A 55,043-nucleotide genomic window follows, 5' to 3' on the forward strand; every position below is an offset into this window, starting at 1 on the left:
CTAAGGCCTGTTGAGATTCAGGATTCCATGCCGCGCTTGTTCGTGATTCAAGCTTCGGATGGAGCGATTCGTACTGACTGACGCCCAATGGGCGAAGATGGAGCCACATTGCCTGGGCAAGCCGACGGACCCCGGGCGAAGCGGCAGCGACAACCGTCTGTTCCTCGAAGCGGTGTTGTGGATCGTGCGGACGGGCAGCCCGTGGCGCGACCTGCCCGCGCTCTTTGGTAACTGGAACACGGTGTTCAAGCGATACCGAGACTGGGTCAAAGCCGATATATTCGTTCGGCTTTTTGACGCGTGCTCCGACGAGCCGGATATGGAGTACGCCATGGTCGACGCCACCATCATCAAGGTCCACCGCCACGGCCAGGGCGCAAAAGGGGGACTCAGAGCCAGGCCATAGGCCGTTCCAAGGGCGGTATGACCACCAAGATCCTCGCGCTCACCGATGCGCTCGGTAACCTCGTGCGCTTCATTCTCCTGCCCGGCCATCGCTTCGATACGGTCGGCGTGCCGCCGCTCATTGACGGTGTCGCTTTCGGCGCGCTGATCGCCGACAAGGCCTTCGACAGCAATTCCATCGTCGCAGACCTGAACGAACGCGGCGCCAGGATCATCATCTCCCAGCACCCGCGCCGCGCTCAGCCTCTTGCTCTCGATGCGGAGATGTACAAATGGCGTCATCTGATCGAAAACTTCTTCTGCAAACTCAAAGAGTTCAAGCGCATCGCCATGCGTGCCGACAAAACCGACCAGAGCTTCAACGCCATCATCCATCTCGCAGCAGCCGTCATAAACTCCCGATGAATCTCAACAGGCCTTAGAGCGAATTGCGCTTACACTCGTATGCTGGCTCTTAGGCGTTTCCGAAGACCCGCTTGAAGATCGTATCCACATGCTTGGTGTGGTAGCCGAGGTCAAATTTCTCACGGATCTCGGCTTCTGAAAGGGCTGCGCGCACCTCTTTGTCGGCGAGCAACTCCTGCAGGAAGTCCGCTCCCTGCTCCCACACTTTCATCGCATTGCGCTGGACGAGCCTGTAGGCATCCTCGCGGCTGACGCCGGCCTGGGTGAGGGCGAGCAGGACGCGCTGTGAGTGGACGAGGCCGCGGAAGCGATCGAGGTTCTTCTCCATGTTCCGCGGATAGACGACCAGCCTTTCCATGAGTCCGGTGAGCCGGACGAGCGCGAAATCGAGGGTCACCGTCGCGTCGGGCCCGATCATGCGCTCGACGGAAGAATGAGAGATGTCCCGCTCGTGCCAGAGCGCGACATTTTCCATCGCCGGCAGTGCGTAGGAGCGCACCATGCGCGCCAGTCCGGTCAAATTCTCGGAGAGCACCGGGTTGCGCTTGTGCGGCATGGCAGAAGAGCCTTTCTGCCCTGGCGAGAAATATTCCTCCGCCTCCAGCACTTCGGTGCGCTGAAGATGGCGCACTTCCGTGGCGAGCCGTTCGATGGAGGAGGCAATAACCGCAAGCGTGGCAAAGAACATCGCATGGCGGTCACGCGGGATCACCTGAGTGGAGACCGGCTCCGGCTTCAGGCCCATCTGGGCCGCAACATATTCCTCTACGCGCGGGTCGATATTCGCGAAGGTGCCGACGGCGCCGGAAATTGCGCAGGTGGCGACTTCCTCGCGTGCGTGCACCAGCCGCTCGCGACAACGGAAAAATTCGGCATAGGCTTGTGCCAGCTTCAGGCCGAAGGTGGTGGGCTCGGCATGAATTCCATGGCTACGGCCGATGGTGACGGTATCCTTGTGCTCGAAAGCACGCTTCTTCAGCACTTCGAGCAGAGCGTCCAGATCGGCGAGCAGAAGATCGCTCGCTTTCACGAGCTGCACGTTGAAGCAGGTATCGAGCACGTCGGACGAGGTCATGCCCTGATGCACGAAACGCGCCTCCGGCCCGACGATCTCGGCAAGGTGCGTGAGGAAGGCGATCACGTCGTGCTTAGTCTCGCGCTCGATCTCATCGATCCGCTCGATATCGAATTTCGCGTTGCCGGCCTTTTCCCAGATGGTTTTTGCCGCTTCCTTCGGCACGATGCCGAGCTCGGCCATGGCATCGGCCGCATGCGCTTCGATCTCGAACCAGATGCGGAATTTCGTCTCGGGAGACCAGATGGACGCCATTTCGGGCCGGGAATAGCGGGGGATCATGGAACAGCCTGCATAGGTTGGAAAGAGTCGCGTGGGGTCCTATCAGACAGGCGCTCGAAGCTCAACGCTCGTGGCCCATCCCGCTTCATAGTTTACCCGTCACAGCGAGGAAGCGATGGTCCGGGCCCTCGAAACCGACGCGGCGAACCGCAATCAGCACTGCGAAAACGGGCTCGCCGCCCGGCGGATGGAATGTTTGGACCCCGGCGATGCGATAGCCGAGCGGACATGCACGGCTCGGCGGCACCTGCTCGTCTTCGTGCAGGATCGCGGTCTCTGCACCCGCAACGGTTCCGATACGAAGCAGGCGGAAGCCAACGGTATCCCCCATGCCCTCGCAGTTCTCGGACTGTGCGACCGGCACTTCTTCAAGCCGGAACTCAAGAGGATCGTCGAGCGGCGGCACGATCGGACGGGGATTGACGATCATCCGATGCGGATCGGCGGAAAGCTCCGTTACGTCGTTCCAACCGGCTTGAAAACCAAGGTTTTCCTTCAGTTCATTATCCGAACTTATCGCCTGGGCTCTTTTCCTCGCCTCTTCCCGAGCCAATTCCACCGTTGCTTGCTCGTCATCGAGCCGGACACGGATCGGCGTGCCCGGAAGGAAATCATCGCTGGCCGTATCGATGTAGAACCGGTTGGCATAGGGAAAGCCCGAGCCGTCCTGGACGCCATATTCCTCGAAGGCGAAGAGGCTGCCGTCGGCACTGAAGCCGAGAATTTCCACCGTTGCCATATCGCCCGCATTTGCAGGACCAAGGGAGAATAGGAGAGCAGCAGCGGCTGCTCGGAAAAGTGGCTGCATGGAGGCCTTCTCTCAACGATGTTTCAGATATTCCGCATGGCGCTCGTGCCAGGTGGGCATAAGGTCTCCGTCCGCTGGCGTCGCGGCATAGACGCCCCGGGCAATCGCCCTGGCCATGGTTGCCGACGCGGCCGCATGCAACTCCTTGCTTGCGCCAAGGTCCAGGTCGCCCGGATGCCCGCCCGTCGCCACCGCAAAGACGAGATCGCCATCCATCGGGGTATGGGAAGGCCAGATCGCGCGCGAGAAACCGTCATGGGCGGAAATTGCCAGTCGCTTCGCACCCGCCTTGTCGAGCCGCGCATCCGTTGCGATGACTGCGATCGTGGTGTTTCCGGCAGCTCCGCCAATTTCCTTCGTGCTGATGTGGCGCGCCTCCGGTGGAAGAGGGGAGGGCAGGCCGAAGCCGCCGAATTCTGCACCGATTTCGAAAGGTGCAGCCCAGAAATGAGGGGTTTCGGCCAGGGTGACTGAGCCGACCGCGTTTACGGCCACAAGCGCGCCTACGGTCACTCCGTTGGAAAGCACCGTCGAGGCGGAACCAAGGCCTCCCTTGAGTCCGGCAGTCAGAGCTCCGGCGCCGGCGCCGTGGCTGCCGAGGCTGAAATCGGCCGAAGCTGCGCGACAGGCTTCGTAACCCAGTTCCCTATATGGCGGATAATTCCCCCACTCCTTGTCGCCACCATTGGCAAGGTCGAACAGGATCGCTGCAGGAACGATCGGCACGCGGTGGCCTGCCACTTCGAACCCGTGTCCCATCTCACGCAGGGCTGCTTGAACACCGGAGGCCGCATCAAGGCCGAAGGCCGATCCGCCGGAAAGCACGATGCCGTTGATGTGCTCGATGAGATTGTGTGGCTCGAGCAGGTCGGTTTCCCGCGTTCCCGGTGCGCCGCCCAGAACCTGCACGCCGGCGACGGCCGGCTTCTCGCAAACGACCACCGTCACGCCTGACTTGAGACTGGAATCCTGTCTGTTCCCCACATGAAGGCCAGGAACGTCGGTGATCAGGTTTCGCGGGCCGCTCTCGAACACTCAATCTGTCTCCACGAAGCGCTCTCCATCATAGCGGAAGAGCCGATAGGGGTTTTCGGCGAGGTCACCCTTCTCGTTGAACCGGATCTCCCCAATGCCGGTGCTGAAACTCAGCCGGGAGAGTGCATCCGCCACCGGCAAGCCCGCCTGTAGAGCCTCCCGGCTCGCCTTCACCGCGATTTGGAACGCCGCGAACCCCGGAAGCACGTAGCCTTCCGGCAGTATGCCTGCACTGCTCAGCACCTGGGACGCCTCGGGAGTGGCAAGCTCCTGTCCGTCCGGCAGGCCGACCATCAGCACCCCTGCAGGCAGGGGCAAACCTTCTTCGGACCGGAGGGCTTCGCCTCCTGCAAAGGTCACAGAGTAGTCGAGCTTGCCTGCGTCGCGGGCCATGATGGCCACATCGCTACGGTCGCCGCCGACAAAGACATATGCGGCGCCGGCTCTCCGCAGCCTGCCAACGAGGCCGATCTGGTTATCCATCTGCGGACGGAAGGTGTCCACGAGCACGGGCTTGAGCTTGGCAAGCTCCGCCTCTGCACGCAAATTCTCGGCGAGCTCCCGGCCGTGAATGGTGCCATCGTCCACAATGGCAAAGAACTCCTCCCGCCAAAGCGGGACAAGTATTTCTGCCACCGCCTTTCGCTCGTCGTCCGCCCTCGGCCCGAGCCGGAAAATGGGCCAGCCCGTTCGGTCCTTCTGGTCGGTGAGACTGTTGGTCCTGACGGGAGTGATGACGGGAATGCCCGCCTGCTTCAGGATCGGCATGGCCGCTTCGATCGCCGGCGTGCAGAGAAAGCCGATGACGATCGATGCCTTGGCCTCGACGAATCGCCGGGCGGCGGCAGCCCCGCCTTCTTCCGTGCACGCATCGTCGGCTTCGATGAGGCGGACGGACTGGTCCCGCGTTGCAGCCGTCCGTGCACCGTTGAACCATTGCTCTCCGAGCATCTGAAAGTCGCCGCTTATGGGCGCTGCGGCCCCAACCACCAATTCCTGGGAATAGGCCGGCGGGGTTCCCGTCGCACAGAGAAGGACCAGGATTAATGTGACCAGACGCATCGGCACTGTAACGTTCGAGGCTGCAAGCAGCGGTACCACCAGCACTGGTAAAGCTTGGCAGCGCCCCGCGCAACACGCTACAGCATCGGCCCGAAAACCAGAATCGGTTTTCGGAAGCACGGTGCTGTAGATTCAACCGATAGCGTCCTTGGCGCGTCAGAACGGACGCCTGACGCTGTATTGACTGCCCGGGCCGACGCTTGCATGCATCCGGTCCGCACCTATATCGAAGCTGGGCGAGGATTTTTCTTGTGCTGAAGACGAACGACGTAGCTCCCCAGGATTACCGGAACGCGATGGCCCACTTTGCTGGAGCCGTCCACGTGATCACGACCGACGGCGCCGCTGGCAGACGCGGCGTGACCGTGATTGCGGCCTGTTCGGTCTCCGATAATCCGCCCACTGTCCTTGCCTGTCTCAATCGCCAGAACCCAAGCAACGATCTTTTCCTGAACAATGGCGTTTTTGCTCTGAACACGCTTGCTGCGGGGCAGGAAGAGCTGGCTAACGCATTTTCCGGGCTGACCGGCCTGTCGCAGGATGAGCGTTTTGGGCTCGCTGAATGGGATACGATCTCTACGGGAGCGCCAACGCTGCCTGGCGCGCTTGCGGTGTTCGACTGCCAGCTGATCGATGCAAAGGAACTTGCCACTCACCGGATTTATTTCGGCAAGGTGACAGGGCTGCGTATCGGCGCTAACCTCAAGCCGCTTCTTTATCACGATCGTGGCTATCGCATCCTCTGAGCCAATTCCGGAGAGAACATGTCCGAGAGCAAGCCGCGCGCCTTTCCGCAGTCGATAGACGACACGGTCACGCTGCTCAACGAGGCGGATTATGTCGCCGATCGCGCGCTTGCGACCGTGGTTTTCCTGAGCCTCAAGATGAAGCGTCCCCTCTTTCTCGAAGGGGAGGCCGGGGTTGGCAAGACAGAAATCGCCAAAGTGTTGGCTCAATCGCTCGGCCGCCGGCTTATCCGCCTGCAATGCTATGAAGGGCTGGACGTATCCTCCGCCGTCTACGAGTGGAACTATGCCGGCCAGATGATCGAAATCCGGATGGAGGAGGCTGCGGGTGTCGCGGATCGCGACATCATGGAGCACAATGTCTTCTCCGAGAAATACCTGATCCGCCGCCCGGTGCTGGAAGCGCTTACGGGCACCGCGGGGGCTGCACCGGTTTTTCTCATCGACGAACTCGATCGCACCGACGAGGCTTTCGAGGCATTCCTGCTCGAAATCCTGTCCGACTACCAGGTAACCGTTCCCGAACTGGGAACGATCCGCGCCGAGGAGCCGCCGGTCGTGATCATCACGACGAACCGTACGCGCGAGATCCACGATGCGCTGAAGCGCCGTTGCCTCTATCATTGGGTTGACTATCCCGATGCGGAGCGGGAGCTGGAAATCGTCCGCCGCAAGGTTCCGCAGGCCAACAGCCGCCTTTCCGACGAGGTTGTGCGCTATATCCAGAAGCTGCGCGGCATGGACCTCTTCAAGGTGCCTGGCGTGGCCGAATCGATCGATTGGGCAAGTGCGCTTGCCGAACTCGACCAGGTGGCGCTGGATCCCGAGACGGTTTCCGACACCCTGGGCGTGCTTCTCAAATATCAGGACGACATCGCCCGCCTGCGTGAGGGAGAGAGCGTACGCATTCTGAACGAGGTGAAGGCTGAGCTCGCGGCCGCCGGGTGAGATCATGGCCGGAAGGGGCGCAGAGGACCACGAGACTGCCGCCGATCCGGACGGGCGGATCGCAGATAATATCGTTTATTTCGCCCGGGCTTTGCGGAAAGCGGGGCTGCGGGTCGGACCTGCCGCGGTTACCGACGCGATTCAGGCGGTTCTGGTCGCCGGGATCGGGACGCGCGAGGATTTCTACTGGACGCTCCATTCCGTTCTGGTGACCCGTCACGAGGACCACGCGGTCTTTGATGAAGCCTTCCGTCTGTTCTGGCGCTCCCGCGAGCTCATCGAGAAGATGCTTGCCATGTTGTCGCCTCTGGCGCCCGCTCCGGTGCAGAAGGAAAAACCGCGGGCAGGGGAGACGCGCGCCGGCCACGCGCTGCTCAGCGAGCGCGAAGACCAGCGGCAGGAAATGCCGCCCGAGCTGGAGATTGATGCCAGGCTCACCCTTTCTTCCCGCGAGGTGCTGCGCCAGAAGGATTTCGCCCAGATGACTGCGGATGAACTCGCCGAGGCCAGGAACGCCATCGCCCGCCTCGTCATGCCGCATGATCTCGTCTGGACGCGCCGGCATCGGCCCGATCCCAAAGGACGCCGCGTCGATCCCCGGGCCATGATGCGTCTTGGGCTGCGCACCGGCGGCGACTTGATCCTTCCACGCTACAAATCACCCCGCCGTGTGCACCCCCCTTTGGTCGTGCTTGCCGATATCTCCGGATCGATGAGCCAATACACGCGCGTCTTCCTGCATTTCCTGCATGCGCTGACGGAAAGCCGCAGGCGTGTGTCGAGCTTTGTGTTCGGGACGCGGCTTACCAATCTCACGCGCCAGCTGCGCAACCGCGATCCCGACGAGGCGCTGGCCGAATGCGCCGCAGCCGTCCAGGACTGGTCTGGCGGAACGCGTATCGGTGAGGCGATCGGCACCTTCAACCGCCTCTGGTCGCGCAGGGTATTGGGGCAGGGGGCTGTGGTGCTCCTGATCACCGATGGCCTGGAACGCGACGAGATCGGCGCTCTCGCCCACGAGATGGAGCGCCTGCACAAATCCTGCCGCAGGCTCATTTGGCTCAACCCTCTCCTGCGTTTCGAAGGATTCGAGCCGAGAGCACGGGGGATGCAGGCCATGCTGCCCCATGTGGATGAATTGAGGCCGGTGCATTCGCTGGATGCGCTTTCTGATCTTTGCCAGGCTCTCTCCGCCACGCCGAGGGGGCGTACCGCCGTTCTCGAAGGGCTTGGCAAGCAGCGCCCTGCATGAGCATATTGTAAATCCGGGCCTCATATTGGGGAGGCAGAGATGTCCGAAATACAAATTGCCCATGAACCGCGCGATCCTCTGATGATCGCCGAAGAGTGGATGAAGGCCGGCAAGGATGTAGCCGTGGCTACCGTCGTGGAGACATGGGGTTCAGCACCGCGTCCGGTTGGCAGCCATCTGGTCATCGATTCCGACGGCCTGTTCGAGGGATCCGTTTCCGGCGGCTGCGTCGAGGGGGCGGTGGTGGCCGAGGCGGCCGAGGTCATCGCAGATGGCAAGCCACGCATGCTGGAATTCGGCGTCGCCGACGAAACGGCCTGGCGCGTCGGTCTTTCCTGTGGCGGCCGCATCAAGGTCTATGTGGAGCGGCTGGGCTGAGATGGATCCTCATTCCCTGAAGAAGCTCAATCAGTGCCGCCGTGAGCGCCGCGCGGCGATCCTCGTGACCGATCTGGGCGATGGCCGTGACCGTGTCGTGGTGGAAGGCGATGCGCCAGCGGGAGAGCTGGGAGAGGCGCTCGGCGCTGCGTTTCGGTCCGGCAAATCCGGCACTGTGGAGGCTGACGGGCGGAATTTTTTCCTGAACGTATATTTGCCGCCGCCGCGCCTCGTGATGATCGGAGCGGTGCACATCAGCCAAGCCCTGGCGCCGATGGCAGGGATCGCGGGCTTCGATCTGCATATCATCGATCCCCGCACCGCCTTTGCTTCGCCCGAACGGTTTCCGGGCATCCGGTTGGATGCCGAATGGCCGGAGGACGTGCTGAAAAGGAGCCCGCTTGACGCCTACTGCGCGGTGGCTGCCCTTACCCACGATCCGAAGATTGACGATCCGGCGCTCAAGGCGGCGCTGGAAGCCGGATGTTTCTATATCGGTGCGCTCGGCAGCCGGAAGACCCACGCGAAGCGGGTCGAGCGGCTTGCGGCGGCTGGCGTTCCGATGAGCGCCGTCGAGAGGATCCGTGCGCCAATCGGTCTTTCCATCGGGGCTGCGAGCCCGGCTGAGATCGCCGTGGCTGTGCTTGCCGAAGTGATCGAGGCCCTCCGCTCGCGTGGACTGCAGGCCCGGAAGGGCGAGGCGGCATGAAGTTCGGCACCATTGCGACTGAAGGGGCGGAAGGTGCGATCCTGGCTCACGCCACATTCGCGGGCGAGAAGCGTCTGCGCAAGGCCCACCGCCTGACCGCCGGAGATGTGGAGGACCTTCTGCGTGCAGGGGTCAGGGAGGTGATTGCAGCTGTCCTGGACCCGGGTGACCTCAATGAGGATGCGGCTGCCGCCCGGGTGGCTGCCGCCCTCGTATCCGACCATGTGGAGGGGCGGCCACCCTCGACCGGCAGGGTCAATCTGCACGCCACCGAGGCGGGCATTTTCGTTGTCGATCGCAGCATTGTCGATGCCATCAACCGCGTCGATCCGGCGATAACCCTCGCCACGCTTGAACCCTATGCCGCCGTAGAGGCGGGGCAGATGGTGGCGACGGTCAAGATCATCCCCTTCGCGGTTCAAGAAGGGCTACTGGCGCGGGCCGAGGCCATAGCGGGTGAAGGCTCAGCCTTTTCGGTCCGTCCCTTTGTTCCTCGTTCCATTGGCCTCATTCAGACCGTCCTTCCGAGCATCAAGGCGAGTGTGCTTGATAAGACCGCCCGCATTACTGAAGCGCGCTTGGCGCGATCGGTGAGCCGCGTCACCGGTGAGTTGCGCCCGGTCCACGAAGTGGAGGCGGTTGCCGAGGCGATACGCAAGCAGGCCCGTTCCAATGATGTAGTGCTTGTCTTCGGGGCTTCGGCTGTTTCCGACGAGAATGACGTCGTGCCTGCTGCCATCCGGAAGGCCGGCGGCGAGGTTACGCGGGTAGGCATGCCCGTCGATCCTGGGAACCTGCTGGTGATGGGCTCGCTCGACGGCAAGCCCGTGATGGGCGTTCCAGGCTGTGCCCGCAGCCCAAAGCTCAACGGTTTCGATTGGGTGCTGGATCGCCTGATCGCGGGTATCGAGGTTTCGCCCGATGATATCGGGGCCATGGGCGTTGGCGGCCTTCTGATGGAAATCCCGACGCGTCCGCAGCCAAGGGAGGAGCGGGCCACGCGTGCTCCGGCAAAGGTCTGGGCGATATTGCTTGCCGCCGGACAGTCCCGGCGGATGGGGCCGCAAAACAAGCTGCTGGCGGAGTTTGAAGGAAAGCCGCTGGTAAGGCGCATGGCCGAGCGTCTTCTTGCAAGCGGGGCAGCGGGCACCCTTGTGGTGCTCGGACATGAACGTGAAGCCTTATCGAATGCTCTATCCGGCCTTGAGGCGAGAACCGTTTACAATACTGACTTTGCAACCGGGCTGGCGAGTTCCCTGAAAACCGGCATCCGTGCTCTTCCCCCCTCCGCCGACGCAGCACTCGTCGCACTCGCCGACATGCCAGGCCTGACGACGGCCGACATCGACCGGCTGGTTGCGGCTTTCTCCGCGTCCGGCGGACGCAGCATCATTCGCGCCACCCATAATGGCAAGCGCGGCAATCCGGTGATCCTCCCTCGTGCGCTCTTTCCCGAGGTGGAGAAACTCGAGGGCGACACAGGTGCGCGCCAGATCGTGGAGAGTGCCGTCGATGTGGTCGACGTCGAACTTGGTGCGGCGGCAAGTCTGGATGTGGATACGCCAGATGCCCTGCGGGCCGCGGGCGGCGTGCTGAATCCCCGGGCATCCTAGCGCAGTAGATGCCGGTGTTCCTTCCTGCGCTTTTCTGGCCTGCCGATTATCTCCCCCCCAACTGGCGAGATTGCGCCAGCTGGCTGCTTCTGCATGTATTCTGCAGGGCTGGTAAGGGGAGGACCAAACGGAAGTGGCGCCTTATGACCGCGCTCCTGGTCGGACTCGTAGGCTTGTCCGCCGTTCCCGCTTTCTCATTTGAACTCGGTTCCTTCAAGGATCGCCTCTTCGCCTACCCGCGCATATTGCAGGAAAGCGACGGTGGAGATTATCGCGTCGTGGATTACCGCGAGATGCGGGACATCAATGGCCGGGACGCCGTACCGGAACGCCGGGTTGAAGGCCGATACGTCTCGACTGACATCCGCCGCCTGCAGCGCGATTTGGTGGTGAAAACCAGCGCGGGGGAGATTGCCCATTTCGTGGTCGGCGCGACCGAAAGGGCGCGCGTCATCACCATCTATCTCCACGGCCAAGGCGGCAACCGGCGACAGGGCGTGGACGACTTTACGTTCGGTGGCAATTTCAACCGCATCAAGAATTTGATGGGGCGGAATGGCGGTCTCTATCTCTCGCCGGATTTCTCCGACTTCGGGGAGAAAGGGGCGGGGGAGGTCGAGGCACTCCTTACGCACTACGCCGAGCGCTCGCCTGGTGCCCCGATCTTCGTCGCCTGCGGCTCGATGGGCGGCGCTCTGTGCTGGCAGGTTGCACAATCCAAGCCCCTGGCGGGGCGCTTCGGCGGTTTTCTCCTGCTGGGTTCTCTTTGGGATCAAACCTTCCTGGATTCACCTGCTTTCCGCGATCGCGTGCCAGTCTTCTTCGGCCATGGCAGCCGAGACAAGGTTTTCCCGATCGAGAAGCAGGAGGCATTCTACCGCACGATAAGGGAGAGCACCCCAGACTACCCGGTTCGATTCGTCCGCTTCGAGACGGGAACGCACGGAACGCCGATCCGCATGACCGATTGGCGCGAGACGCTCAACTGGATGCTGTCCTTGCGTTGATGCCGCAATGACACGCCAGACTGCCGCTACGGCCCGCTTGCATAATCGAGCACCGTCTCCGGATTGATCTCGCCGTCATAGGACGCATCCACATCGTAACGGACGAGGGAAAACGAGCCCGACCGGAAGATCCATTGCCCGCTGGAAGACGCATCCCCCACGCCGCGCCATTTCTCGTGGGTGGTCAGCGTAAGCGTTTCCGGGTCGAATTCCGAGTTTACAAGCTGATCCTGCGTCTTGAAGCCAATGATCCGTACCTCCTCGACAGGCCCCTCCCTGTCCTCGTTCTCATAGCGGATATCGAGATCCGGCGAAGCAAAACTCAAGGGGAGGATCTCGTCATTCTCGTTGGCGAGAAGATAGACATGGATCTCGTTGTAAGCGCCGCGATCGCAGAAGAAGCGGAACAGCCGCGCCTCATGCGGCGGCGTGCCCTCAGCGTCATAGTCGTAGTTGAAACGCATGACGTGGCTCTGGGTCTCCGCCCCGCTTCCCGATCCTTCTCTCGAACAGATGCTGCCATAGGCGGTGTCGAAAAGTCGCTCGGCACGCTGCAACGTTGCGTCGGCCTCCTGCTGAACGCCTTCGCCGCAGTTTGCCGGTAGCGCCTCGTTCAGCGGACTGTCCGAAGGCTCAAGCGTCCCGCCCTCTATCTGAAGCGGCATATAGGGCGTGGTCTGCACCGAGGGCTGCACGAACCTGAATCTATAGCAGCCCGCAAAGACCTTCTCCGCGCCACCCGCTTTACGGGCCAGAATGGCGACCGGAAGCGAGTAGTAGATGCTCCCTGCAGCACCTTCTTCGCTGGCAGTGCCGGTAACCACATCCACGCTTTCGGTATCTTCGAATCCCGCCGCATAGGATTCCAAGTCCTTCGCCGGAGGCGTGCCGAAATAGGAAAATGCCCGCGCATATTCCCTGCGGTTGATCGCGTTATAAAGCGATTGCACCAGGGTTTCGGGGCTTGACCGGTCGTCCAGATAAGAGGGCTCCCCCGTCTGGGCCCGAACCCCGGGAGCCGTGAGCAGGACCGCGCCGGCGATAAAGAGGAGAATGCGTGGCTTCATAGGAACGCTCCGCTATACGCTTGGCCGATAAGGACGACTTTAAAGGATGTATTGGGCGCTTTCTGTGAAAGCTGCTCAAATTGTGCCGGCGTCTGCTCGATTTGTGTGGATCACGGCATATTTTTCTTAACGACCGGGCTCTAATTTGGCGTCGTTGTCTCTCAGGCGGTTTCCATGACCACACGCGCGCCGCGCGACTTCGCAAGCATGCTCGATGAGCTCCTCGCCGACAGGGCCCAGGAGCCGGATCGAGCACATCTTCTATCGGTGGACTATCTCTCGGTGGTCGAGGAGTTGCATTCCGGCCGGATCGTCTTCTCGGACGACAGCCTTCAGGCTGCCTATGCCGCCGCGAGCGAGGCTCGCGCGGAGGAACCGGTGGGGTCTGTCGATCCCGAGGATATCGCGCGTGAACTCGGGCTCGAAGGTGCGGCCAAGCTGCGGGAGCTCGACCGGCTGCGCCGAGACTTCGCGCTTCGCAATCATCCGGACCGCGTGCCCGAACACCTGCGCGCCCGTGCCGTCATTCGCATGCAGGTGGCCAACATGCTTATCGACGAGGCCAAGAGGCGGCGCCTCAGGCGGAAAAAGGCATGAGCCTGTCGCGCTTCAACCAGCGTGAGAGAAGCAAAACGGCCACCACCGCCAGCCCGGCGCAAAGACCGATCCAGATGCCGACGCCACTATATTGCAGCGGAAAGGCGAGAATGACGCCGAGCGGCAAACCAATGCCCCAATATCCCAGGGCCGCATAAAGCATCGGTATCGTTGTATCGTGCAAACCTCGCAGCATGCCGCTCGCTACCGCTTGAGCGCCGTCCGCGATTTGGAAAAGCGCTGCGAAGGCGAGGAATGTGACGGCCATCGAAATTACGGGCTGGTTCGCCGCAGCATCGAGATCCAGGAAGCCACTGATTAGAAGTCGCGGTGCAAGGAACATCAGCAGCGCCGTCATTCCCATGAAGCTTACGCCCATGACGAACGCAGTCCAGCCTGCACGCGTGATAGCGCCCGGATCTTCCGCTCCGTAGGCCCGCCCCACGCGCACCGTGACAGCTTGGCCCAGCCCCATCGGGATCATGAACGTCACCGAAGAAATCTGCAGGGCGATCGCATGGGCGGCAAGAGGCACAGTGCCGATGCGCCCCATCAGGAATGCGGCCACATTGAAGATTGAAACCTCGAAGGTGACGATGCCCGCAATGGGAAGGCCAAGCTTGAGCAGGGCCACAAAGCGCGGCCAATCGGGCCTCCAGAAGCGTCCGAACACTTTGAAGCGACGGAAATGGCGTTCGGTCGTGACGATCGCAGCCAGACCAACGAACATGAACGTGCTGGACAGGGTCGTGGCAAGGCCTGCCCCTGTCAGCCCCAGGGCGGGAAAGCCGAGATTGCCGAAGATAAGGCACCAGGCGGCCAGCGCATTCAACGCGACCGCGAGAAAAGCGATGCCGAATGCCCAGGCTGGGCGCTCAAGTGCCGAGATGAAAGAACGAAGCACGATATAGAAATAGAAGGGCAGCGCGGCCCATTGAAGAGCGTGTACATACTGCTTCGCCCCGTGCGCGAGTGCCGCGTCCTGGCCCATTGCGAGCAGGATGGGCTCGGTGTTCCACAGTATAAGCCAGATGGGGACGCAGACGAGGGCGGCAAGCCAGAACCCCTGACGCACCGTACGCCGCACATCACGGACATAGCGGCGGCGCCTGCCGATTGCGCTGGCCATCATCGGCGATGTCGCCGACAAAAGCCCAAGGCCGAAAATCACCAGCATGAAATAGAGATTGTGGCCGAGCGTGCCGGACGCCAGTGCATCGGGCGACAGCCGTCCCAACATCATGACATCGGTGACCGTCATCGCAGTCTGGGCGAGATTGGTAAAGATCATCGGCCAGGCAAGCGACAGCGTCGCGCGTGCCTCGTAAAGCCAGAGATTGACCCGGGGCGCTTCCGCGTCCGTAGCCAGGGCTGACATGACCCGCTTTCCCTTGAGACGATTGCAGCTAGATGCCGCATGAAATCACGCGGCGAATCCTGATGGAACTTCCCGCTAGTTGCTTAATAGCGCCAATGCGACATTGGACAAGTCAATTTCTCTTCTTGGAAGCAGCAACTCCGTTGATCCTTTCCGCCGGAACGAATGCAGGGCTACCCTCAGGTCGGGCGCCGGTCGCATTCATCGCGCAAATGTGAACCGGCCATGCCGGTTTTTCACAAGGCGTGAATTGCCGCAGGCGCAGCCTCACGTAAACTCCCATTCATGTGTGCCCCAGGTCGACAATGGCGCTGGCGAATCCTGGGCACGGTCGCCGCGTTCATCATGGCCCTCCATCCCGGCTCCTCGCAAGCGCAGGAGGCGGTGGATGTCGAGCTGGTGCTGGCCGTGGACGTTTCCCTTTCCATGTCCCCCGGGGAGCTTGAAATCCAGCGGCACGGATATGCTGCGGCGCTGACCCATCCATCGGTCATTGAAGCGATCAAGAACGGGATGAACGGGCGCATCGCCGTTACTTTCTTCGAATGGGCAGGTGACTTCTCGCAGCGCGTCCTCGTCCCATGGACGGTCGTTGCCTCGGCGGAAGATGCTGAAAAGGTCGCGGGCATGTTGACGGCCAGTCCATCCCAGAGCGCCCGCCGAACCTCCATTTCCGGCGCGATCAATTTCGCGGCCGATCTCTTCGCGGAAAGTCCCTATAAGGGCATGCGCCGCGTGCTGGATATTTCCGGGGACGGGCCCAACAATCAGGGACCATCCGTCACCGAGGCGCGAGATCAGTTGGTGGCCGGCGGCATCACCATCAATGGTCTGCCTCTGATGACGAACGACGGTTTCACCTCATCCTACGATGTCTCGGACCTGGACGAGTATTATTCCAATTGCGTGATCGGAGGGCCAGGCGCCTTCATGATCCCGGTGAACGAGTGGTCTCAATTTCCGGAGGCCATACGCCGGAAACTGGTCATCGAGCTTGCGAACGATGACCAGGAAAAGGTGCGTCCGCCGATCATGCTGGCCCAGGCGAGCCCTGCCTACGATTGCCAGATCGGCGAGAAGATGTGGCGCAACCGGTCCTGGATGTGGCAGGACCGGCAGTCACCTTAGTGCCGTTCATGGCCCTGCAGACGCGGCGGCGGGAGCCGGCTTTCACGGACAGGCGCCTGTAGCTCTTGCAGCGGCTTGGCCGCTCTCCGCTCATCGTCAGAGTGCACCATTCGCTTTGGCCACCCAGCGTCGGTGGGCGTTCTTATGGCGGTCATCCGGTCCTGCTGGGATCATTGAAGTTTGACAGACTTCAACTTTCCCGGCGCGGACCAGATGGTCTGGCTGTTGAAGCCCACCGCTAGCGTGCGTTGCCGCTGGTACTACCGTTGCTTCCACCGGGGTTGCCAGCATTATCGGCTGGAGCGTTCTGCAAGGCTGGCGGTTGATTTGGCTGCGCAGGCGGCTGATTTTGAGGCGCAGGTGGCGGATTTTGCGCGGCCAGTGGCTGATTTGGCGGCGCGGCTGGCGTTGTTATTCCCCGTCTCCATGCGTCCAGGCGGGCATTAAAGCTGCTGACCGGCAGCCAGGAATTTGTCCAGCGGCCTCTTTCGGGGCCAATCTTCCCATCTGGCATGTTACTGATCTCCGTTGCTGTTCGAACGGCATCAGTCCACCTGACGCCGGTGGCTCCTCTTCCAACGGCCGGCTCTTATTCCAAATTCGAAACTATCGATGAATGTACCGTCGGGTCAAAGATCGCCTGCCGAGGTTCATCCCGCTCCCGGAAGAGGAATCTTCGACCCTCTCAGCATTCCAGTTCGGACCGGTAAACCCCTCGAAAGCTCACATCCGGGGCGAATATCACGCAGCCAGGCGCTGCCTGCCGCCATGACGCTCCTGCTGGGGTGAGCGCGCGTAGAGTTCGCGGTAGCATTTGGAAAAGTGCGATGCGGAAACGAAGCCGCAGGCGACCGCCACCTCGACGATCGGCATTGTGGACTGGAGCAGTAGATTACGCGCCCTGTCCAGGCGTATTTCAAGGTAGTAGCGGGCAGGGGACCGGCCCATTTCCTGGCGGAAGAGGCGCTCGACCTGCCGGCGGGAGAGGCCCACGCGGTCGGCGATTTCCATGAGCGACAGCGGCTCGCAGAGATTTGCCTCCATGAGCTCGATAATGGTGAGCACCTTGGAATTCTGCACGCCCAGGCGGGCGCGAAGCGGCAGGCGCTGGCGGTCGGACGGATTTCTCACCCGATCCGTCAGCATCTGCTCGCAAACGCGGTTGACCAGATTGTCGCCGAAATCCTCGCCGATCAGGCGGAACATCATGTCCATGGCGGCGGTGCCGCCGGCACAGGTGTAGATGTTGGAATCGATCTCGAACAGATCTGCGAAGACATTGGCTTTCGGAAAGGCCTCGGCAAACCCGGGCAGGTTCTCCCAATGGATCGCACAGCGCTTGTCGGAGAGCAGGCCGGCTGCTGCAAGGATATGCGCGCCCGTGCACAACCCGCCAAGGGTCACCCCGCGGTTATATTCCTCCCGCAGCCAGGCAAAGACCGTTTTGTTGCTGTAGGCTTCAACATTGAGGCCGCTGCAGACGATCACCATTGTGGGCCGATCACTGCCGATCATCTTTCGCCGCTCATCGGCGAGCGAGGCATTGACGGCAAGCTCGACCCCATTCGAAGCCCGAACCGGGCCGCCGTCCGCACTCGCCAGCCGCCAGCGGTACGCCTCGTAACCGAGCATCCGGTTGGCCGAGCGAAGCGGCTCCAGAGCGGTTGCGAATGCGATCATGGTAAAATCCGGGATCAGGAAGAAAACCAGTGACCGTTTGAGCTGCCGTTCCTCCCGCATCCCTGCCTCCGCGGACGCTGCTGCCCGCCGACGATGTCGCTGACAGGCAAGGGTTCCTCCGAAAACCCTTGCCTGTCAATGTACTACGATAGGCTGATGGCGAGTTTCGCCGGTTCCGTTCAGACCGGGCATCCTGTCCCTGCGGCTGGGCATCAACGGTACGAATGGGGCTCGAGATCGGGACTGGAGCCATGATGCGTCATCCTCACGGGGATGCCGCTGCTGGGCCATCCGATATCCTTCTGAATCTCGGCCGGAAGATTGCTGATGAAGCGTTCAGTGCGCCGGCGGCGCCAGAGCGCGGCACGACGGCGCATATATGCCGTCAGCGATGCACGAAAAGGCATTATCCTGCTCCTTCTGCTTCGGGCGGATAGTTTCCGTCCTGTTTCCTTGCGTTGACTATGGGGCTGTTTTGGTGTTCAATCAAACGCAATGACTTTATGGTTGAGTTCAATGAAATTGAAGGTTCGCCATGAATGCGCCTCTAAATCATCCACTGCCGCTTTTGGAACTGGACGTCTTGCGGACCTTCGTGGCCATCGCGGAGACGGGCAGCTTCACTGCAGCTTCCAACGCGGTGTTTCGCACTCCCTCCGCCGTTTCCATGCAGATCAAGAAGCTTGAAGAGCAGCTTGGCCGCCCGGTCTTCGTGCGGGACGCACGTTCCGTCGCCCTCACCTCCGATGGCGAGATGCTTTTGAGCTATGCGCGCCGGCTTCTGGCGCTCAATCGCGAAGCGGTCTCCAAATTCGTGATGCCCGACATCAGCGGCGTCGTCAGGCTCGGCTCGCCGGACGATTTCGGTGAACGTGTGCTCCCGAGCGTGCTGAAGCGCTTCGCCCAGACCCATCCGGCCATTGCCGTTGACGTGGTGATCGATCAGAGCGTCAATTTGAGAAAGCGGATGGCCGCACGCCAGCTCGACATCACTTTGATGACCTGCTCGGAAGACCTTGAGTACCAGGGGGTGGAAATCCTTCTTGCCGAGCCGATCGTATGGGCGGGGGCGAGGGGCGGGTGTGCACATATGCGGGAACCGCTTCCCGTTTCGCTCTGGGAGGAGGGTTGTGCCTGGCGCGCCTCTGCGGTGAAGGCGCTCGCCAAATACAGCCGCGAATACCGCATCGCCTATATGAGCGCGCATACGGCCGGACAGCGTGCGGCGATCCTCGCCGATCTGGCGATTGCCCCCTTGCCCAAATCCTTTATCGCGGATGGTCTGGTGGAGCTGGGGCCCAAGGACGGCCTGCCGGAGCTCGGCAATTATCAGATCGGCATGGCCGTAACGCCCGATGCGTCAGCGCCGGTGAAGGCTGCCGCCGACCATATCCGCGCTGCGTTCGACATGTTCAACGAGACCGGCCGGTTCTGAGTTCCGGCTGGAACCTGGCGGGACGGGCCGAATTAAGCTTGGCGTACCCGCACACCTGCGGATGCGTCGCCAGGAGGCCGATATGCAACGCGAACAGCGCGAGACGATCGCCGGTATTTCCTTGTCCCACCCGGACAAGGTGCTCTTTGAAACTCAAGGGCTGACCAAGGCAGATATCGCGAGGCATTATCTGCGTGTGGCGGATCGCATGCTGCCCGGCATAAAAAATCGCCTTGTGAGCCTCGTGCGCTGTCCGGACGGCCCCAGTCAGCAATGCTTCTTCCAGAAGCACGCGGGGAGGGGCTTTCCGGAAGCGGTGAAACGGCAGGAGATCATCGAGAAGGACGGCGACAAGGCCGAATATCTCTATGTCACCGACCTCAAGGGCATCATCGCCGGCGTGCAGATGAACACACTGGAATTCCATATCTGGGGATCGCGGATCGATGCCCTCGAACAGCCCGATCGTCTCGTGTTCGATCTCGACCCGGATGAAGGTCTTGGATTTGCCGATGTCAGACAGGCCTGCTTCGATCTACGGGACCGGCTTGAGGATATAGGGCTCAGAACGCTGCCCCTGGTGACCGGCGGTAAGGGGGTGCATGTGGTTGCGCCGCTTTCGCGTCGCGCCGAATGGCCGGCGGTTAAGGCATTCGCGCGCGCCATTGCCAAGCGGATCGGCGAAGAGGAGCCGGAGCGTTTTCTGGCGGAGGCCTCCAAAGCCAAGCGAAAGGGCCGCATTTTCATCGACTGGCTGAGAAATGAGCGCGGCGCAACAGCGATAGCGCCTTATTCTACACGGGCACGTCCCGGGGCGCCGATCGCCACCCCAATCTCCTGGGCCGAACTTGAAAAACTGGACGCCGCGAACAGCTTCCGGATCCATGATATGGAAGCGCGCATGCAGGAGCCAGATCCCTGGGCCGAAGCCAATGGCTGGCGGCAGGCGATCACGAAATCTATGCTCCAGGAGGTCGGAGCGGATCTCGCCAGTGGCTAAGCGGGCGTGAAATGCCAATCGAACCCTCCTTCTTCGAGGATTTCCAACTCGAGTTCATCGAGTTGCCGGAAGCGCGGCTGCGGGTCCGTCATTACCGCTCAGGCCCACCCGTCCTGCTGCTGCACGGCCACCCTCGCACGCATACGACATGGTGGCGCGTCGCGCCGAAGTTGGCTCTGACTCACACAGTGGTCTGCCCGGACCTGCGCGGCTTCGGCCAATCCTCAAAACCGCTCGATACGCCCGACCACCGCCACTCCTCCAAGCGTGCCAAGGCGGCGGATTGCGTCGCGCTCATGCGCCAACTCGGTTTTGAGCGCTTCGCGGTCGTCGGTCACGACAGGGGCAGCTACACCGCTTTCCGGATGGCAATGGATTTCCCCGATGTAATTTCCAAACTCGTGATCCTCGATGGTGTGCCGATCCTGGAGGCTCTGGAGCGCTGTGATGCGCGCTTTGCCACGGCGTGGTGGCACTGGTTCTTTTTCGCGCAGCCGGAGAAGCCAGAGCGGGCCATTCTCGCCGACTCTGACCGATGGTATCTTGGATCGCCGGAGAGGATGGGGGCGGAGAACCATTCGGATTTCCGTCTCGCCACCCGCGATCCGGATACCGTGCACGGAATGATCGAGGATTACCGGGCGGGGCTTGGAATTGATCGGCAGCACGACGCGGCGGATCGTGCCGCTGGCCGCACGATACAGTGCCCGACGATGGTCCTGTGGTCGCTGCGTGATGATCTCGAACAGCTCTATGGCGATGTCCTCGCGATATGGCGGCCCTGGGCTCCCAATCTCAGCGGGTATGGTATCGAGAGCGGCCATCACATGGCCGAAGAGGCGCCGGACGCGCTCGCGGAGGCGTTGCTACGATTCCTTGCCTGATTGTCCCGTGCAACGCCGGCGCGGCTTCAAAATCTCCGCCTTGCGTCGCGCCCCCCCGCGCGAACGTCGGCGAGGTTCCTCCGAGAGCGCCTTGCACGGCGGAAGCTCCATTTGCTGCCTGAGCTTGGGGAAGGGATCCATCTTGTTGGGCAGCGCCATGGCGTGAACGAAATGCTTCTGGAATTTTGGCTCCAATGCAGTCTCGATCTTCTCGATCCGGCGAACGACCTCCTCGATTTCGCGGCGGAAGCTGCGGTTTAGCAGTGCCATACGCGCTCCGGTGCCGGCCGAGTTGCCAACGGCCGAAACGTTTTTCAACTCGCAATCGGGAATGAGGCCCAGCACCATCGCATATATCGGATCGACGTAGGAGCCGAACGCACCTGCAAGACGGATCGCGTCCACTCTCTCCACCCCCTGCTTCTCCATGAGCAGCTTCGTGCCGGCATAGAGTGCTGCCTTGGCGAGTTGGATCGCGCGCACATCGTTTTGAGTCACCAGGATGCGTGGTTCGCCATCGTGGAGGAGATAGGCAAAGGTCCGGCCCTGGCTAACGATACGCGCGGTGCGTGTAGCAAGCCCGCCATCCACCACACCATCCTCGGAAATGATGCCGGAAAGATACATTTCCGCAATCACCTCTATGATCCCGGAGCCGCAAATGCCGGTTAACCCCGTCGCAGCGATCGCCTCGGCAAAGCCGGGTTCATTCGACCAAAGCTGGGACCCGATGACCTGAAAGCGCGGCTCTAGCGTTGTGCGGTCGATGCGGACGCGTTCGATGGCGCCAGCAGCGGCGCGCTGGCCGGAGGAAATCTCCGCGCCTTCAAAGGCCGGACCCGTGGGGGAGGAGGCAGCTACGAGCCGCTTCCTGTTGCCGAGCACGATTTCGGCATTCGTCCCGATATCGACGATCAGCATCATCTTGTCCTGGCGGTGAGGCCCCTCCGAGAGCGTGACAGCGGCGGCATCGGCGCCCACATGGCCGGCGATGCAGGGCAGCATGTAGATGCGCGCGCCGGAATTGAGGCCAAGATGCAGATCCGCCGCGCGCGCCTTGACCGCGCCGGAGACGGCAAGTGCAAACGGCGCGCCGCCGAGCTCTGTCGGGTCGATACCGAGGAACAGGTGGTGCATGACGGGATTACCGACGAACACCGCGTCGAGAATATCGCTGCGGTTCACCCCTCCCTCCGTCGCCACCCGGTCGACCAGCCTTGAAATCTCCAGCCGCACGGCCTTGGTCATCGCCTGCCGCCCATCCGGGTTCAGCATCACGTAGGAAACGCGGCTCATCAGGTCTTCGCCGAACCGGATCTGGGGGTTCGGCGCCCCCGCTGAAGCCACCACGCGGCCAGAGAGAAGGGAGACCAGATGCATGGCGATGGTCGTTGAGCCGATATCGCAGGCAAGGCCATAGGCCTCGTTCTTCAGCCCCGGCCAGAGCGCGATGATCCGGGCGGCGTCCTCCTCCTCGTCGTGATGAATGGCGACTGTCACCGCCCAATTGCCCTGGCGCAAGGTTTTCTGCACATCACACAGAACATGAAAATCAGCGTCCAGCCGATTATAGCCCCAGTCTTTTCGGATTTGCGCCTTCAGCCGGTCGAGGTCGCCCAGCGGATGGTGCATGTCAGGCTCTTCCACCTCGATATAGCGAAGGTGCACCGCTGGATGCCGCTCAATGACACGGTTGTCCGCGTCCTTCCGAACGATTTGCGCATTGGCTGCTCCCTCCTGGGGCACGTCGATGACCAGATCCCCTTCGATCGTGGCCGAGCAGGAGAGGCGCCTGCCGGGCGCGAGTTCGCGCTTTTCCGCATAGCGCGCCTCCTTGGCACCGACCGGGGAGAGATGCTCCGTTGCAGAGAGGATCTTATGCTTGGCGAAGTGGCCTTCCTGCACCTCGATCTCGCAGCGCCCGCAGGTGGCCCGACCGCCGCAGACGCTTTCCACATAGACCCCTAGCCGTCTTGCCGCTTCCAGTACTGTCGTTCCCCTGGGGAAGCGCCCGCGCTTGCCTGACGGCATGAAGAGGACGAGAGGATCGCTCATCGGTCAGTATTTGGGTGCGAGGGATGGCAGACACAAAAGTTCCCGCAGCCACCGGGTGCCACGAAGGCAAGCTCGAGGGCCAAGAAGGAGGGAAGGCGCATCGGTTCTATATGCCTCTCATCCTGGGTGAGAGCGGAGCGAGCCACGAAGGGAGAGGGTCATGCGGACTCCAAATCGTCGTTTCCCCGACCGAGCCTCGCCCGCCGGGCCTCACGTCCGCCTCGGCGGCGGACGCCTTCCTGACCACCGCCATTCGGGGAGTCCACCACGGATTGGGAGGTCCCAAGCGTGGGCTGGTGGTTGCGGTAGGTCCTTATCCAGGCCTGACAGTTTGGATCGGTCCCGTTCAGTACATTGGCGGCGCGTACTATCTCCATCTCCTGAGGCCGGCAGGGATTCATGATCGCGCTTGTCATGCCCGCACCTATAACCATGGGGATGAAGGCTGCATTGATCCCATGCCGGTGTGGCAGGCCGAAGGAGATGTTGGAAAGGCCACAGGTGGTATTGACCTCAAGTTCCTCGCGGAGCCGGCGCAGCAGCGCAAACACTTGTTTGGCTGCCGTTTCCATCGCGCCGATCGGCATCACCAGAGGATCGACCACGATATCCCGGACCGGGATCCCGTAATCCGCCGCGCGCCGGACGATCCTCTTGGCCACCTCGAAGCGGACGTCCGGATCTTCGGAAATCCCCGTTTCGTCGTTTGAAATTGCGACCACCGGGACATCATATTTCTTAACCAGCGGCAGGATCGTTTCCAGTTTCTCCTCCTCGCCGGTGACCGAGTTTACCAGCGGCCGACCCTTGGCCACTTTCAGCGCTGCCTCGATCGCGGCAGAGACGGAGGAATCGATCGAGAGCGGAACGTCCACGAGTTCCTGCACGATCTGAAGCGTCTGCACGAGAAGGCCCGGTTCCGTGGCGTTGGGATCGACAGCGCTCACGCCGGCATTGATATCCAGCATGGTGGCGCCCGCAGCCACCTGCTCCAGCGCGTCTCTTTCCACGGTCTCGAAATTGCCCGCCACCATCTCGGCTGCAAGCTTCTTTCGCCCGGTGGGATTGATCCGCTCGCCGATGACACAGAAAGGCTGGTCGAACCCGATCACGAGCTCCCGGGTTGCAGAAGCAACGATGGTGCGGGTCATATGCGGCGCTCCTCCATCAAACCCTTCGGGCATAGTTTGGAGAATTGCCGAGGGTTTTGCCGTTGACGCGTTGTTAAGCGACGCGCTCCGCCATCAAAAGCGACGTCGCGAGTGTCAGAAAAGGAAGAAGGCGGCCAGGGCGCCCGCGCTGCCGATGATGATCGCAATCAGTGCGAACGAAAACAGCCCCACCGCGACCGCCGTGCCCAGCAGAAGCCCGTCGCGCTCCGAAAGCGCAAGCCCGAGCAGTGCACATGCGAGAGCCGGTAGCCAGTTGCCGAATGGAATCGGAAGCGTGATCACCGTGGAAAGCAGCAGGGCGAAGAGACCGACCATGCGATCGACCCTTCGATCCGCGAAAGGCCAGTAGCGAGGTCGGATCAACCGCTCCACCCACCGGACCCTGGGGACAAGCCTTTCGCTCATCTGACGGAACTGATCCACGCCCACCGACTTCGTCAGGATCGTGCGCGGCAGCCAGACGGTCTTGCGGCCGAGCACCATCTGCATCGAGACGAGCAGAAGCGGAACACCGAGAACAAGCGTGCTTCCCGGCGGGAGCGGAAGCAGGTTGAGAAGAGCGAAGAAGACAAGCAGCGTCGCGAAGCTGCGGTCGCCGAGGGCGTCCCGCAACTGCTCCATCGTGATCGCGGTCTTTGCGTTCTTAGCGAGATCCTCAAAGATCTGCGATAGGCGCCTTGGCGGCGGACCGGAAAACCGGCGTGCCGTCGCTGTCTCGAGTGCGCTTCCTTCCGCTTTCAACCTGCTCGACTTTCAACCAATTTTACTACAGGGGGCTTGTACCGCGCGGTGCGGTTAAGGCCCGGTCTCATATAGGAACTCAACGCGAGCGGCGAAACTCCAATATATCGAGCTTCGACTCGCGTGCAGGCGCTGGAAACTCGATACGCCAGTGGTCCTGGCCGTCGCGAAACACATAGCCGGCCTGATCCGTTTCGGGCCCGAGGCCGTAACGTGGCGGCGTCTCACCGGCGATGAAGAAGGCGCCGAGATAGATGAGCCGCTTGTCACCATCATCGAAGAAACGTCCCTTGGTTCTCTGCGAGCCCGAGAGCTTTTCCAGGGTCCAACCGGAGCCGTCATCCGTAACGCGGCAGCGAAACCAGTCATAGATGACGAGCGAGGCAAGTCCGCCGGCCTTGATCGTCCGGCATTGCCACTCGCCCACTATGTCAAAACGGTCGAAGGAGAGGGCGGGACGAGATATGATTTGCTTGAAAGTGGCCACGTCGGTGGGCGATCCGCCGGCTTCGGCCTCCGCCACAGCCTCCTGGCGAGTAGTCTCATAGTCTTTTAGCCGAGCGGAGTCGGGCTTCGTGATGATGCGGATGATTTCGCCATCCGCGTGAGCGATGCCGCTTACACTGATCAGAAGAAATGCCAGCAACGAAAATCGAACAAACATCCACACCCTCCGAAAACAATAGGTGCTATAGCAGCAATTCCGGCTCTTTCGTGACTCATCGACACTCAAAGGGATAGAGTGCCGGCCTTGCGCAAGGCTGCCGTCAGATCCCCGTAACCAGTGAAGCGTCGTTCGTAGGAAAGCCCGAGCAGCCGCGCGGCGTTCCGGGCGACCTCCTCCAGGACGGGATCTTCCACCTGGGCCAGATACACGAGTTTCTCGTAATTGCCGAAGAAATCCGTGATCAGTTCGGGATGCCGGTCGATGCCAAGTGGCTTTAGGAAGAACGCCTCGAACTGGCGGCAGAGGAAATCCGTCATATAAAAGGAGGTCATATCCTCCTCGGCTTTTTCCGCGAAACTCGAAAGCCCCTGGTAAAAGCCGAAGCAATGGGGTCCGGCGATGCGGGAGACCGCGTGCTTCTCGCACACTCGGTCGATTTCTCCGCCGGTTCCGCAATCCGCATACCCGACGAAGATATTGCGATAGCCTTCCGCCTGTGCACGGCCGATCGCGGCATCAAGGGCAGGGGGAATGCGATCGGGGTAGTAGTGATATTCGGCGGGCAGGCAGGTGAGTTCCAGGTGTTTGAAGCCGAGGCGCTCGCGCACTGCCAGCACTTCGCGGGCGATCATCCCGCAGGCAATGACCAGAACCTTTTCCGGCTCAGAGCGTTCTATGGCCGTCATTGCGATTGCTTTCACGTCTCACGCGTGGAGCAGAACGGGGAAACAGGATTATGTCTGCCAAGATACTTTCGCGCATCGCAGTTCTCGTTGCCGCTATCTGCCTGACCGCCGGGTGCGCCAATACCATCCGCGGCGTGGGCCAAGACACGGCAAATGCCGTCAACGCCACGCAGAACGCGGGCCAGAATGTGGCGAACGCCGCCGAGAGATAGCCCGTTCACTCGAACGGGAGCGGCGCTCACGCCACGAGATTGTGCTTGCGCCTCATGAGTTCCTTCGCGGTTTCGACCGCAACGGCCGCGTCACGGCAATAGGCGTCCGCTCCCACGGCTTGCCCAAATTCCTCGTTTAGCGGCGCGCCGCCAACGAGGACGATGATTTCGTCCCGGATTCCCTTTTCCTTCAGCGTATCGATGACGACTTTCATATAAGGCATGGTCGTGGTGAGGAGGGCCGACATCCCGATGATGTCGGGCCTGTGTTTTTCGATCGCAGCGAGATAGTTTTCGACCGGGTTGTTGATGCCGAGGTCGATCACTTCGAAGCCGGCGCCTTCCATCATCATGCTGACCAGGTTCTTGCCGATATCGTGGATATCGCCCTTGACCGTACCGATCACCATCTTGCCTTGTTTCGGCGCTCCAGTCTCCGCTAGAAGCGGCCGCAGGATCGCCATGCCGGCCTTCATCGCGTTGGCCGAGAGCAGCACCTCGGGGACGAACAGGATGCCGTCGCGAAAATCCTCGCCCACAATGCGCATGCCCTCGACCAGGGCCTTGGTGAGCACGTCATAGGGTGCCCAGCCGCGTTCGAGCAGGATGCGCGTGCTTTCCTCGATTTCCTCCTTCAGGCCATCATAGAGATCATCGTGCATCTGTAACACAAGCTCGTCATCAGGCAGCTGCGAGAGGATAATTTCATCGTCGGACATGCCTGGCTCCTGCCTGTGCTCCGCTTCCGGTCCTGGTAGATAAGCCTCGTTGCGCGGCGATCCATTGCCCATTTACGACGCAAATGCTGAGCGAAAGCGACCGTGGTCTCACGTCACAGTTGTTGATCACCGCCGTGAGCGATTGACAATCTGGAGTTGCGTTCGCATTAATGAATGCACGCGTTAATTTTTTATTAAGCACGGTTCGTTAGCTCTGAAATTGCGGGGGCAAGTTTCGCCTAGGAGCATATATGAAGAAAGCTTTGCTTGCCGCCGCCTTGCTTGTAACAGCCGCGGCACCTGCCGCCGCTGTTACGGAAACGATGACCTTTAGCGGCACGGTCAATCCAGTGTGCACGATCACCATCGATTCTCCCGGTGTACTGGTACCGGATGCTACTCTGGTGCAGTTGAGCACCAGACAGGTAGGCGGGACCGCTGGTATGGCGACCATCCAGACCACCGGCTCTAGCTTCAACGTTTCCACCACGGCGCCGAGCGCCTTCACGTCTGCTCCCGCCGGAGCCGACGCGAATGTCACCTTCGCCGCCCTGTACAGCGCCACCGGCGCAACGACCCTGAGCGACGTCCCCGGCGCAACCCCTTCGCCGCTTGGTCAGGGCACGACGACCTTGAATGTTAATTTAACGGCCATGAAGTCGAGCGGGACGTTCCCCGACGGCGAATATTCGGCCGATCTCGTCGTCACCTGCGAATAGGAGCGGGGCATGAGACCGGGCCTGCTGCTCCGGGTGATCGTGCTGGTGGTTGCCTGTGTAGGACAGGCGGGCGCGCAATCGATGTCTCCGATGCGCGGCACCGTCACCAGCTTCACCGACGAGTTTGCCGTCCGCGTCTTTCCGAAGAATCCGTACCGCCGTCCAGTGGAAGTGGCGGTACGGGTCTATGATGAGAAGTTCCGGCCGGTGGAAGCGCGGATATCACCTCCATCGATGATGCTGGCCGCCGGAGCATCGCGCCCTGTCGTCGTCGTCGTCGGCTTCGGGGAGGAGAATGTACGGCGCGTTCGCGTCTGCACTGAAAGTGTTCCCTTTCCCGAAGGCAAAACAAGGATCAGAGCGCAGATATGTGGACGCTTCCTGGCGCGCCGCGTGCGGTGAGCATGGCGATTCTGGCGGTCTTTCTGCTGCAAGGTCGTGCAATGGCGGACGACTACATCATCAACCAGAACCAGACCGGCATTGCCTTGCCGGGGGTTGCCCTGCCGAACGGGTATGACGAGGTCAGGGCCGCCGACGGAACCGTGTGCCGCTCCGCGGTAAGCGGATCGGGGGCCTATATCGATTCAGGGCTGATCGGCGGGGGGCTCAACAGCAACAATCGAAACACGATATCGGCTTACGGCCGGGTGGTCATTCCACTCGGTACAAAGCCTGACAGGCTCAATTGCGACCATCTCTATCAGCTCGAATTGGAACGGCTGCGATTTGAGGTGCAAATGCTGAAACGCGGACTGGACCCTCGGCTGAACCAGCCGTCGACCTCCGACGAGGAGTGGGCAACGGAAGGTTGGTCCGCGGCGGGCAAGACCGTCGGCCTGCCGAAATAGTTGCATGTGAAAGCCTCCGCTCTCGTTGCGACATGGCTTGGCGCTCGCGGAACGGCCGGTTCCGCGCGGACAGATAGGATGATGCCCACGGCATTGACCAGGGAGCGCAAGGGTTGAGCCATGGACCAGGAGCCTGGAGGTGAGGCGAGGCGCACACGCGGCGGAGGTGGAGCGGCTGCCCGACGTGCAGCCCGCGCCGGTGGCGCGCTAGGGCCGCAACTCAGTTATATCCGCCGAAAACTGCCGAATTACGAAGTCCTTGGCGAGGAGGGGCTTGCGCTAATCGAAGCCAATGCCGACTCGGTGCTCGAGGAGATCGGCATCGAGTTTCGCGGCGACGCCGAGGCGCTGAGTCTTTGGAGAGAGGTTGGGGCCGATGTTACGGGAGAGCGCGTGCGCTTCCCCAAAGGCCTCTGCCAAAGCCTGTTGCGAACGGCGCCTTCGATATTCACCCAACATGCCCGCAATCCTGAGCGTTCGGTGAAGATCGGCGGCGACGCCACTGTCTTCGCACCGGTTTACGGACCGCCCTTCGTGCGGGACCTGGATGGCAGCCGCCGTTATGCAACGGTGGAAGATTTCCGCAATCTCGTTAAGCTGTCCTATCTGGCACCGGCGATCCATCACTCCGGCGGCACGGTTTGCGAACCGGTGGACGTACCGGTCAATAAGCGCCATCTCGACATGGTCTATGCGCATATGCGCTTCTCAGACAAGCCATTCATGGGTTCTGTGACTGCGCCCGAGCGGGCGGAGGATACGGTGGCGATGGCGAAGATCCTCTTCGGAGAGGATTTCGTAGAGGAAAACACGGTCATCATCAGCCTGATCAATGCGAACTCGCCGATGGTCTTCGACGAGACCATGCTGGGCGCTGCCAAGGTCTATGCGCGTCACAACCAGGCGACGATCATCACCCCCTTCATCCTGGCAGGAGCCATGAGCCCGGTGACCGTGGCGGGTACGCTGACGCAGGTACTCGCGGAAGTCCTTGCCGGAGCGGCTTTCACACAGCTCGTGCGTCCGGGGGCGCCCGTTGTCTTCGGCACCTTCGCGTCGTCCATCTCCATGCAATCGGGGGCGCCGACCTTCGGAACGCCGGAGCCCTCGCTCGTCTCATATGGTGCGGCGCAATTGGCTCGCCGCCTGGGCCTGCCATTCCGCACGGGCGGTTCGCTGACCGCCTCGAAAGTCTGCGATGCACAGGCAGCTTATGAGAGTGCCAACACGCTCAATTCCACGATGCTTGCGGGCACGAATTTTGTTTTGCATGCGGCTGGCTGGCTGGAAGGCGGGCTCGTCTCTTCCTACGAGAAATTCGTGATGGATGCGGATCAGCTCGGAATGCAGCAACGCTTCGCCGAGGGAATTGACCTCTCCGAAAACGGCCAGGCCATGGATGCGATCCGGGAGGTGGGTCCGGGCAGCCATTATCTTGGCTGTGCTCACACCCAGGCCAACTTCCAGACTGCCTTCTATCGCTCCTCGGTGGCCGACAACAATTCTTTCGAGCAATGGCTGGCGGAGGGGGAGAAGACAGCCCACCAGCGCGCCAATCAGCTTGCCCGGCAGTGGCTGGAATCATATCAGGCTCCGCCGCTGGACGAGGCAGTAGACGATGCTTTGCGGGACTTTATCGCCCGCAAGAAAGCCTCGATGCCTGACGCTTTTGCATGAGGTGAGCCCTGTTCTGCCGGGGGACTGGCAATAATTGCCTGGATATAGGAAAAAACCTCCAAGGCTTGGCGCGGCCTTTTTCGGAGGTGTGAGGGAATGGCAAAAGAAGAAATCGAGATCAAGACCTCGGAAGGTACGGCCAAGGCCGGTCTATTTATGCCGGAGGCCGGCGCTTCTCGGGCCGGCGTGATCCTTTATATGGATGCATTCGGATTGCGGCCCGCGCTCGACGTGATGGCGCAGCGCATCTGCCGCGAGGGTTACACGGTGCTCGTGCCGGATCTCTTCTATCGTTTCGGGCAGTATGGGCCCTATGATGCGAGGACCGCATTCCAGAACGAAGCATCCGCCAAAGAAATCAGACATATGATTGCCGAGACGACGCAGGAGATGACGCAGCGCGATACGGGCGCCTTTCTAGCCGCACTCGATCAGGGCGGTGCCAGCGGCCCGATTGCCACGGTCGGATACTGCATGGGAGGAGCGCGTGCCCTCAATGCCGCTGCTGCCTATCCCGGCCGCATCTTGGCGGCTGCAAGCTTCCATGGCGGAAACCTCGCATCGGACACTTCCGACAGTCCTCATCTCAAAGCCGCATCCATCAAGGCTCGCGTATATGTGGGCATGGCCGGCGTCGACCGCTCGTTCCCACCGGAACAATCCACCCGCTTTGCTGACGCCTTCCGGGCGGCGGAAGTGGATTTCGCCATGGAGAACTATGTGGGCATGCAGCATGGCTGGGCCGTGCCTGACCACAGCGTCTTCGATGAAGCCGGTGCCGAGCGGCACTGGCGGCGGCTTCTCTGCTTGCTTTCGGAGACGCTTCGGTAGCCGAAAAACCCGCTCCGGGTCGCGGATGCGCTGCGGTTACCAATCGCAGGAGCGACACTGCTTCGCTCATGCTCCAGTGATGTTAGAAAAACAAAACCGCGTTCTCCAGGCAGGAAAAACGCGGTCTTCTACACTCTACTCTGTCGGCCCCGGCGATACTCATACACCTGCGGGGCCTGCCGCTCCGGTACGCGAGACCTGATCCGGAGCCGGGGAGGCTTCAATGTCCGCCTCGTGTTCTGTTTTAGCGGGACATCGTTACCGGGAGGTTAGCAAGTGCTTGCAGATTCCTTAATTCGGGATTTTTTCCTTCCATCCGCGCAGTTGTTCAGTCCGCTCCGCGGAGAAGATTTATGATGCCGGAAAAATCCTTCATTCCCTGGCCTATGGCATTGAAAAGCGCGTAGAGCTGGGCTGCCTCGGCTCCAAGCGGTGTCACTGCGCCGGCGGCTTGCGCGGCTTCCTGGGCAAGCCGCAGATCCTTCAGCATCAGGCTCGCCGCAAAGCCAGGCTGGTAATCTCTGTTGGCGGGAGAGGTTGGAACGGGGCCCGGCACCGGGCAATAGGTGGTAAGGGACCAACACTGGCCCGACGAGGTGGAAGCGACATCGAAGAGCGCTTGGTGCGAAAGTCCGAGCTTCTCCGCAAGGACAAATGCTTCGCCGACCGCAATCATCGAGATGCCGAGGATCATATTGTTGCAGATCTTCGCTGCCTGACCGGCACCTCCACGGCCACAATGGACGATACGGCCCGCCATCGGCTTCAGGATGGGCTCGGCCCTGGCAAAGGCTTCATCCTTTCCGCCCGCCATGAAGGTCAAAGTGCCGGCCTCCGCTCCGACCACCCCGCCAGAAACCGGCGCATCGATGGAAAAGAGCCCATGCTCACCGGCAATCATGTGCGCCTTTCGGGCGGATTCGACATCGATGGTCGATGAATCGATGAAGAGCGTGCCAGCAGCGGCCTTCGGCACAATATCCTCGTAAACCGAGAGCACATGCTTTCCGGCGGGCAACATGGTGATCACCACCTCCGCCCCTTGGATTGCCGCTTCGGCACTTGCGGTTTTGCCCACCCCGTTCTGCTCGGCACGGGAAAGGTTCTCGGGCAGAAGGTCGAATCCGTGCACGTCATGTCCGGCTTTCACCAAATTGGCGGCCATAGGATTGCCCATGTTTCCCAAGCCGATAAAGGCGATCTTGGTCATGTTCTCCTCCGGAACCAAACGGCAGGATCAAGGCAATGAAGCAACCGACCCTGCTGCCCTGTTGCCCTACTGCCTGCCTATCAGATGCCGTGCGATGATGATGCGCATGATTTCATTGGTACCCTCAAGGATCTGGTGGACGCGCAGGTCACGCACGAGTTTCTCGATCCCATAATCGTGGAGGTAGCCGTAACCGCCATGAAGCTGGAGCGCCTCGTTGGCCACCTCGAAACAGGTATCCGTCACGAAGCGTTTGGCCATGGCTGACCATTTCGTCGCGTCGGCGCTCCTGGCGTCGAGCTTCGCAGCAGCGCTGTAGAGCAGTTGACGCGCAGCCGCCAGGTTCGTCTCCATGTCGGCGAATTTGAATTGTAGTGCCTGGAACTGGTTTATCGGCCGTTCGAAAGCCTGGCGCTCGGCGGCATAGGCAAGCGCCTTCTCGTGGGCTGCCTGCGCTCCGCCGAGTGAGCAGGCCGCGATGTTCAGCCTGCCACCATCGAGGCCGGCCATCGCTATTGGAAAACCGCCGCCTTCGCGGCCCAACAGATTTTGCACGGAAACCCGGCAATTCTCGAAGATCACCTGGCGGGTCGGCTGCATCAGCCAGCCCATCTTCTTCTCCAGAGGCCCGAAAGAGAGGCCGGGCGCATCCTTCGGCACGATCAGCGCGGAGATCCCCCGGGGACCGCCTTCGCCTGTCCTGACCATGACGATATAGAGGTCCGAGACGCCCGCACCCGAGATGAACTGCTTCGTACCGTTCAGGATATAGTGATCGCCGCTCCGCTCGGCCTTGGTCTTCAGCGCCGCCGCATCCGAGCCCGAACCCGGTTCGGTCAGACAGTAGCTGGCGAGCCATTCCATGGAGGTGAGCTTCGGCAGAAAATCGCGACGTTGCGGATCGTTGCCGAATGTGTCGATCATCCACGCGGCCATGTTGTGGATGGAGATGAAGGAGGAGAAGCCGGGGCAGGCGGCTGCCAGGGCCTCGAAGATCAGCACGGCATCGAGCCGTTTAAGGGCCGAACCGCCATGCTCTTCGGAGCAATAAATGCCGCCAAAGCCGAGCGGGCCGGTTTGCCGGATGATGTCGACCGGAAAATAATGTCTCAGGTCCCAGTCAAGGGCGAATGGTGCGACGTGTTTCGCAGCAAAACTCCGCGCCATCTCCTGAACGGCGCGCTGATCCCCGTTGAGTTCGAAAGGTCCGCCTTCCTCCTCTGCGGCTTCCATCGTCTCCTCCCGACAAGCACCCCCTGATGGCAGTCTAATTCATTGGAGCGCCGGAGCAACAGGGCGCCTTGAGCCGAGCTTTCCCGGGGCCGAATGATGGGAACTCAGTTCCCGCTTTCCTCGTGCGCCTTGGGCCAGTACGTGCCGACGGACCAGACATTGCCCTCGGGATCGCGGCAGATGAATTCCCTGCTGCCATAGTCCCGGTCGGTGAGGCCCTCGAGAATTTCCGCGCCCGCCTTCACCGCGCGAGCATAGACCAGGTCGGCGTCCTCGACTGCGATATAGACGGATTTCCCGCCATTCTGCCCGGGCTCGCCGACCATTGAGCCGTAGTCATCATCCTTCGCCTGGCCGAGCATGATCATGGAGGAGCCAAGCGCGAGTTCGGCATGGGCGACCTCGGTTCCTTCTCCATAACGCGCGTGGACGGAAAAACCGAACACGTCAACAAGCCAGTCGATCATGGCGACGGGATTGCGATAGCGGAAGGTAGGGAAGACGCGTGGCGGCTGGATCGAGAAGGATTTGCTCATCTTGCATTCCTATCTTGCTGCGAATGGCCTGCTTGCCCATGCCCCAAGACAATCTGCACACGGGCGCGCGAGGTTTTCAATCCCTCGTGGCTCGCGCCACGGCTTTCTCCAGGCTCATCTTCAGGTTGGGAGCAGCGGCGACAAGCGCCTTGGCTGCATCGCTTTTCGGATTTCCGAGAACGACTTCCGTCGGCCCTGTTTCGACGATTTCCCCCTCATGCATTACCATGGTGGTATCGGTGATCGCGCGGGCCACCGTAAGGTCGTGTGTGATGAAAAGATAGGCGACCCCCAAACTGTCGCTCAGGTCTGCCAAGAGATCGAGGATCTGCGCCCGGATGGAAACATCGAGGGCAGAAACAGGTTCATCGGCAATGATGAGCTTCGGACGGGTAATGATGGCGCGTGCAATGGCGAGACGCTGACGCTGCCCGCCTGAAAATTCGTGCGGATATTTGTCCATATCCGCGGGCGAAAGGCCCACTTGTTCGAGCACCTCTGCCACCAGGTCGCGCCGGCGTCTTGCATCCGGTCTTTGGTTCAGAAGGTGAAGCGGTTCGGCGACGAGCCTCTCTGCCCTGTGTCGCGGGTCGAAGGAGCCGTAGGGATCCTGGAAGACGACCTGCATCTCCCGCCGTAGGGGCCGTAACGCTTCTTCGCTGACGCCGCAGATCTCCTCGCCCTGGAAGCGAATGGAGCCCGAACTTGGCGGGTCCAGCGCCAGGATCATGCGGGCAAGCGTCGATTTCCCGCAGCCGGAGCGACCGACAAGCGCGGTCTTCTGGCCGGCTGCCAGTGAAAAGGAAACGCCATTCACGGCGCGGAACATGGTTTCTCGCCCAAAGACACGGCTGCGGCGCAAGGAATAATTGCGCGTGAGGTCTCGCACCTCCAGGAGCGGCTCCGACACGGGCGAGGGCTCCAGGCCTCGCGCTCGTGCCGGAACATGCGTCGAGGCCTCAGCGAGCTGTCGGGTGAAGGGGTGGGCTTGCTCCGAGAGGATCCGGGAGGTCTCGCCGGTTTCCATCACGGTTCCGTGGCGGACAATGGTGAGCCGGTCCGCCATCTCCGCCACGACGGCAAGGTCGTGGGAGATGAGGAGCATGCTCATGCCGTTCTCCTCCACCAGACCGCGCAGAAGCGTCAGGATCTGCTTTTGCAGCACGACATCGAGTGCGGTCGTAGGCTCGTCTGCGATCAGAAGCTTTGGTTTCAACGCGCAGGCGATCGCGATGACGACGCGCTGGCGTTGTCCGCCGGAAAGCTCGTGCGGGTAGCGGGTGAGGGGGAATTTTTGCTCCGGGAGCCCTACGCGTTCCAGCATGAGACGCGCTCTCGCCTCCGCATCGGGCCGGTTTGCACCGGTGTGCCAGCGGATTCCTTCCGCCACCTGCTCACCGATCGTCTTGACGGGGTTAAGTGCCGTCATGGGCTCCTGGAACACCATGCCGATCTCCCTGCCACGCAGCCTGCACATGGCGGCCTCGGGAGCGGCAAGGATATCGACCCCGTCAAACAGCGCTCGGCCGTCGACCCTCGCCCCGTCCGGCAGGAGCTTCATGAGCGTAAGAGCCGTCATGGATTTGCCGGAACCGGATTCACCCACGAGCCCCATCACCTCGCCGGGCGCGATCGACAGGTCGATGCTCTTCAGGATCGGGGTGGGGCCGATCGAAAGTGTCAAATCCTCGATTGCGAGCAGGCTCATCGCTCGCGCCTCAATTTCGGGTCGAGGACGTCCCGCAGACCGTCTCCGAGCAGGTTGAGACCGAGCACTGTGATAACGATGGCGAGGCCGGGAAAAAGCGCGAGATGCGGCGCTATGGCTATGCGCGTTTGCGCGTCGAAGAGCATCCTTCCCCAGGACGGCATGGGCGGTTGGGCTCCAAGGCCGAGGTAAGACAACCCCGCTTCCGCCAGAATGCCCAACGCGAACTGGATCGTGCCCTGAACCAGAAGCAAGCCTGCGATATTTGGCAGGATATGCTCGATGGTGATCAGCACCTTTCCCTTGCCCGCCGCACGTGCCGCAAGGATGAACTCACGGGGCCAGAGCGCCAGGGCGCCAGCACGCGCCACGCGCGCGAAGACGGGGATATTGAAGATGCCGATGGCGATGATCGCGTTTATCGCCCCTGGACCGAAAATCGCAGTGATCATCACCGCTGAGAGCAGGGAAGGGAAGGCGAACACCACATCATTGGCGCGCATCAGCACCTCGTCCACCCAGCCACCGCGCGCAGCAGCCCAGGTGCCGAGCGGAACACCGATGCCCATGCCGATAGCCACGGCCACGACCGCAACTGCAATCGAGTTGCGCGCGCCGATCATGATCATGGAAAGGATGTCGCGGCCCATGTGATCGGTACCCAACGGGTGCTCTGCGGATAATCCCAGCAGCCGGTTTGCGACCGCAAGCCGGGTGATGTCGTAGGGCGTCCAGAAGAGGGAGATGAGCGCCATCAGGATCACAAGACTGGCGATCGAGAGTCCGACAAGGAAGGAGCGGTTGGCGAGCGCTCTGCGCAGCCATCGCTCGCGGTGCGCAGGCGCGAGAACCGGATCGAGGCTCATCGGCCGTCTCGCAGGCGCGGATCGACCACTGCATAGCAGATATCGACCATTAGATTGATGAGGATCACGCTCGCCACGAGCAGCATCACAACGCCTTGCACGACAATCAGATCACGCTGGCTGATCGCCTGAAAGATGAGACGTCCCAATCCAGGCAGGTAGAACACGTTTTCGATGATGATGGTGCCGGCAAGAAGGAAGGCGAATTGCAGCCCCATAATCGTGAGAACCGGGATCAGCGCGTTGCGCAGGGCATGCCGCCAGAGCACGATGCGCTGCGGCAGGCCCTTCGCTCGAGCGGTTCGGATGAAATCCTCGCCCATGACCTCCACGACGGCCGAGCGTGTCACGCGGGCCAGAATTGCAGCCTGGGGGAGAGCGAGCGAGACCGCCGGCAGGACGAGAGCCTGAAATGCCTGCCCATGAGAGCTCCAGGTTTCGCCCCAGCCCGGAAAGCCGCCAGCCGGAACGAGCCTGAAGCCAACCGCAAAAACATAGACGAGGAGGAGTGCGAACCAGAAATTGGGTATCGCCACGCCAAACTGCGCCAGTCCCATGGCCACCGTATCCGCTGGCCGGCCACGTCTCGCCGCCGCAAATACCCCGACAGGAATGGCAATGATCGTAGAGAGGGTGAGAGCCATCAGGGCCAGCGGCAGAGAGACGGCCAGCCGCTCCTCGACGAGATCGATCACCGGCGAGGAATAAGTGAGCGAGCGGCCGAAATCCCCCGTGACCATTCCGTAAAGCCATTCGAGATAACGGACGACGACCGGTTGGTCGAGGCCCATCTGGGTGCGCAGCGTCTCTATTGCTTCGGGGCTTGCATTCAGGCCGAGCATCAGGCGCGCCGGATCTCCCGGCAGGATCTCAAGAACTGCAAACACCACGAGCGACGCCAGCAAGAGAGTGGCAACGGCGCTCGCAAGGCGATGCAGGAGGTAGGGGATCATCGAACCAGCCTTGTCCTAGACCGAGCTAGCCGGCAGGGCAGAGGGGGTGACAGAAAGCACAAAGCTTTACGAGCTCGATTCAATCCACCCAATGCGCGCTGGTCAGGTCATTGGCCTGGATGGGCATATTCTCCCACATACCCTCGATCTTGGCGTCCCACACCCCGATTTTCGGAAGCTGGAAGAGGAACACGTTTGCTGCATCATCCGCGATGATCCGCTGCGCCTGGCTGTAGAGCTCCTTGCGCTTTTCAGGATCCGCTGTGGCATCAAGCTCCGTCATGACCGCTTTGAACTCCGGGCTCTTGTAATCGAAATAGTAGTCGTCACGGGCGTAGATGTTGATGTCGTCAGGCTCGGTATGGGAGATGATGGTTAGATCATAGTCCTTGTTGGTGAAGACCTGTTCCAGCCACTGCGCCCATTCCATCGGTACGATTTCGAGGTTGATGCCCACTTCACGCAGTTGCGACGCGATGATCTCGCCGCCGAGACGGGCATAGGGCGGCGGCGGCAGCTTCAAGGTGGCGGAGAAGCCATCCGGATATCCCGCTTCGGCCAGAAGGGCCTTGGCCCTTTCGACATCGTAAGGGTAGGTCGCGGTAAGGTCCACATAAGCGGGATTGGCCGGCGAGAAGTGCGAGCCGATAGGCACGCCATACCCATTGGTCGCCCCCAAGATCACTTCGTCGCGGTTGACGGCATGGGAGATCGCCTGGCGGATTTTCAGGTCGTCAAAGGGCTTCTTGCCATTGTTTATCGCAAGGATGGTCTCGCCCTCCGTCGCGCCGATCACCACCTTGAAGCGCAGATCCGCTTCGATCTGAGCCAGTGCATCGCCGGCCTGAAGATTCGGGAAGGCCTGGACGTCTCCTGATAGTAGCGCCGTCACCGCTGCGGCCGCATCGGGGATAAAGCGGAACTCGGCTCGATCGAGTCCTGCGGGCTCACCCCAATAATCCGCGTTTTTCACGATGGTGACGGATGATCCCCGTGCCCAGTTCTCGAACTTGAACGGGCCCGTTCCGATCGGTTTCTCCTTGTTTCCATCTGCCGATTCCGGAGCGACGATGACTGCATCCCCCCAGGCCATATTGTAGAGAAAGGATCCCTGCGGCTGCTTGAGGGTGATTTTTAAGGAAACGGGGTCCAGGACTTCGATTGAATCGATCGCGGAGAAGAGCACCTTCTGGGCATTGGTCGAATCCTCGGCCATGGCGCGTTCCAGAGAGAATTTCACGTCGGCGGCATCGAAAACCGTCCCGTCGTGAAATTTGACGCCTCCGCGGAGCTTGAACGTGTAGGTTCTGCCGTCGTCCGAAATGTCCCAATCTTCCGCAAGAGCGGGAAGGATATCGCCGCCGGGGCCGATCCGGGTAAGCCCTTCGTAGATATTGGCGTAGACGATCTCGTCGATTGCCGCGGCGGCTCCCGCCGTGGGGTCGAGATGCGGCGGTTCCAGCACCACGCCAAGCACGAGGTCTGTCCGTGAACTCAAGGCTGCGGAAGCCGAAACGGCCAGCATCGCGGCCGCTCCCACCAATCGTGCAAACATTCTCATCCGGTCACTCCCCGCTTCGGCATCCAGTTCGGGTGCATGTTTTGCGACGATTAGAGACTGAATCCAAGAGGCAGTAAATTGCGCTTTGTTTGGGAGGGCCCTGACGGCGGATGATGCGCCGAAGCTCCGGTCCTTCCAGCTGCTATCGGGTAAGGCTGCTCGGTAGAGTTCATCAGTTGAAATTAGAGGGACGGTAAAACTTCCAGATGTATCCCTCGCGAATCGTTGACGGCCATGCTGCGAGGAGAGAGGGCGAGATGAGAAAGCTGCTCGGGAGTATCATTGTGGCGGTCTCGCTTTCCGCTTGCTTCTCCGCGGAGGCCGCCGCAGCCGGCCTGGAGGCCTGGGTGAGTATCTCCAAGCAGATCATGGTGGTGAAATCGGGCGATCGGGTTCTTTATCAGTGGCCGGTTTCCACTGCGCGAAAGGGGTATGTGACCCCGCGCGGGCGCTGGAAACCGACGCGCATGCATCGCATGTGGCGCTCGCGCAAATACGACATGTCCCCGATGCCCTTTTCGATCTTCTACCACAAGGGCTACGCAGTGCACGGTACGTATGCGGTGAAGTCGCTCGGCCGCCCGGCCTCTCATGGCTGTGTGCGGTTGCACCCCGACAACGCAGCCCGGCTCTATTCGCTCGTTCAGAAGGTCGGGCCGGCCAACACGGTTATCGTCGTCACCGACTGAGAAGGCTATCGGATCTGCCAGCGCTTGTGGAACCACATCCACTGGCCAGGGTCGGCCCTTACCCATTCCTCGACGACATCGTTCAGAAGCTGCGCGGTTTGTTGGACGTCGATCTCTCCCTTTTGGTCTCGCGGCAACGTCAGCTTGTCCCCGATCTCCAGGCGGAACCGTCCCCCCGGCAAACGGATGCAGCGGGCTGGATACACTTCGCAGTCATAGTGGCGCGCAAGCTTTGGCACGAGCGGGCTGGTCAGGCATTCCCGACCGAAAAAACTGGTACGCACGCCGCCAGTGAACTTCTGGTCCACAAGCGCGCCGATATTGCCTCCCTCATCAAGGACGCGTGCCAGCTGGAGCGCGGCACCTGTCCGTGAAGCAAGCAGTCCGCCCATGGAGGAGCGCCGCGTCTTGTAGATGTAGTCGGCGATATAGGGGTTGTTCGGCGGGCGGAATAGCGAAGTAAGCTGGAGGCCGAACGTCGCAGCCGCGATTGGCAGGAACTCGAAATTTCCAAGATGGGCGGTGAAAAAGATATGCGGCCGCTTGTCTTCGCGCAGCCTCAGGAAAATGTCGATGCCAGAGACTTCGACCCGGCCGGGGTTCGGCCTATCCGGATCGAAATCGAAGAGCTTGTCGAGGAACACATATTCCACCGCAAGTCGCGCCATGTTGGCCCACATGTCGGAGGCGATCGCCTCGATCTCGGCATCCGACTTTTCGGGATAGGCACGACGAAGATTGTTGAGCGCCACTCGATGCCGGCCAATCAACGGTCCGATTCGCCGTGCGACGCGCTCTGCGAAATCGAGGGACGCGTCCGGCGGAAGAAGCCTCAGGAGCCGGAGAATGGCGAGCGCCACCTGGGCGGTCAGCCAATGCTCCAAGGTTTTGAGCCTGCGGCTGAACTTTCGGAGGAAGCGCTTCATGGCAGCGGGCTCAACCCACGCGCAGGATGATCTTGCCGAAAACGTTCCGGCCTTCCATACGCGCGAGCGCCGTGTCGATCGCGTCGAATTCGACTTCGGTATCGATTACCGGCGAAACCAGGCCGGCCGCCATCTTCTGCATGGCGTCGGCCATGTTTTCCATGCGACAACCGAAGGAGCCGAAGATCTTCAGCTGTTGCTGGAAGAGCTGCATCAGGTTCATGCTGGTTGAAACGCCGGAGGTCGATCCGCATGTGACGAGCCGCCCACCGCGCTTCAGGCACAGCATGGAGCCCGCCCATGTGTCGGCACCTACATGCTCGAAAACCACATCCACGCCGCGCTTCTTGGTGATTTTGCGCACTGCACCTTCGAAGCGGTCCTCGCGGTAATTTATCACATGGTCTGCACCGAGCGCCTTTGCCGGTTCGATCTTCTCGTCCGAACCGACAGTGGTGATCACCGTACAGCCCATGCGCTTGGCAAGCTGGATCGCGGCGGAACCGATGCCGGAGCCGCCGGCATGGATCAGTATGGTCTCGCCGGGTTCGAGCTTCGCATTGTCGAACAGCATGTGCTCGACCGTGCCGAAGGTGACCGGAGCCACCGCCGCGCCGATTTCGTCCACCCCGGGAGGGGCGGGCACCAGCAGACGCGCCGGGATATTGATCTTTTCCTGGGCGAAGCCATCGAGGTGGAAGCCGTGCACACCGCCCACATGTTCGCAGAGATTGTCGCGTCCTTCCCGGCAGGGACGGCAGAGGCCGCAGGTGCGCGCGCCATAAATGGAGACGAGTTGGCCCGGGACCAGGCAGCTGACGCCGGGACCGATCGCATCAACCCGGCCCGATGCCTCAGCGCCGACCGTGAGCGGGAGCTTCCGCTTGGCGAACGCCATTCCGCGCCAACCCCACACATCGATGTGGTTGAGCGCAACAGCCGCAATCTTCAGTGTCACCTCGCCATGCCCCGGCGGGGGCGGCGGCGAAATATCGGCGATTTCGAGCTGGCGGTCGGCGATGAGCTGGAGTGCGCGCATGGTGTCCCGGTCTGTTTGACAGGCCGGTCGCTTAGCCCGCTTCGCGCGCCATGACAAGGCAAGTGTTCTGGCCGCCGAAACCGAAAGAGTTCGAAAGCACGCTCGCCACGTCCGCTTCGCGCTTCACATTGGGCACGACATCGAGCTCGATCGCCGGATCGGGAATCTCGTAATTGATGGTGGGTGGAATGACACCCTCCCGCATCGTCATGAGCGAGAATACGGCCTCGACCGCGCCCGCGGCGGAGAGCGTGTGCCCGATCATGGACTTGTTCGAGGAGATGGGAATCCCGCGCATACGCTCTCCAAAGACGGTGGAGAGCGACAGATGCTCCATCTTGTCGTTCTCAGGCGTCGAGGTTCCATGCGCGTTGATGTAGTCGATCTCGTCTTCCGACATTCCGGCATCGCTAAGCGCTGCACGTACAGCGCCAATGGCGGGCGATCCGTCGGGCTTCGAGCGCGTCCGATGGAAATCATCCGCCTTCTCGCCGCAGCCACGAATGATGCCCAGGATCTCCGCGCCGCGCGCCAGGGCGTTTTCCAAGGATTCCAGTACGAGGGCGCCGGAACCCTCTGCAAGCACGAAGCCATCGCGGTCTTTCGAGAATGGCTTCGATGCTTTCTCTGGCCGCTCGTTCTGGGTGGAGAGGGCGGAAAGAAGCGAGAAACGGATGAGCGCTTCAGCAGTCGCCGAGCCATCCGCACCAATGGCGAGCGCGCGGTCGCATTCCCCACGGCGGATCGCTTCCGTTCCAAGTTGGATGGCCGTGGCGCCGGAAGCGCAGGCCGTCGACAGCGTAATCGGCAGGCCGCGCATGCCGTATTTGTCTGCCAGCCGGTCGGCGATCGAGGCAAACTGACTTTCCTCGAACAGACCGCGTTCGCTGGCCTTGCGAGCGGCTTCGATCAGACTGCGCCAGCCATTTGAACGGTCGGATTGGTCATAGAGCTTCAGCCGGTTGCGCCAGTCGAGTTCTACCGGCGGCGCTGCCAGGAAGAGCGGTCCGCCAAAATCGGTTCTGGAAAGACCGGACTCGGCGATGGCTTCGTCGGCCGCCGAATCGGCGAGAGCGAAGGTAAGTGCGCTTGCACCCATGCTGCTTTCGGGCAGGAAGTCGACCATACCCGCGATTGTCGTCGCAAGATGGTCTGTCGGAAAACGCGTGATCGGATGGATCCCGGAGCGGCCACTGGTCAAGGCTTCCCAGTTGTCTCCCTTACCCTGCCCGAGAGAGGTCACAAGCCCCATGCCGGTGACGGCGACGAGCGGGCGTCCGAAGCTGTCGGTGGTTCTCATGAACGCTCCTTTCTCAGGCCTCGATCACGAGCGCCATTCCCTCAAAGCAATCATAGCCGACGCCGGTGGCGAGCACCGCCTTGGGCGAGCCCTCGAAGGGCTTTTCACGTGAGGAATCGAAGGCAGGGTAGGCCTCCCGATTGCGGATGGCCAGCGCCGCCAACGCCACCGCGAAGGGGAACTGCGCCTCCTTCAAATGGCCCGTAAGCGTGTTGAAACCGCGCGCGATCGCGCCGGAACTCTCAAGGGCCGTTTCTTCGGCGGCGGTTGGCATATGCGCCCCTGATGCACCGGAAATAGCGAGGATCGGCTCCTTCTTCTGCGTAATGGTGCCGATCATGTCAGCCAGCGCGTTCTGCAGGCCACCATTCTTCCGCCTTGCTCGACCGGAAACCACAGGGCCGATGGTCGCGTAGGGTGTGCGTCCGCGTCTTTCCGCGTGCTCCCTTGCTTCGAGCACCAGGAACGCGGCCCCCGAGCCGGTGATCACGCCGCCGCCCAGATCCCGGCTGCGCTGCCAGACCGGCGACCATTTCTCGCGCTGCAGATAACCGCCAAGCTCATAGGCGAGAAGCATGTCCGGGTGCTCGGTCTGGAAGGCCGCTCCCACCAGGAGGTGCGTCGATTGGCCCGAACGGATCCGCGCCGCCGCCGTCTCGATCGCCGACACCCCTGCGCCGTCCTCGCCCATGAAGGTGCGCGAAGAGCCCGTAACCTTGTGCACGATCGAGATGTTGCCGGCCAGGAGGTTGGAAAGCTGGGCAAGGAACAGCGTCGGACGAAGCTCAGTCGTGAGCTTTTCGTTCAACAGGACGTCATGGTCGCTGCGCGTGAGCGAGGCGTCTAAAATCGCCTGATCGACCGCCACATCGCGCTCGCCGCCGCCGGCAGCCACGATCATGTCCATGGAAGCGCAGAGCTCTTCCTCTTCCTTGATCCCCGCATCTTCCAGGGCCAGGCCTGCCGTGTAGGTTCCCAGCCGCTGCCAGGTTTCCATTTGCCGCTGGTCGCCCCGCTTGGGGATCTGCGTGCTCCAGTCGATCTCGGGCAGGGGATGGACGATGTAGGGCGAAAAGCGCTCGAAATCGACGACGGGCACGGGCTCGCGATTCGTCAATGCCTGCCAATGCGCGTCTGTGCCGAGGCCCAGCGAGGAGACGATACCGATACCGGTGATGACCACGTCTGTCGGGTTCATGTCCCCTCGCTTGAAAGCAGAGCTTAGCTGGTCGCCTTGGCGGCAACGAGTTCGTCGATCTTGGCGCAAAGGTTCTTCATGACGAAGTACTCCTCGCCCGCGACCTTTCCGTCATTGACTTCCTGCGTCCACTTCTCGAGCGGAATCTTGATGCCGAATTCTTTGTCGATCGCAAAGACGATGTCGAGGAAATCCAGGCTGTCGATCCCCAGATCGTCGATCGTGTGGCTCTCGGGCGTAATCTTGTCGCGGTCGATCTCGCTTGTTTCAGCGATGATATCGGCCACCTTGTCAAATGTCGTCGTCACTGGCTTCCCTCGGGAACGGGATTCGGTTTTCTAAATGGATCAGCGGCTCTCTAATCGGTTTTTGAAGGCAGGAAAAGGGCAGAAGGCAAGGAAGACTAATTGAAGGTGATGCGTGCCGCCGCACCTTTTATCTCGTTGGAACGCGAGACGATGATTGCTTCTGCGTCACGTGGGCGCGCGCCAGTGAGTGCTTCGATCACGGCGGGATGGGTCACCATGATCAGATTTCCGGCTCCGCTATAGGCGAGGATGCGCTCCCGAAGCGCTGCGATCTGCTTTTTCTCCGCTTCCGATCCCGGCTCGAAATTGTCGAGCGCATCGAAGATCTCCGCATCCCCGAAGGCAAGGGTGGCGGTCTCGTATGCCCGGCAATAGCGGCTGGAAAGCACCGCATCTATCGGCGCCGCGCGGGCGAAGAACAGCGCTCCCATCCTGCGCGCCTGTTCCCGGCCGCGATCGGAAAGATTGCGCTGGGTAGCGCAGGATTCGATGTCGAAATTCGCTGGCTCACCATGCCCAAGCGCGTTGGCATGGCTGATGAGCACGACTTGCCCGCCTTCCCGCAACAGTGCCCACCCCGCTTCCGTAGCCGCAGCTTGCATGGTGGCGAGGGAAAGCAGAAGGACAGCGATTGCGGTGCGGATCATCACATTCTCTCGTTTCATCAAACTCATATAGAGTTCATCGGCTGGTTTCGGAATGTAACACTCCGGCGCGCCTGGTTCGCTTCTTGCGCAGGTGAAGGGAGTGGCATAAGCGAAGGTGGATGTCTTCTCTTGTAGAAACAGTCGCGTTCGTCTTCGCGCTGGTTGCCCTTGGCTATTTATCCGGATGGTCCGGCCTTCTGAAGAAGGAGACCGGGACGGGTCTCAGCGACTTCGCCGTCTCGGTTGCGATGCCGTTGCTTCTTTTCCGCACCATGGCGCAGGCCGATTTCGGCGGCGGACTGCCATTGCGCCTGTGGGGCACCTATTTTGCGGCTGCCATCGTAACCTGGCTTCTGGCTCAACTCGTCATCGTCCACATCTTCGGCCGGGATGCCAGGGCCGCCATCGTGGGAGGGCTTTCCGCCAGCTTCTCCAATCTCGCCCTGCTTGGAATCCCGCTGATCCTTGGGGTCTTTGGGCATGACGGCTTCGCGATCCTGTCCCTGATCCTTTCCATCCATCTCCCTTTGATGGTCGGCGCCTCGACGGCACTGTTGTCCTGGTTTGGCGGCAAGGGTGCGCCTCACGGCCTGAAGGGGGTGGTGCGCGATTTCGCCGTCAACATCGCCGGAAATCCCCTGATGATCGGGATAGCGGCAGGACTTTTGTGGCGCGTGACCGGCCTGGAAATGCCGTTGCTTGCGTCCCGGCTTGTGGATGCGCTTGCCGATGTCGCTGCACCTGTGGCCCTTTTCGCGATGGGGTTGGGCCTGCTCCACTACGGGATAAGCGGCAATGTGCGGCCAGCCGTTGCCATTGCTGCCTTCAAGCTCCTGTTTATGCCCGCCTTGGTGCTCCTCCTGGCCAGCATGACCGGTCTGTCGGGGATCAGTGCCAAGGTGGCGGTGACCGCGGCCTCCATGCCGCTTGGCGTCAATCCCTACCTCGTCGCCGTGCGTTTCGGCACCGGCCAGGCGCTCGCGTCGAATTCCATGAGCATCAGCACCGCCCTTGCTGCTTTCACCACCGCCGGCTGGGTGGCGATCGCGCAGTGGATATTTGGTTGAGCGATTATCGTTTCGGTGGGCTCTCGTGTCGACGCCACCGACTGATGAAGGCCCAGTGCTTGAACCAGGCGAAAATCTCCCCACCTTCGAAGGTGATCCGATAGTCTGGCGGTAGAAGCGCTTTCGGCGCCGAGGAGGACCAATGCTCAAGAAGACCAGTCATTTTCTGCGTGAGGCGAATTTCATCGGCGGGAGTTGGGTCGAGGCAGACTCAGGTGCCGCAATAGAGGTGACCAATCCCGCGACCAGGCAGACGATCGGCACCGTGCCGAAATGCGGTCGAGCGGAGACGCGCCGCGCCATCGAAGCCGCTCAGGAAGCGTTCCAATCGTGGAAGAAAACCTCGGCCAATGACCGAGCCAAGCTTCTTCGCAAGCTGCACGATGCGATCATGGACAATCAGGATGCCCTTGCAGAGCTTCTCGTCATGGAGCAGGGCAAGCCCCTTTTCGAGGCCAAGGGGGAGGTGGGCATGTCGGCCGCCTATATCCTCTGGTTCGCGGAGGAGGGCCGGCGCGTCTATGGAGATGTCGTGCCTTCTCCCTGGGCTGATCGGCGCATTCTCGTCACCAAGGAGCCGGTGGGCGTCATCGGCGCTATAACGCCCTGGAACTTCCCGTCCTCGATGCTCGCCCGCAAACTGGGGCCGGCGCTTGCGGCCGGCTGCACTGCGGTGGCCAAGCCCGCCTCGCAGACGCCCTATTCGGGGCTGGCTTGGGGTGTTCTGGCCGAAGAAGTCGGCTTTCCGAAGGGCGTGATCAATATCGTCACCGGATCGGCCTCGGAAATCGGGGACGAGCTCACGGAGAACCCGTTGGTGCGAAAGATCACCTTCACCGGCTCCACCGAAATTGGCAAGCTTTTGATGCAGAAGGCTGCAGGGACGGTGAAGAAGGTGTCGATGGAACTCGGCGGCAACGCGCCGTTCCTCGTCTTTGACGACGCTGACCTCGATCGCGCGGTTGAGGGAGCCATCATCGCTAAATACCGCAACTCCGGGCAGACCTGTGTGTGCACCAACCGCTTCTTCGTGCAGGATGGCATCTACGACCGCTTTGTCGAAAAGCTGGTCGAGGCAACGAAGAAGCTGAAGGTCGGCTCCGGCCTGGAAGACGGTGTGCAGCAGGGGCCGCTGATCGACGATGGAGCGGTCGAGAAGGTGGAGGAACTCCTCGCAGACGCCACCGAGAAGGGCGGCAAGATTGCGACTGGCGGCAAACGTCATGATCTTGGAGGCACTTTTTTCGAGCCGACCGTGCTGACGGAGGCCTCGCCCAGAATGCGCCTCATGGAGGAGGAGATCTTCGGTCCCGTCGCGCCCGTCTTCCGCTTCAAGGAAGAGGCCGAAGGCGTCGCCATGGCCAACGACACTTCCTTTGGTCTGGCCTGCTATTTCTATACGAGCGATCTCGGCCGCGCCTTTCGCGTCATGGAAGGCCTGAGATATGGCCTTGTTGGCGTGAACGAGGGCCTGATCACTACGGTGGAGGCGCCTTTCGGCGGGTTCAAGGAGTCCGGTCTCGGTAAGGAGGGCGGCCATCAGGGCATCGAGGATTATCTCGACACCAAATATGTCTGCATCGGCGGACTGGGGCTCTGATCGCGCCTCTCAGGCTCTTTGGAATGCCTCGCGTAGGACCTCGAACGGCGCCAATGCGCCATAGACCTGGATGACCGTCGCGGCGACGCGATGGGCGCGGCGGGCGGCGTCCTCCGGCGTGTTTCCCTCGAGCCGGGCCGCCAGATAGGCGCCGTTGAAGGAATCGCCGGCGCCCGTCGTATCTACGGGCTTTTCCACATGCAGCGCCGGAATGGATATGTCTTTCCCTTCGGCTGAAAGCAGCGTCGGCTCGGAGCCGTTCTTCACGACGACCTCCCTCACGCCTGCCTTCTTCATGCGTTCGAGCGTTTCCTGCGGACCGGCGTCGCCATAGAGCGCGGCTTCGTCGGGAAAGGTGGGAAGTGCGATATCACAGGCGGAAAGGGCGTCATCAAATGCCATCCGGGCCTGTTCCGGCGAGGTCCACAGGCGGGGACGGTAGTTCGGATCGAATGCGATGCGGCTACCGGCCTCGCGCGCCTGCCTTAATGCGGCGACAAGGGTCGCGCGCGCGGAGTGCTCCAGAATTGCCAAAGTAATTCCGGAAAAATAGATAAGTTCGCGACCCTGAAGGCTTTTTCCGAGCGCATCCCTGTCATTCGCTAGAAGCCGGGCGGCCGAATCTGCGCGCCAATAGGTGAAGGAGCGCTCGGCTCCATCGAGCGTGATAGCGTAAAGTCCAGGCCTGCGGCCGGGGATTACTGGGCTTGCGGCCGTTCCGATCCCATGCTGCGCAAAGAAATCCCTTTGTTGTTTGGAGAAGGGATCGTCGCCGAAGGCGCTTACGTAATCCGCCGGGATGGCAGGCGGGATCAGCCCACGGATAGCCCAGAGCGTGTTGAAGGTGTCGCCGGCATATCCCATGCGCCAGTTGCCCTCCTTACCGCCGGAAAGCTCCAGCATGCATTCTCCTATCGACGCGACGCCCTGTTGCATTACGCTTCTCCCTGAAACCGCCTGTCGCGAATAGCATGATCGTGCCTGCTGCAAAACGGCATGTTGGGGCGTGTTCTCACTATGAATGAGGAATGCGAGAGTTGGATTTTAGACCTTCCTCATGGGCCTTATTCATGGGCAGTTTTTCATTTCTTGTCACACCCATGCTTTAGAATTGCAGAGGTCAGATTGGCACGGTGACCGCTTACGTAGTCAACTGCATATAAGGCCTGATCGGCATCGTTGGGGTCGAGCAGGAATGGTTCCAATTCAGGTTTCATATCCGCGAATAGATTGTACTGATCCACGGAGGCATGATGCCTCGTGCGAGCAGACCACGGAAAATGCATAAGCTCTTCATAAGAGGGAGCGGTTCGGACGGAAACGCCTGCATTCCCCAGATCCGAAATGAGTGTTTCGTTGCCATAGAAGGTGACTTCGTTCCGGCTGAAGACGTCGCGGATCGCAACAAGCCGTTTGCCTTTCTCCTGCGCGCTCATCCCTCTCTCGAAAATACGCGGGGCCAGCATAACGGCGACGGACGAGCCGGGGCTACTTGCAGCGGTTTCAGAGCTCCAACAATTTCATCCGCAGTGAACAGGCGCCGCTTGCCGGAGGAGGTTGTATAATTGCCGCCAAGCCAGATCACATCATTCGCTGCAATAAGAGGAGAGCCCCTGACTTCGCCTGCGGCAAGCTTGGCTGGCGAAACGGTTTCGATAACCTGCGATGCTTCCCTCCAGACTTGGTTCCGCTCAGAAGTGAGGAGGCGATACCCTGAAATGTTCCTCAGTTTGAGCAAGCTCAATTGCGATTGGGTGAAAAACAGATTGAGCGCCGTGCGCTGCCCCAATCTCTGAAGCAGTTCGAGCGTATTCTGATCGATGAGATGGGCATAAAGACCGACTCTCTTCCCAGAGAACTTTGCATTTATGGCGCCAGACTGGGCAACATCACTCATGGCCCCCTGTCCGATGACAAGCACGCAATTGTGTTTGCCTGCCTCGAGTTCATCCAAGGGCATCTGAGACAGATTGACCAAGTCGGGTGTGCCATGACGCCATTGATCGCGTATGATCGCGGCTCCCGCAGCATCACCGCCGCCACCCTTGGTAATGATGAGAGTGGGAAGACTATCCGAACTTAATGTATGTGCCTTTGATGTGTAGGAAAAAAGGAACAGTGCTAAAAAGGCGAGCTTGCAAATTACTTCTCTCATATTTCTCTCAATCTTCAGGCGGCAATAATTAATTCATGTTCAAGCAAGCGTTATATATTTCGGCAATGTCGCAGGTCAGAGGCGCTTTAACGCGAATTCGTCAGATCAGGATGGTGCAAGGGCTTACTCCAGAAAGGAGGCAGTGAAGCCGATCGGCGCTTCGCGGCATCAAAGGCTTCAGGCGCATCTACACCCGTTTCAAAAAGCTCGACTCATGTTCAAGGTTTTCTCAAGCAGGCTCCCGCATTCTGCATCTTCCGGCGTGAACAGAACCTAACGATCCTTCACCGTCTCCATGGCAACAAAGGTGGAAGTGTGGGAAACGTGCGGCAGATTGGAGATTTTTTCGCCCAACACCCGGCGATAGGCGGAGATATCCTTCGTGCGGACCTTGAGAAGATAGTCGAAGCTCGCCGCGATCATATGGCACTGATCGACTTCCGGCACGGCAAGCACCGCTTTGTTGAAGGCTTCGAGCGCCGCCGAGCGCGTGTCCGACAAGGTCACTTGCACGAAAGCAATATGGCCTTCTCCCATGCGTTCGCGATCGACGATTGCCACATATCCACGGATATAGCCTTCCGCTTCCAGCCGGCGCAGCCGCGCCTGCACGGGTGTCTTGGAAAGGCCAACCCGTTTCGCAAGCTCTGCAGTCGACAGTCTGCCATCTTGCGAGAGCGCGTCCAGAATGTTCCTATCGATGCGGTCCAAGCGATCTGAGTTCACGGCGTTTGCTAGTCCATTCCTGCCCCGCAATCCTGGTAGAACAGTATTCCTGGCATGACAACTGCCCTATTTCAGTCCGCATCGCATCGACCCCATATGATATGAAGCCGCTGAAACCCACAGTGACCGAGGTTCCCAAATGCCCGCACTCGATGCCCTGCGCGACGAGATCCGGAAACACTATCTTGCCGACGAAGACCTTCTTCTGAGAAGGTTGATCGAATCTGCCGAAATTTCTTCGACGCGGCGAGAGGCTATTTCGGCCAAGGCCGCAGAACTGGTGCGGGCGGTGCGGGCAAGCTCGACCCGGCATTTGATGGAATCGTTTCTGGCGGAATACGGGCTTTCGACCAGTGAGGGCGTGGCTCTGATGTGCCTGGCCGAAGCGCTTCTGCGCGTGCCCGACACCGAGACCATGGACGATCTCATTCGTGATAAAATCGCGCCGCATGATTGGTCCGCCCATTCGGGCGAGTCGGCGTCAATTTTCGTGAATGCCTCCACCTGGGCGCTGATGCTAACGGGGCGGGTCCTGGACGACGAGGGCAATGGCATCGAGGCGATGCTTCGCGGTATGGTCCGTCGCTTGGGAGAACCGGTGATCCGCGCCGCCGTGGCCGCCGCCATGCGGGAAATGGGCGAACAATTTGTTCTCGGACGCACGATCGAAGAGGCGATCAAGCGCGGCCGTTCCATGACCACCAAGGGCTACACCTATTCCTACGACATGCTGGGCGAGGCGGCCCGCACCGAGGCTGATGCGCTGCGCTATTTCGAAGCCTATCGGAAAGCGATCGCCTCTTTGAAGGGCGAGGCCCGAAGCGACGATATCCGCGCCAACCCCGGTATCTCGGTCAAGCTCTCTGCCATTCACCCGCGCTATGAGGTCCCGCAGCGCGAGACCATGCTGCCGGTCATGGTGGAACGCCTGCTTCTGCTCGCGCAGGATGCCAAGGCCGCCCGGATGGGGCTCAATATCGATGCGGAGGAAGCGGACCGGCTGGACCTTTCGCTTGACGTGATCGAGCGCGTTTTGGCGCACCCGTCCCTCGAAGGCTGGGATGGGTTCGGCATTGTCGTTCAGGCTTATGGGCGGCGAGCGCCTTTCGTCATCGACTGGCTGCATGCGCTGGCGGAAAAGCTCGATCGCAGGATCATGGTACGCCTCGTCAAGGGCGCATACTGGGACACCGAGATCAAACGCGCTCAGGTGATGGGGCTCGAAAGCTACCCGGTCTTCACGCGTAAGGTGAACACGGATGTTTCCTATATCGCCTGCGCGCGGAAGCTGCTTTCGTTGACCGACCGCATCTATCCGCAATTTGCCACGCATAACGCGCACACGGCCGCGGCGATTCTGGCCATCGCCGAGGACAAGGGCGCGTTCGAATTCCAGCGGCTGCATGGCATGGGTGAGGCGCTACATGATATCGTCCATCGCCGTGAAGGCACGCGCTGCCGGATCTACGCGCCGGTCGGTGCGCATGAGGACCTGCTTGCCTATCTGGTTCGTCGCCTCCTCGAAAACGGAGCGAACTCCTCCTTCGTGCACCAGATCATCGATGAGGAGGTGAGCGCCGAGGAGATCGCCCGCGATCCCTTCACTGTGGCCGAAGCCAATGGCGGAGCCGCCAATCCATCAATCCCGGTGCCACGGTTCATCTTCGGGCGGCAGCGTCTGAACTCGAAAGGATGGGACATCACGGACACAACCACGCTCGGCGAGATCGATGCGGCGCGCCGGCCTTTCCAGGCCCCTCATCGTTGGGAAGCGCAGCCGCTGACAAAAGCGGCGGGCGGAGGCGAGATCCGCACCATCGTCAACCCCGCCTCGACCGCCGAGATCGTCGGCACCGTCCAGGATGCGACACCTGAGCAGGTGACCGAAGCCATAGGGCTTGCGCTTGCGGCGCAACCTGCATGGGCGACGACCTCGGTGCAGCACCGAGCCGAGATCTTGCTGCGCATCGCCGATCTCTATGAGGCCAATGCGGGCGAGTTCTTCGCGCTTTGCGCCCGCGAGGCGGGCAAGACGCTGTCCGACAGCATTGCCGAGCTTCGTGAGGCTGCCGACTTCCTGCGCTATTACGCAAACGAAGCGCGCCAGGCGGAGGAGGGGACCGAGGCGTGGGGTGTGATCGCCTGCATATCGCCCTGGAACTTTCCTCTGGCCATCTTTACCGGCCAGATCGCGGCGGCGCTCGTCACCGGTAATGCGGTGATCGCGAAACCTGCCGAGCAGACATGCCTGACCGCGGCAAGCGCCGTGGCGCTTATGCATGAGGCTGGCATTCCACGCGACGTCCTGCATCTCCTGCCGGGTGATGGACCTTCGGTCGGAGCGCCACTCACGGCTGACCCACGCATTGCCGGCGTCTGCTTTACAGGATCGACGGAAGTTGCCCGTCTCATAGAGCGGCAACTGGCCAAGACCGCAGCACCGGACGCAATGCTGATTGCCGAAACGGGTGGCCTCAATGCCATGATTGTCGACTCTACGGCTCTGCCAGAGCAGGCGGTGCGGGATATTCTCGCCTCCGCTTTCCAGAGCGCCGGGCAGCGTTGCTCGGCCCTGCGCGTTCTCTATGTCCAGAAGGATGTGGAGGCCCGCATGACCACCATGCTGCAAGGAGCCATGCAGGCGCTCGCAATGGGCAATCCCTGGGAGGTCTCGACCGATGTCGGTCCTGTCATCGACGAGGAGGCGCTTTCCGGGATCTCGGCCTATTGCGAGGAGATGGAAGAGAAGGGCCGCCTCATCGCCCGGATCGAACCGCCGAAAGGCGGGCGCTTTGTCGCGCCGAGCGCTTTCCGGGTGTCCGGGATCGAGGAAATGGAGCGTGAGGTCTTCGGGCCCGTTCTCCACGTCGCCACATTCGAGGCTGAAGACCTCGAAAAGGTCATCGCCGAGATCAACAGCAAGGGTTACGGCCTGACCTTCGGGCTCCACACGCGCATCGACGCACGGGTGCAGGAGATCGTGGACAGCATCCACGCCGGCAACATCTACATCAACCGCAACCAGATCGGCGCGGTGGTCGGATCCCAGCCTTTCGGGGGAGAGGGACTTTCCGGAACCGGGCCAAAGGCTGGCGGGCCGCTTTATCTTCGCCGCTTCCGCCGTGGCAAGGCCGGCCCGAACTCGGTGCCGATCAAAGCTCCGCTGATCGGTGCCAAGGAGCTGGCTCGGGCTATGCCCGATGCCCAGAAGAGTGGTTGGGCAAACCGCAGTGATCGCATCATAGCGCTCCGGCGCGCTCTACGCGGCCGTTGGCCTGAAATTCTTGCCGCTGCTGCAGCGCTGGATTTTGGACCGGTGGATTTGCCCGGGCCGACGGGCGAAGCCAATTCCCTCCAGCTTGCGCCGCGTGGCCGCGTGCTTTGCCTCGGTCCGGATGCCGACGCGCTTGCTGCTCAAGTGATCCAGGCACTTTCGGCAGGAAATGCAGTTCTTGCCGTAGCGGAGGATGCGCCTGCCATCCTTCACCCTCTGGTTAAGGCTGGACTCCCGCTTGCCGCATTTGACGGCGCGGTCGCACCGGAAAGCCTCACAACCGCTCCGCTCGACCTGGTCGCCGCTACGGGCGAGCGGCAGTGGCTTACGGCATTGAGGATGGCGCTTTCCGCGCGAGAAGGTCAGATCATCCCGCTCGTGACGGAGCTCATCTATCCAGCTGCCTACGCGCACGAGCGCTCGGTCTGTGTCGATACGACAGCCGCGGGAGGAAATGCGAGCTTGCTTGCGGCGGCATAGATGGTCAGAGCCCCTCTCGTGCGATTCCAAGGCGTGCTTTGAACGGTGAAGGCCAAGTTTCGGAAATCGCAGAGAGGGGCAATCCGCTTGCAGCGCTTGGCCGTCTCTAGGCGCCTTCGACCACGCTGAACCCTTCGAAGACGGGCGGGCCCTTATAGAGGTCCTTGTTCTGGCCGGCATTCTTGTGCGCGTTGCGGAAGTTTTCCGATTTCGTCCAGGCGAGGAAATCCTCCCGGCTTTTCCAGATCGTATGGGACGCGTAGAGCGTGTAGCCTTCCTCCTCGTTGCGCGGCCCGCGCAACAGGCTGAACTCGATAAATCCCGGCATCTGGGCGAGGCTCGA

At 61.2% G+C, this 55,043-nt stretch carries 56 protein-coding genes (1 of these 56 running past the window's edge); 24 read left to right on the top strand and 32 right to left on the bottom strand.

The features are described from left to right. Positions 1-58: 58 nt before the first annotated feature. Positions 59-810, top strand: a protein-coding gene (locus CHEJ32_RS26815) for an IS5 family transposase (RefSeq protein ID WP_156936657.1) whose coding sequence is annotated in 2 segments (ribosomal slippage) — positions 59-389 and positions 389-810 — 753 coding nt in all. Because the reading frame shifts where the segments join, the coding sequence is not laid out codon by codon here. Positions 811-859: 49 nt separating this feature from the next. Here CHEJ32_RS26815 and purB read toward each other — a convergent pair. The 4 genes from purB to CHEJ32_RS0116735 all read right to left on the bottom strand — a co-directional run bounded on the left by purB (position 860) and on the right by CHEJ32_RS0116735 (position 5,072). Beyond that, positions 860-2,167: an adenylosuccinate lyase gene (purB, locus tag CHEJ32_RS0116720; protein ID WP_028034810.1), complete on the bottom strand. Its 1,308-nt coding sequence runs from the start codon at positions 2,165-2,167 to the stop codon at positions 860-862. A gap of 85 nt (positions 2,168-2,252) precedes the next feature. Then, positions 2,253-2,975 (bottom strand): DUF2259 domain-containing protein, encoded by a 723-nt coding sequence (locus CHEJ32_RS0116725; RefSeq protein WP_028034811.1) that lies wholly within the window; start codon positions 2,973-2,975, stop codon positions 2,253-2,255. 12 nt (positions 2,976-2,987) lie between these two features. Next, positions 2,988-4,010: a P1 family peptidase gene (locus tag CHEJ32_RS0116730; protein WP_028034812.1), complete on the bottom strand. Its 1,023-nt coding sequence runs from the start codon at positions 4,008-4,010 to the stop codon at positions 2,988-2,990. Further along, positions 4,011-5,072 (bottom strand): branched-chain amino acid ABC transporter substrate-binding protein, encoded by a 1,062-nt coding sequence (locus CHEJ32_RS0116735; RefSeq protein WP_028034813.1) that lies wholly within the window; start codon positions 5,070-5,072, stop codon positions 4,011-4,013. It lies immediately after the preceding gene. A gap of 251 nt (positions 5,073-5,323) precedes the next feature. Here CHEJ32_RS0116735 and CHEJ32_RS0116740 point away from each other — a divergent pair, with 251 nt between their 5' ends. The 7 genes from CHEJ32_RS0116740 to CHEJ32_RS0116770 all read left to right on the top strand — a co-directional run bounded on the left by CHEJ32_RS0116740 (position 5,324) and on the right by CHEJ32_RS0116770 (position 11,725). Continuing rightward, the gene (locus CHEJ32_RS0116740; protein WP_028034814.1) at positions 5,324-5,818 is read left to right on the top strand and encodes a flavin reductase; all 495 of its coding nucleotides are present in this window, start codon (positions 5,324-5,326) and stop codon (positions 5,816-5,818) included. An 18-nt stretch (positions 5,819-5,836) separates the two neighbouring features. Beyond that, positions 5,837-6,766, top strand: coding sequence for a MoxR family ATPase (locus CHEJ32_RS0116745; protein ID WP_028034815.1), 930 nt, complete (start codon positions 5,837-5,839; stop codon positions 6,764-6,766). 4 nt (positions 6,767-6,770) lie between these two features. After that, the gene (locus CHEJ32_RS0116750; protein ID WP_028034816.1) at positions 6,771-8,018 is read left to right on the top strand and encodes a VWA domain-containing protein; all 1,248 of its coding nucleotides are present in this window, start codon (positions 6,771-6,773) and stop codon (positions 8,016-8,018) included. A 39-nt stretch (positions 8,019-8,057) separates the two neighbouring features. Beyond that, positions 8,058-8,396 carry an XdhC family protein gene (locus tag CHEJ32_RS0116755; protein ID WP_028034817.1) on the top strand — a complete coding sequence of 113 codons (339 nt, stop codon included), beginning with the start codon at positions 8,058-8,060 and terminating at the stop codon, positions 8,394-8,396. Position 8,397: 1 nt separating this feature from the next. Further along, complete coding sequence (locus CHEJ32_RS0116760; RefSeq protein ID WP_028034818.1) at positions 8,398-9,105, top strand: XdhC family protein; 708 nt, start codon at positions 8,398-8,400, stop codon at positions 9,103-9,105. After that, positions 9,102-10,718 (top strand): NTP transferase domain-containing protein, encoded by a 1,617-nt coding sequence (locus tag CHEJ32_RS0116765; protein ID WP_028034819.1) that lies wholly within the window; start codon positions 9,102-9,104, stop codon positions 10,716-10,718. Before CHEJ32_RS0116760 ends, CHEJ32_RS0116765 begins: the two co-directional genes overlap by 4 nt. 143 nt (positions 10,719-10,861) lie before the next feature. Then, on the top strand, positions 10,862-11,725 hold the full coding sequence (locus tag CHEJ32_RS0116770) for a phospholipase (RefSeq protein ID WP_028034820.1): 864 nt from the start codon (positions 10,862-10,864) through the stop codon (positions 11,723-11,725). Between the two features lie 26 nt (positions 11,726-11,751). Here CHEJ32_RS0116770 and CHEJ32_RS0116775 read toward each other — a convergent pair whose 3' ends face one another. Further along, positions 11,752-12,792 (bottom strand): DUF1176 domain-containing protein, encoded by a 1,041-nt coding sequence (locus CHEJ32_RS0116775; RefSeq protein ID WP_028034821.1) that lies wholly within the window; start codon positions 12,790-12,792, stop codon positions 11,752-11,754. A gap of 174 nt (positions 12,793-12,966) precedes the next feature. On the opposite strand from CHEJ32_RS0116775, the gene CHEJ32_RS0116780 reads away from it, so the two are divergent. After that, on the top strand, positions 12,967-13,389 hold the full coding sequence (locus tag CHEJ32_RS0116780; protein ID WP_028034822.1) for a hypothetical protein: 423 nt from the start codon (positions 12,967-12,969) through the stop codon (positions 13,387-13,389). Here the strand turns inward: CHEJ32_RS0116780 and CHEJ32_RS0116785 are convergent. After that, positions 13,370-14,767, bottom strand: coding sequence for an MATE family efflux transporter (locus CHEJ32_RS0116785; protein ID WP_028034823.1), 1,398 nt, complete (start codon positions 14,765-14,767; stop codon positions 13,370-13,372). The two genes, CHEJ32_RS0116780 and CHEJ32_RS0116785, sit on opposite strands and share 20 nt — an antisense overlap. A gap of 345 nt (positions 14,768-15,112) precedes the next feature. On the opposite strand from CHEJ32_RS0116785, the gene CHEJ32_RS0116790 reads away from it, so the two are divergent. Continuing rightward, positions 15,113-15,895: a DUF1194 domain-containing protein gene (locus CHEJ32_RS0116790; RefSeq protein ID WP_245261151.1), complete on the top strand. Its 783-nt coding sequence runs from the start codon at positions 15,113-15,115 to the stop codon at positions 15,893-15,895. Positions 15,896-16,075: 180 nt separating this feature from the next. After that, a complete protein-coding gene (locus CHEJ32_RS27565) occupies positions 16,076-16,342 on the top strand; it encodes a hypothetical protein (RefSeq protein WP_028034825.1) in 267 nt (88 codons plus the stop codon). A gap of 294 nt (positions 16,343-16,636) precedes the next feature. Here the strand turns inward: CHEJ32_RS27565 and CHEJ32_RS0116800 are convergent, their stop codons facing one another. Both CHEJ32_RS0116800 and CHEJ32_RS25120 read right to left on the bottom strand, forming a co-directional pair. Further along, positions 16,637-17,635 carry a GlxA family transcriptional regulator gene (locus tag CHEJ32_RS0116800; RefSeq protein WP_028034826.1) on the bottom strand — a complete coding sequence of 333 codons (999 nt, stop codon included), beginning with the start codon at positions 17,633-17,635 and terminating at the stop codon, positions 16,637-16,639. A 152-nt stretch (positions 17,636-17,787) separates the two neighbouring features. Further along, positions 17,788-17,982, bottom strand: coding sequence for a hypothetical protein (locus tag CHEJ32_RS25120; protein WP_034658645.1), 195 nt, complete (start codon positions 17,980-17,982; stop codon positions 17,788-17,790). Between the two features lie 128 nt (positions 17,983-18,110). Between CHEJ32_RS25120 and CHEJ32_RS0116810 the strand changes: the two genes are divergently transcribed. From CHEJ32_RS0116810 to CHEJ32_RS0116820, 3 genes are all read left to right on the top strand, one after another. Further along, the gene (locus CHEJ32_RS0116810) at positions 18,111-19,010 is read left to right on the top strand and encodes a LysR family transcriptional regulator (RefSeq protein ID WP_028034827.1); all 900 of its coding nucleotides are present in this window, start codon (positions 18,111-18,113) and stop codon (positions 19,008-19,010) included. 82 nt (positions 19,011-19,092) lie between these two features. Next, a complete protein-coding gene (gene ligD / locus CHEJ32_RS0116815) occupies positions 19,093-20,010 on the top strand; it encodes a non-homologous end-joining DNA ligase (RefSeq protein ID WP_028034828.1) in 918 nt (305 codons plus the stop codon). An 11-nt stretch (positions 20,011-20,021) separates the two neighbouring features. Next, the gene (locus CHEJ32_RS0116820; protein WP_034658646.1) at positions 20,022-20,894 is read left to right on the top strand and encodes an alpha/beta fold hydrolase; all 873 of its coding nucleotides are present in this window, start codon (positions 20,022-20,024) and stop codon (positions 20,892-20,894) included. Here the strand turns inward: CHEJ32_RS0116820 and CHEJ32_RS25125 are convergent. The 5 genes from CHEJ32_RS25125 to CHEJ32_RS0116845 all read right to left on the bottom strand — a co-directional run bounded on the left by CHEJ32_RS25125 (position 20,877) and on the right by CHEJ32_RS0116845 (position 26,215). Next, positions 20,877-22,949, bottom strand: coding sequence for an ASKHA domain-containing protein (locus CHEJ32_RS25125; RefSeq protein WP_051469716.1), 2,073 nt, complete (start codon positions 22,947-22,949; stop codon positions 20,877-20,879). The two genes, CHEJ32_RS0116820 and CHEJ32_RS25125, sit on opposite strands and share 18 nt — an antisense overlap. 158 nt (positions 22,950-23,107) lie before the next feature. Beyond that, positions 23,108-24,100, bottom strand: coding sequence for a methyltetrahydrofolate cobalamin methyltransferase (locus tag CHEJ32_RS0116830; RefSeq protein WP_028034830.1), 993 nt, complete (start codon positions 24,098-24,100; stop codon positions 23,108-23,110). Positions 24,101-24,214: 114 nt separating this feature from the next. Continuing rightward, positions 24,215-24,862 (bottom strand): exopolysaccharide biosynthesis protein, encoded by a 648-nt coding sequence (locus tag CHEJ32_RS25130; protein ID WP_034658647.1) that lies wholly within the window; start codon positions 24,860-24,862, stop codon positions 24,215-24,217. Between the two features lie 79 nt (positions 24,863-24,941). Next, complete coding sequence (locus tag CHEJ32_RS0116840) at positions 24,942-25,526, bottom strand: DUF4893 domain-containing protein (protein ID WP_028034831.1); 585 nt, start codon at positions 25,524-25,526, stop codon at positions 24,942-24,944. Between the two features lie 65 nt (positions 25,527-25,591). After that, entirely contained in the window at positions 25,592-26,215 is a 624-nt protein-coding gene (locus tag CHEJ32_RS0116845; protein ID WP_028034832.1) for a DUF1638 domain-containing protein, read from the bottom strand. Between the two features lie 50 nt (positions 26,216-26,265). On the opposite strand from CHEJ32_RS0116845, the gene CHEJ32_RS0116850 reads away from it, so the two are divergent. Next, positions 26,266-26,427, top strand: a complete 162-nt coding sequence (locus CHEJ32_RS0116850; protein ID WP_028034833.1) for an entericidin A/B family lipoprotein — start codon at positions 26,266-26,268, stop codon at positions 26,425-26,427. A gap of 26 nt (positions 26,428-26,453) precedes the next feature. Here CHEJ32_RS0116850 and CHEJ32_RS0116855 read toward each other — a convergent pair whose 3' ends face one another. Continuing rightward, positions 26,454-27,146: a B12-binding domain-containing protein gene (locus CHEJ32_RS0116855; protein ID WP_028034834.1), complete on the bottom strand. Its 693-nt coding sequence runs from the start codon at positions 27,144-27,146 to the stop codon at positions 26,454-26,456. Between the two features lie 251 nt (positions 27,147-27,397). On the opposite strand from CHEJ32_RS0116855, the gene CHEJ32_RS0116860 reads away from it, so the two are divergent. The 5 genes from CHEJ32_RS0116860 to CHEJ32_RS0116880 all read left to right on the top strand — a co-directional run bounded on the left by CHEJ32_RS0116860 (position 27,398) and on the right by CHEJ32_RS0116880 (position 31,224). Then, a complete protein-coding gene (locus CHEJ32_RS0116860; RefSeq protein WP_028034835.1) occupies positions 27,398-27,865 on the top strand; it encodes a hypothetical protein in 468 nt (155 codons plus the stop codon). A gap of 9 nt (positions 27,866-27,874) precedes the next feature. Beyond that, complete coding sequence (locus CHEJ32_RS0116865) at positions 27,875-28,267, top strand: hypothetical protein (RefSeq protein WP_028034836.1); 393 nt, start codon at positions 27,875-27,877, stop codon at positions 28,265-28,267. Next, on the top strand, positions 28,234-28,716 hold the full coding sequence (locus CHEJ32_RS25135) for a hypothetical protein (RefSeq protein ID WP_034658649.1): 483 nt from the start codon (positions 28,234-28,236) through the stop codon (positions 28,714-28,716). The genes CHEJ32_RS0116865 and CHEJ32_RS25135 overlap by 34 nt, the downstream gene beginning before the upstream one ends. A 120-nt stretch (positions 28,717-28,836) precedes the next feature. After that, complete coding sequence (locus CHEJ32_RS0116875) at positions 28,837-30,393, top strand: trimethylamine methyltransferase family protein (protein WP_028034837.1); 1,557 nt, start codon at positions 28,837-28,839, stop codon at positions 30,391-30,393. Between the two features lie 96 nt (positions 30,394-30,489). Continuing rightward, entirely contained in the window at positions 30,490-31,224 is a 735-nt protein-coding gene (locus tag CHEJ32_RS0116880; RefSeq protein WP_028034838.1) for a dienelactone hydrolase family protein, read from the top strand. 328 nt (positions 31,225-31,552) lie between these two features. Here the strand turns inward: CHEJ32_RS0116880 and mmsB are convergent, their stop codons facing one another. The 7 genes from mmsB to CHEJ32_RS0116915 form a co-directional block, all read right to left on the bottom strand. Continuing rightward, positions 31,553-32,434: a 3-hydroxyisobutyrate dehydrogenase gene (gene mmsB, locus CHEJ32_RS0116885; protein ID WP_028034839.1), complete on the bottom strand. Its 882-nt coding sequence runs from the start codon at positions 32,432-32,434 to the stop codon at positions 31,553-31,555. A gap of 66 nt (positions 32,435-32,500) precedes the next feature. Then, entirely contained in the window at positions 32,501-33,667 is a 1,167-nt protein-coding gene (locus CHEJ32_RS0116890; protein ID WP_028034840.1) for an isobutyryl-CoA dehydrogenase, read from the bottom strand. Positions 33,668-33,771: 104 nt separating this feature from the next. After that, positions 33,772-34,203 (bottom strand): VOC family protein, encoded by a 432-nt coding sequence (locus CHEJ32_RS0116895; protein ID WP_028034841.1) that lies wholly within the window; start codon positions 34,201-34,203, stop codon positions 33,772-33,774. Positions 34,204-34,279: 76 nt separating this feature from the next. After that, positions 34,280-35,911 (bottom strand): ABC transporter ATP-binding protein, encoded by a 1,632-nt coding sequence (locus CHEJ32_RS0116900; protein ID WP_028034842.1) that lies wholly within the window; start codon positions 35,909-35,911, stop codon positions 34,280-34,282. Next, on the bottom strand, positions 35,908-36,777 hold the full coding sequence (locus tag CHEJ32_RS0116905; protein WP_028034843.1) for an ABC transporter permease: 870 nt from the start codon (positions 36,775-36,777) through the stop codon (positions 35,908-35,910). Before CHEJ32_RS0116905 ends, CHEJ32_RS0116900 begins: the two co-directional genes overlap by 4 nt. Beyond that, positions 36,774-37,730: an ABC transporter permease gene (locus CHEJ32_RS0116910; protein ID WP_028034844.1), complete on the bottom strand. Its 957-nt coding sequence runs from the start codon at positions 37,728-37,730 to the stop codon at positions 36,774-36,776. Before CHEJ32_RS0116910 ends, CHEJ32_RS0116905 begins: the two co-directional genes overlap by 4 nt. A gap of 79 nt (positions 37,731-37,809) precedes the next feature. Then, entirely contained in the window at positions 37,810-39,291 is a 1,482-nt protein-coding gene (locus tag CHEJ32_RS0116915; protein WP_028034845.1) for an ABC transporter substrate-binding protein, read from the bottom strand. Positions 39,292-39,548: 257 nt separating this feature from the next. Between CHEJ32_RS0116915 and CHEJ32_RS0116920 the strand changes: the two genes are divergently transcribed. Next, positions 39,549-39,980, top strand: a complete 432-nt coding sequence (locus CHEJ32_RS0116920) for a L,D-transpeptidase (protein WP_028034846.1) — start codon at positions 39,549-39,551, stop codon at positions 39,978-39,980. Positions 39,981-39,985: 5 nt separating this feature from the next. Here CHEJ32_RS0116920 and CHEJ32_RS0116925 read toward each other — a convergent pair whose 3' ends face one another. The 6 genes from CHEJ32_RS0116925 to CHEJ32_RS0116950 form a co-directional block, all read right to left on the bottom strand. Further along, positions 39,986-40,906, bottom strand: coding sequence for a lipid A biosynthesis lauroyl acyltransferase (locus tag CHEJ32_RS0116925; protein ID WP_028034847.1), 921 nt, complete (start codon positions 40,904-40,906; stop codon positions 39,986-39,988). A gap of 10 nt (positions 40,907-40,916) precedes the next feature. Further along, positions 40,917-41,945 carry a zinc-binding dehydrogenase gene (locus CHEJ32_RS0116930; RefSeq protein ID WP_028034848.1) on the bottom strand — a complete coding sequence of 343 codons (1,029 nt, stop codon included), beginning with the start codon at positions 41,943-41,945 and terminating at the stop codon, positions 40,917-40,919. A gap of 31 nt (positions 41,946-41,976) precedes the next feature. Then, on the bottom strand, positions 41,977-43,245 hold the full coding sequence (locus tag CHEJ32_RS0116935; protein ID WP_028034849.1) for a beta-ketoacyl-ACP synthase: 1,269 nt from the start codon (positions 43,243-43,245) through the stop codon (positions 41,977-41,979). 13 nt (positions 43,246-43,258) lie between these two features. Next, positions 43,259-44,443, bottom strand: a complete 1,185-nt coding sequence (locus CHEJ32_RS0116940; RefSeq protein WP_028034850.1) for a beta-ketoacyl-ACP synthase — start codon at positions 44,441-44,443, stop codon at positions 43,259-43,261. A gap of 23 nt (positions 44,444-44,466) precedes the next feature. Next, the gene (locus CHEJ32_RS0116945; RefSeq protein WP_028034851.1) at positions 44,467-44,751 is read right to left on the bottom strand and encodes an acyl carrier protein; all 285 of its coding nucleotides are present in this window, start codon (positions 44,749-44,751) and stop codon (positions 44,467-44,469) included. A 95-nt stretch (positions 44,752-44,846) separates the two neighbouring features. Continuing rightward, positions 44,847-45,398: a histidine phosphatase family protein gene (locus CHEJ32_RS0116950; protein WP_028034852.1), complete on the bottom strand. Its 552-nt coding sequence runs from the start codon at positions 45,396-45,398 to the stop codon at positions 44,847-44,849. A 119-nt stretch (positions 45,399-45,517) separates the two neighbouring features. Here CHEJ32_RS0116950 and CHEJ32_RS0116955 point away from each other — a divergent pair, with 119 nt between their 5' ends. Beyond that, positions 45,518-46,465, top strand: a complete 948-nt coding sequence (locus CHEJ32_RS0116955) for an AEC family transporter (RefSeq protein WP_028034853.1) — start codon at positions 45,518-45,520, stop codon at positions 46,463-46,465. 142 nt (positions 46,466-46,607) lie between these two features. Then, positions 46,608-48,065 (top strand): NAD-dependent succinate-semialdehyde dehydrogenase, encoded by a 1,458-nt coding sequence (locus tag CHEJ32_RS0116960; protein ID WP_028034854.1) that lies wholly within the window; start codon positions 46,608-46,610, stop codon positions 48,063-48,065. A gap of 9 nt (positions 48,066-48,074) precedes the next feature. Here CHEJ32_RS0116960 and CHEJ32_RS0116965 read toward each other — a convergent pair whose 3' ends face one another. The 4 genes from CHEJ32_RS0116965 to CHEJ32_RS0116975 all read right to left on the bottom strand — a co-directional run bounded on the left by CHEJ32_RS0116965 (position 48,075) and on the right by CHEJ32_RS0116975 (position 50,946). Next, the gene (locus CHEJ32_RS0116965) at positions 48,075-49,001 is read right to left on the bottom strand and encodes a sugar kinase (protein WP_028034855.1); all 927 of its coding nucleotides are present in this window, start codon (positions 48,999-49,001) and stop codon (positions 48,075-48,077) included. Between the two features lie 146 nt (positions 49,002-49,147). Beyond that, positions 49,148-49,501 carry a hypothetical protein gene (locus CHEJ32_RS27215; protein ID WP_198023880.1) on the bottom strand — a complete coding sequence of 118 codons (354 nt, stop codon included), beginning with the start codon at positions 49,499-49,501 and terminating at the stop codon, positions 49,148-49,150. Beyond that, positions 49,498-50,220 carry a hypothetical protein gene (locus tag CHEJ32_RS25140; RefSeq protein WP_156936729.1) on the bottom strand — a complete coding sequence of 241 codons (723 nt, stop codon included), beginning with the start codon at positions 50,218-50,220 and terminating at the stop codon, positions 49,498-49,500. The genes CHEJ32_RS27215 and CHEJ32_RS25140 overlap by 4 nt, the downstream gene beginning before the upstream one ends. Positions 50,221-50,493: 273 nt before the next feature. Then, on the bottom strand, positions 50,494-50,946 hold the full coding sequence (locus tag CHEJ32_RS0116975) for an Lrp/AsnC family transcriptional regulator (RefSeq protein WP_034658650.1): 453 nt from the start codon (positions 50,944-50,946) through the stop codon (positions 50,494-50,496). Positions 50,947-51,085: 139 nt separating this feature from the next. Between CHEJ32_RS0116975 and putA the strand changes: the two genes are divergently transcribed. Then, positions 51,086-54,700: a bifunctional proline dehydrogenase/L-glutamate gamma-semialdehyde dehydrogenase PutA gene (gene putA / locus CHEJ32_RS0116980; protein WP_028034857.1), complete on the top strand. Its 3,615-nt coding sequence runs from the start codon at positions 51,086-51,088 to the stop codon at positions 54,698-54,700. Between the two features lie 106 nt (positions 54,701-54,806). Here the strand turns inward: putA and CHEJ32_RS0116985 are convergent, their stop codons facing one another. After that, positions 54,807-55,043 carry the 3' portion of an antibiotic biosynthesis monooxygenase gene (locus CHEJ32_RS0116985; RefSeq protein ID WP_034658660.1) on the bottom strand. It continues 66 nt past the right edge of the window, so the window shows 237 of its 303 coding nt (coding positions 67-303); its start codon lies beyond the right edge, outside the window — the gene reads right to left on this strand; the stop codon is at positions 54,807-54,809.

It is taken from the genome of Chelativorans sp. J32 (assembly GCF_000518985.1).
Taxonomy (GTDB): Bacteria; Pseudomonadota; Alphaproteobacteria; order Rhizobiales; family Rhizobiaceae; genus Chelativorans.

Excerpts from the sequence above, each read along its gene's own strand:
- CHEJ32_RS25135 (WP_034658649.1), top strand. The coding sequence starts at position 28,234 with ATGTGGACGCTTCCTGGCGCGCCGCGTGCGGTGAGCATGGCGATTCTG.
- CHEJ32_RS0116810 (WP_028034827.1), top strand. The coding sequence starts at position 18,111 with ATGAATGCGCCTCTAAATCATCCACTGCCGCTTTTGGAACTGGACGTC.
- CHEJ32_RS0116830 (WP_028034830.1), bottom strand. The coding sequence starts at position 24,100 with ATGACCCGCACCATCGTTGCTTCTGCAACCCGGGAGCTCGTGATCGGG.
- CHEJ32_RS0116785 (WP_028034823.1), bottom strand. The coding sequence starts at position 14,767 with ATGTCAGCCCTGGCTACGGACGCGGAAGCGCCCCGGGTCAATCTCTGG.
- CHEJ32_RS0116845 (WP_028034832.1), bottom strand. The coding sequence starts at position 26,215 with ATGACGGCCATAGAACGCTCTGAGCCGGAAAAGGTTCTGGTCATTGCC.
- CHEJ32_RS0116775 (WP_028034821.1), bottom strand. The coding sequence starts at position 12,792 with ATGAAGCCACGCATTCTCCTCTTTATCGCCGGCGCGGTCCTGCTCACG.
- CHEJ32_RS0116965 (WP_028034855.1), bottom strand. The coding sequence starts at position 49,001 with ATGCAACAGGGCGTCGCGTCGATAGGAGAATGCATGCTGGAGCTTTCC.
- CHEJ32_RS0116770 (WP_028034820.1), top strand. The coding sequence starts at position 10,862 with ATGACCGCGCTCCTGGTCGGACTCGTAGGCTTGTCCGCCGTTCCCGCT.
- CHEJ32_RS0116905 (WP_028034843.1), bottom strand. The coding sequence starts at position 36,777 with ATGAGCCTCGATCCGGTTCTCGCGCCTGCGCACCGCGAGCGATGGCTG.
- CHEJ32_RS0116895 (WP_028034841.1), bottom strand. The coding sequence starts at position 34,203 with ATGAGCAAATCCTTCTCGATCCAGCCGCCACGCGTCTTCCCTACCTTC.
- CHEJ32_RS0116920 (WP_028034846.1), top strand. The coding sequence starts at position 39,549 with ATGAGAAAGCTGCTCGGGAGTATCATTGTGGCGGTCTCGCTTTCCGCT.
- CHEJ32_RS0116960 (WP_028034854.1), top strand. The coding sequence starts at position 46,608 with ATGCTCAAGAAGACCAGTCATTTTCTGCGTGAGGCGAATTTCATCGGC.
- CHEJ32_RS0116955 (WP_028034853.1), top strand. The coding sequence starts at position 45,518 with ATGTCTTCTCTTGTAGAAACAGTCGCGTTCGTCTTCGCGCTGGTTGCC.
- CHEJ32_RS0116755 (WP_028034817.1), top strand. The coding sequence starts at position 8,058 with ATGTCCGAAATACAAATTGCCCATGAACCGCGCGATCCTCTGATGATC.
- CHEJ32_RS27215 (WP_198023880.1), bottom strand. The coding sequence starts at position 49,501 with ATGAGCGCGCAGGAGAAAGGCAAACGGCTTGTTGCGATCCGCGACGTC.
- CHEJ32_RS0116925 (WP_028034847.1), bottom strand. The coding sequence starts at position 40,906 with ATGAAGCGCTTCCTCCGAAAGTTCAGCCGCAGGCTCAAAACCTTGGAG.
- CHEJ32_RS25140 (WP_156936729.1), bottom strand. The coding sequence starts at position 50,220 with ATGAGAGAAGTAATTTGCAAGCTCGCCTTTTTAGCACTGTTCCTTTTT.
- mmsB (WP_028034839.1), bottom strand. The coding sequence starts at position 32,434 with ATGACCAAGATCGCCTTTATCGGCTTGGGAAACATGGGCAATCCTATG.
- CHEJ32_RS0116820 (WP_034658646.1), top strand. The coding sequence starts at position 20,022 with ATGCCAATCGAACCCTCCTTCTTCGAGGATTTCCAACTCGAGTTCATC.
- CHEJ32_RS0116765 (WP_028034819.1), top strand. The coding sequence starts at position 9,102 with ATGAAGTTCGGCACCATTGCGACTGAAGGGGCGGAAGGTGCGATCCTG.
- CHEJ32_RS0116840 (WP_028034831.1), bottom strand. The coding sequence starts at position 25,526 with ATGTTTGTTCGATTTTCGTTGCTGGCATTTCTTCTGATCAGTGTAAGC.
- CHEJ32_RS0116915 (WP_028034845.1), bottom strand. The coding sequence starts at position 39,291 with ATGAGAATGTTTGCACGATTGGTGGGAGCGGCCGCGATGCTGGCCGTT.
- CHEJ32_RS0116910 (WP_028034844.1), bottom strand. The coding sequence starts at position 37,730 with ATGATCCCCTACCTCCTGCATCGCCTTGCGAGCGCCGTTGCCACTCTC.
- CHEJ32_RS0116750 (WP_028034816.1), top strand. The coding sequence starts at position 6,771 with ATGGCCGGAAGGGGCGCAGAGGACCACGAGACTGCCGCCGATCCGGAC.
- CHEJ32_RS0116935 (WP_028034849.1), bottom strand. The coding sequence starts at position 43,245 with ATGAGAACCACCGACAGCTTCGGACGCCCGCTCGTCGCCGTCACCGGC.
- CHEJ32_RS0116860 (WP_028034835.1), top strand. The coding sequence starts at position 27,398 with ATGAAGAAAGCTTTGCTTGCCGCCGCCTTGCTTGTAACAGCCGCGGCA.
- CHEJ32_RS0116850 (WP_028034833.1), top strand. The coding sequence starts at position 26,266 with ATGTCTGCCAAGATACTTTCGCGCATCGCAGTTCTCGTTGCCGCTATC.
- CHEJ32_RS0116800 (WP_028034826.1), bottom strand. The coding sequence starts at position 17,635 with ATGCGGGAGGAACGGCAGCTCAAACGGTCACTGGTTTTCTTCCTGATC.
- putA (WP_028034857.1), top strand. The coding sequence starts at position 51,086 with ATGCCCGCACTCGATGCCCTGCGCGACGAGATCCGGAAACACTATCTT.
- CHEJ32_RS0116865 (WP_028034836.1), top strand. The coding sequence starts at position 27,875 with ATGAGACCGGGCCTGCTGCTCCGGGTGATCGTGCTGGTGGTTGCCTGT.
- CHEJ32_RS25120 (WP_034658645.1), bottom strand. The coding sequence starts at position 17,982 with ATGCCTTTTCGTGCATCGCTGACGGCATATATGCGCCGTCGTGCCGCG.
- CHEJ32_RS0116725 (WP_028034811.1), bottom strand. The coding sequence starts at position 2,975 with ATGCAGCCACTTTTCCGAGCAGCCGCTGCTGCTCTCCTATTCTCCCTT.
- CHEJ32_RS0116745 (WP_028034815.1), top strand. The coding sequence starts at position 5,837 with ATGTCCGAGAGCAAGCCGCGCGCCTTTCCGCAGTCGATAGACGACACG.
- CHEJ32_RS0116735 (WP_028034813.1), bottom strand. The coding sequence starts at position 5,072 with ATGCGTCTGGTCACATTAATCCTGGTCCTTCTCTGTGCGACGGGAACC.
- CHEJ32_RS0116930 (WP_028034848.1), bottom strand. The coding sequence starts at position 41,945 with ATGCGCGCACTCCAGCTCATCGCCGACCGCCAGCTCGAAATCGCCGAT.
- CHEJ32_RS0116760 (WP_028034818.1), top strand. The coding sequence starts at position 8,398 with ATGGATCCTCATTCCCTGAAGAAGCTCAATCAGTGCCGCCGTGAGCGC.
- CHEJ32_RS0116790 (WP_245261151.1), top strand. The coding sequence starts at position 15,113 with ATGGCCCTCCATCCCGGCTCCTCGCAAGCGCAGGAGGCGGTGGATGTC.
- CHEJ32_RS0116950 (WP_028034852.1), bottom strand. The coding sequence starts at position 45,398 with ATGATCCGCACCGCAATCGCTGTCCTTCTGCTTTCCCTCGCCACCATG.
- purB (WP_028034810.1), bottom strand. The coding sequence starts at position 2,167 with ATGATCCCCCGCTATTCCCGGCCCGAAATGGCGTCCATCTGGTCTCCC.
- CHEJ32_RS0116900 (WP_028034842.1), bottom strand. The coding sequence starts at position 35,911 with ATGAGCCTGCTCGCAATCGAGGATTTGACACTTTCGATCGGCCCCACC.
- CHEJ32_RS0116880 (WP_028034838.1), top strand. The coding sequence starts at position 30,490 with ATGGCAAAAGAAGAAATCGAGATCAAGACCTCGGAAGGTACGGCCAAG.
- ligD (WP_028034828.1), top strand. The coding sequence starts at position 19,093 with ATGCAACGCGAACAGCGCGAGACGATCGCCGGTATTTCCTTGTCCCAC.
- CHEJ32_RS0116890 (WP_028034840.1), bottom strand. The coding sequence starts at position 33,667 with ATGGAAGCCGCAGAGGAGGAAGGCGGACCTTTCGAACTCAACGGGGAT.
- CHEJ32_RS25125 (WP_051469716.1), bottom strand. The coding sequence starts at position 22,949 with ATGAGCGATCCTCTCGTCCTCTTCATGCCGTCAGGCAAGCGCGGGCGC.
- CHEJ32_RS0116875 (WP_028034837.1), top strand. The coding sequence starts at position 28,837 with ATGGACCAGGAGCCTGGAGGTGAGGCGAGGCGCACACGCGGCGGAGGT.
- CHEJ32_RS0116940 (WP_028034850.1), bottom strand. The coding sequence starts at position 44,443 with ATGAACCCGACAGACGTGGTCATCACCGGTATCGGTATCGTCTCCTCG.
- CHEJ32_RS0116780 (WP_028034822.1), top strand. The coding sequence starts at position 12,967 with ATGACCACACGCGCGCCGCGCGACTTCGCAAGCATGCTCGATGAGCTC.
- CHEJ32_RS0116855 (WP_028034834.1), bottom strand. The coding sequence starts at position 27,146 with ATGTCCGACGATGAAATTATCCTCTCGCAGCTGCCTGATGACGAGCTT.